Raw genomic sequence first — 55,907 nt, 5'->3', positions numbered from 1 at the left:
ACGCTCCGCCGCGTCGAACTGCTGAGCGAGTTGCGCGCCGGTGTGTACGACGTCCTCGTCGGCATCAACCTGCTGCGCGAGGGGCTCGACCTCCCGGAGGTGTCGCTCGTGGCGATCCTCGACGCCGACAAGGAGGGGTTCCTCCGCAGCGGCACGTCGCTCATCCAGACGATCGGTCGCGCGGCGCGCAATGTGTCGGGCGAGGTCCACATGTACGCCGACACCGTCACCGACTCGATGCGCAACGCGATCGAAGAGACCGACCGCCGTCGTGAGAAGCAGGTTGCGTACAACCTCGAGCACGGGATCGATCCGCAGCCCCTGCGCAAGAAGATCGCCGACATCACCGACGCTCTCGCACGCGAGGCGTCCGACACGAAGGCGATGCTCTCGCGCAAAGACAGTGCACGGCTGAAGTCCGGCAAGGGGAAGTCGCCCACGCCGCAGCTGCGTCGAGAGGGCATCGCGGCGGAAGGCGCCGAGCAGCTCGAGGCGACGATCGGCGACCTCAGCAACCAGATGCTCGCCGCTGCGGCCGAACTGAAATTCGAGCTCGCCGCCCGTCTTCGCGACGAGGTGCAGGATCTCAAGAAGGAGCTGCGAGCGATGGAGCGGGCGGGGCACGCGTAGCGGTCGACACGAGCCGGCGTCCCGCGGCTGCCGGCTCAGGGGCAGTGCATGAGCGGCTTCGGACCGGACCGGTCGAAGGTGTGGTCCGCGATCGGCGCTCCGCACAGGGGGCACGCGCGCTCGGCGCGCTGGGCGGCCGTCGGCGGGGGAGTCGTCTCGTAGGGGCCGACCGCCGCGGGCCCCGCGGCACGGATGAGGCTCGCGTTGAACCATGCGTACCAGCCGCCGGCTTCGCGCACCCGGACCCGGAGCGGCGGGCGTTCGGCGGAGGCATCCTCATTGCGCATATCATTAGTGTACTAACTATTAGCGTCGATAGGATCTCCTGGTGACCGAATCCGCTCAGAGCGCCGACGACCTGCTCACGCTCGACAACCAGGTGTGCTTCGCCCTTGTGACGGCGGCACGCAACGTCGTCGCGATCTACCGGCCGATCCTCGAGCCGCTCGGGCTGACGCATCCGCAGTATCTCGTGATGCTCGCGCTGTGGGAGCGCTCGCCCCGTTCGCTGCGGGAGCTCGCCGCAGAGCTCGCGCTCGATCCTGCGACGCTCTCGCCACTCGTGAAGCGCCTCGAGGCCCAGGGCCTGGTCACGAAGTCGCGTCGCGAGCTCGACGAACGCGTGCTCGACGTGCGCCTCACAGACGCCGGCCGGAGACTCCGTCGGCGCGCGCTGGAGGTGCCGGCGAAGGTGATGGAGAGTGTCGGGACGGATGCCGCATCCCTCGTCGCTCTGCGCGACGCGCTCGCGCCGTTCTCCGGTGCCCGTCACCCGCAAATCACAGATGGATGAACTCTTCGGCAAACCTCTGGCACCTGCGACCGGAGGTATCTAGGCTCGACACGGCGTCCCGATCGCGGTGAACCTGCGTGCCCCGGCGCCGGCATCCTGTCATCCGATCCAGCAAGAGGAAGTCACCCCATGCGAATCAGGTCCCACCCCGACCGCCCCGCTCCGCGTCGCCGCCGTCTCATCGCGGTCGCCACCGCGGGCGCTCTCGCTCTCGGCGGCGGCGTGATCGCCGTCGCTCCCGCCCAGGCCGCGGACGAGCCGCTCGAGATCAACCTCGTGACCGTCAACGACTTCCACGGTCGTATCGAGGCCGCGGCACCGGTCGGCGGCATCGCGGCTCTTGCGAAGGCGGTCGACGGGATCCGCAGCACGAACGACCGCACCGTGTTCGCCGCGGCCGGCGACATGATCGGCGCGTCGACGTTCACCTCCTTCATCCAGCAGGACCTCCCGACGATCGACACGCTGAACGACGCGGGTCTCGAGGTCAGCGCGGCCGGCAACCACGAGTTCGACAAGGGCTGGCTCGATCTCCGCGACCGCGTCCAGGACGCCGCCGACTGGGAGTACATCGCGGCCAACGTGTTCCTCAAGGGCACGCAGGAGACCGCACTCTCCGAGTCCTGGGTGAAGGACTTCGGCGACGTCTCGGTGGGCTTCATCGGTGCGGTGACCGAGGAGCTGCCGTCGCTCGTGAGCCCCGGCGGCATCACCGAGCTGGACGTGCGCCCCATCGTCGCCAGCGTCAACGGCGCTGCCGACCGCCTGACCGACGGCAACGCGGCGAACGGTGAAGCCGACGTGCTCGTCCTTCTGATCCACGAGGGTGCCGCCAACACGTCGTACGCGGCGGTCACCGACTCCTCCGCCTTCGCACAGATCGTCAGCGGAGCGAGCCCCAAGATCAACGCGATCGTCTCCGGCCACACCCACCTGGCGTACAACCACGAGGTCCCTTACGCGGGCGACACCGGCCAGCGGCCGGTCATCTCGTCGGGTCAGTACGGCGAGAAGTTCAGCAACATGGTGATCCAGGTCGACCCGGCGACGAAGACCGTCCTGTCCATGGACAACACCGTGTACGACATGTACGTCGGCACCACGCCGCAGTACCCCGTCCCCGCCGACGACCCGATCCTGGCCAAGGTCAATGTGGCCAAGGCCGAGGCGGCCGTCCAGGGCGGCGTCGAGCTCGGCAAGATCACCGCCGACTTCAACCGCGCGAAGCTCGCAGCGGGCACCGAGAACCGCGGTGGCGAGTCGACGCTCGGCAACTTCGTCGCCGACGCGCAGCTGTGGTCGGCGCGACGGACCGACCCCGCGACGCAGATCGCGTTCATGAACCCGGGCGGTCTGCGAGCAGACATGGCGTTCGCGCCCGATGGCGTGCTGACCTACAAGGAGGCCGCCGACGTCCAGTCGTTCGCGAACACGCTCGTCACGCTGACGCTCACCGGCGACCAGATCCGTCAGGCGCTCGAGCAGCAGTGGCAGCCCGCCGGCGCCCAGCGCCCGTTCCTCAAGCTCGGCATCTCGAAGGGCTTCGAGTACGCGTTCGACCCGGCCGCCGCTCCGGGCTCGCGCATCCTCCGGATGACGCTGGACGGCGTCGACATCGATCCCGCGGCGTCCTACCGGGTCGTCGCCAACTCGTTCCTCAGCACCGGCGGCGACAACTTCGGCGCCATCGGCCAGGGCACGAACAAGCGCGACACCGGTCAGGTCGACCTCGAGTCGATGGTGGCCTATATGGCAGAGGTGAAGACGGCCACGCCTGACTACGCCCAGCGCTCGATCGGCGCCACCCTTCCCGCGCCGGCTGGTGCCCAGGGCTACGAGGTCGGCAGCTCGTTCGACATCGCGCTCTCGTCACTGGACTTCTCGACGACCGAGCCCCGCGCAACCACCGTGGACGTGACGATCGGCGGAAAGCCCGCAGGCACGTCGGCGATCGACAACACCCTGCCCACGGCGATCAGCGACGTCAACGGCAAGGCGACCGTCACGGTCACCGTGCCCGAGGGCATCACCGGAACGGCGAAGTTCGGCACACCCGTCCAGGTGCCGCTGACGGTCACGACGCCGCGCGGGACGAGCATCGAGATCCCGGTCACGGTGTTCGAGCGTGCCGACAGCTCGACCCTCGGCATCCCGAGCAAGTTCCTCGCGAAGCGGAACTCCTCGGTGCAGTTCACCACCATCGTCGTGGCCGAGAAGGGCACCGTCGTCACCGGCGAGGTCACGATCTCGGACGGTGACGAGGTGATCGCGACGGCGACCCTCACCGCGAAGGACCGCGGCATCGTCAAGGTCAAGCTGCCCGCGCTCGACCGGGGCGTGCACAAGCTCTCGGTCTCGTACGGCGGCAGCGACACGGTCAAGCCGTCGGAGAGCCCGACGTTCCCCGTGCTCGTCTGGTAGGAACCAGTGAAGGCGGGGTCTCCGGCGCCGATGTCGGGGGCCCCGCCTAAACTTGTCTGGTGCCCATAGTCCCTGTCGCCGTGCCCGGAAACACCAGCGGAAAACTCAGCGTTCGCGGTGCCCGCGTGCACAATCTGAAGAACGTCGATCTCGACATCCCGCGCGACTCGCTCGTCGTCTTCACCGGACTCTCCGGCTCCGGCAAGTCCAGCCTCGCCTTCGACACCATCTTCGCCGAGGGCCAGCGCCGCTACGTCGAATCGCTCAGCGCGTACGCCCGCCAGTTCCTCGGCCAGGTCGACCGTCCTGACGTCGACTTCATCGAGGGCCTCAGCCCCGCCGTGTCGATCGACCAGAAGTCGACCAACCGCAACCCGCGATCGACGGTCGGAACGATCACCGAGATCCACGACTACATGCGCCTGCTCTGGGCGCGCATCGGTGTGCCCCATTGCCCGGAGTGCGGCGAGGTCATCCAGCGCCAGACGGTGCAGCAGATCGCCGACCAGCTGATGGAGCTGCCTGAGCGCACGCGCTATCAGATCGTCGCGCCGGTGGTGACCCAGAAGAAGGGCGAGTTCGTCGACCTCTTCAAAGAGCTGTCGGCCAAGGGCTATGCGCGTGCCGTCGTCGACGGCGAGCTGATCCAGCTCGCCGAGCCGCCCACGCTCAAGAAGAGCTACAAGCACGACATCGCCGTCGTCGTCGACCGCCTCGTGGCCAGTCCCGACATCCTGAGTCGCGTCACCGACTCCGTCGAGACGGCTCTCGGCCTCGCCGGCGGCGTCATGCAGGTCAACTTCGTCGACCTCGAGGGCGACGAGGCGTGGCAGTCCTTCTCCGAGAAGCTCGCGTGCCCGAACGGGCATCCGCTGCAGCTCACGGAGATCGAGCCGCGCACGTTCTCGTTCAACGCCCCCTTCGGAGCGTGCCCCGCGTGCTCCGGTCTGGGAACGCGCATGTCGGTCGACGTCGAGCTCATGGTCGGTGACGAGGACCTCTCGATCCGCGAGGGCGTCCTGATCCCGTGGACCACCCAGGGCAAGGGTCTCTTCCAGTACTACGAGCGCTTGCTCGAGGGGCTCTCCAACGACCTCGGATTCTCGCTGGACACCCCGTGGCGGATGCTGCGCACCGAGGTCCGCGAGGCGGTCCTGCGCGGCGAGGACTACAAGGTCACGGTCAAGTGGAAGAACCGCTACGGACGGGAGATGCGGTACTCGTCCGGCTTCGAGGGCGTCGTGCCGTACATCGAGCGCCAGTACCTGCAGGCCGAGACCGACACGCAGCGTCAGCGATGGTCGGAATTCCTCCGCGAGGTGCCGTGCCCGGTGTGCGACGGCGCGCGCCTCAAGCCCGAGGTGCTCGCCGTGCAGGTGCACGGGCACTCGATCGCGGAGGCCTCGCGCCTGAGTCTCGCCGACGCGCAGAAGTTCTTCGCCGGTCTCGATCTCACCGAGCGCGAGGCGAAGATCGGCGCGCAGGTGCTCCGCGAGATCCGGGTGCGGCTCGACTTCCTCATCCAGGTCGGGCTGACCTACCTCAACCTCAGCCGCTCGGCCGGCTCGCTGTCGGGGGGTGAGGCGCAGCGCATCCGCCTCGCGACGCAGATCGGCTCGGGGCTGACCGGGGTGCTCTACGTGCTCGACGAGCCGTCGATCGGCCTCCACCAGCGCGACAACCGACGCCTGATCGAGACGCTGATCACGCTGCGCGACCTCGGCAACACGCTCATCGTCGTCGAGCACGACGAGGAGACGATCCACGCCGCCGACTGGATCGTCGACATCGGCCCGCGGGCCGGCGTCGACGGGGGAGCGGTGGTGCACTCCGGACCCCTCGAGCAGCTCCTCAAGGAGAGCGACTCGATCACCGGCGACTACCTCGCCGGCCGACGCGAGATCCCGACGCCGAAGAAGCGCCGCAAGATCGACAAGAGCCGCAAGGTCACCGTCGTCGGCGCACGCGAGAACAACCTCCAGAACGTGACGGTCGACTTCCCCCTCGGCGTGCTCACGGCGGTGACCGGTGTCAGCGGCTCCGGCAAGTCCTCCCTCGTGAACGACATCCTGTACGAGGTGCTCGCCACGCGGCTCAACGGTGCTCGTCGCGTCGCGGGCAAGCACACACGGGTGACCGGCACCGAGGAGCTCGACAAGGTCGTCCACGTCGATCAGGGGCCCATCGGGCGCACCCCGCGGTCGAACCCGGCGACGTACACCGGCGTCTTCGACCGCATCCGCACGCTCTTCAGTGAAACGCCCGAGGCGAAGGCGCGCGGATACCAGCCCGGGCGCTTCAGCTTCAACGTGAAGGGCGGGCGCTGCGAGGCGTGCTCCGGCGACGGCACGATCAAGATCGAGATGAACTTCCTCCCCGACGTGTACGTCGACTGCGAGGTCTGCCACGGCAAGCGGTACAACCGCGACACGCTGGCCGTCCACTACAAGGGCAAGAACATCGCCGAGGTGCTGGAGATGCCGATCTCCGAGGCCGCGGAGTTCTTCGAGCCGATCCAGGCGATCCACCGCTACCTCCGGACGCTCGTCGACGTGGGCCTCGGCTACGTCCGCCTCGGTCAGTCGGCGACGACGCTCAGCGGCGGCGAGGCGCAGCGCGTGAAGCTCGCGACCGAGCTGCAGCGCCGGTCGAACGGGCGCTCCATCTATGTCCTCGACGAGCCGACGACCGGCCTTCACTTCGAGGACGTGCGCCGACTGCTCGAAGTGCTCGGCGGACTGGTCGACAAGGGGAACTCGGTCATCGTGATCGAGCACAACCTCGACGTCATCAAGAACGCGGACTGGATCATCGACCTCGGCCCCGAGGGCGGATCAGGCGGCGGCCAGATCATCGCGACGGGAACACCGGAGCAGGTCGCCCGCGTGGAGGCGAGCCACACGGGCGCGTTCCTCGCCGAGGTGCTGGGCGGGTCGCAGGCGGTCCGCAAGGCCGGCTGACGCGATGGCCCGCTCCGCACCCACGGTCGCCTACAAGCCGAAGCCGGGGGAGATCCCGACCAACCCCGGCGTGTACCGATTCCGCGACCGGGACGGCCGCGTGCTCTACGTCGGCAAGGCGAAGAACCTCCGCGCCCGACTGTCGAACTACTTCGCCCCGCTTCACACGCTCCACGAGCGCACGCGCCGCATGGTCACGACGGCGGCGTCGGTCGAGTGGACCGTCGTGGCGAGCGACGTGGACTCGCTGCAGCTGGAGTACATGTGGATCAAGGAGTTCGATCCGCCCTTCAACGTGCGCTACAAGGACGACAAGTCCTACCCGTTCATGGCGATCACTCTGGGTGACGAGGCGCCGCGCGTGATCGTCACGCGAAACCGTCGCATTCCGGGGGCGAAGTACTTCGGCCCCTATCCGAAGGTGTGGGCCGTCCACGACACGATCGACCTCATGATCAAGGTCTTCCCGATCCGCACGTGCAGCGACTCGTCCTACAAGAAGGCGATGGCGTCCGGCCGGCCATGCTTCCCCGGGCAGATCGGGCGCTGCGGCGGCCCCTGCTCGATGAAGGTGTCGATCGAGGAGCACCGGGCGATCGTCGAGGACTTCGTGTCCTTCATGTCGGGCGGCGATCAGCGGTTCACGAGAGAGCTCACCGCCCGGATGCGCGAGGCATCCGCCGCCATGGACTATGAGGCCGCCGCCGTCTACCGCGACCGCCTCAGCTCGATCGACGCGGTCCTCAGCAAGAGCGCTCTCGTGCTGGCGGCCGACACCGACGCCGACCTCTTCGGGATCGCCGAGGACGAACTGGCCGCCACGGTGCAGCACTTCGTCATCCGCGGCGGCCGGGTGCGCGGAGTCCGCGCGACGACGATCGAGAAGGAGCTCGACATCACCGGCGGCGATCTCGTCGACCAGGTGCTGCAGCGCACGTACGGCAACGCGGCGGGTGCCGACATCCCGCGACAGGTGCTCGTGCCGGTCATGCCGGAGGATGCGGGTGATCTCGAGGAGTGGCTCCGCGAGCGCCGGGGCAAGGCCGTGACGATCCAGATCGCCCAGCGGGGGCGGAAGTCCGAGCTCATGAAGACGGCGTCGCTCAACGCGCAGCAGGCGCTCATGCTGCACAAGACGCGTCGCACCAGCGATTACGTCGCGCGCACCCAGGCGCTCACAGATCTGCAGGAGGCGCTCGATCTCGCCGAGGCACCCCTGCGCATCGAGTGCTTCGATGTCTCGCACCTCGGCGGCACCAACGTCGTGGCGTCGATGGTCGTCTTCGAGGACGGTCTTCCGCGCAAGGACCAGTACCGCTCCTTCGGCGTGCCGGAGACCACGGACGACACCGACTCGCTGTACCAGGTGCTGCGCCGGCGTCTCGCCTATCTCGACCGGCCCGAGGAGAACGAGCCGGAGCGGGTGGAGCCGACGGCCGACGGCGAGGTGGTGACCGAGCGCAAGCGCGCGCGCTTCGCGTACCGTCCCCAGCTTCTCGTCGTCGACGGCGGAAAGCCCCAGGTCGAGGCCGCGGCGCGTGCACTGCGTGACGCGGGGCACCAGGAGATCGCCCTGTGCGGCATCGCCAAGCGGCTCGAGGAGGTCTGGCTGCCGGGGGAGGAGTTCCCCGTCATCCTCCCTCGCACATCCGAGTCGCTGTACCTTCTGCAGCGACTTCGCGACGAGGCGCACCGGTTCGCGATCACCCATCAGCGCAGGCGCCGCCGGCGCGACATCCAGAGCGTGCTCGCCGAGGTCCCCGGTCTCGGCGACGCTCGGATCAAGGCGCTCCTGCGTCATTTCGGCTCGGTCTCGGCCCTCAAGAAGGCGACACCCGACGAGATCGCCGAACTGCCGGGCGTCGGGCCGAAGCTCGCGGCCGCGATCCACGCGCACCTCTCCGGTGGGTAGGGTGGTCTCGACGACGGGGGTGGTCATGAGCGAGGCAGCGCGCCGAGAGACAGGCGAGGTCCTGGTCGTGACGGGCATGTCCGGCGCGGGCAGGTCCACCGCCGCCAACGCGCTGGAGGACCTCGGCTGGTACGTCGTCGACAACCTCCCGCCGCAGATGCTGAAGCCGCTGCTCGATCTCACCGAGCTCGCGGCGGGCGTGCTGCCGCGGGTGGCGGTCGTCGTCGACGTCCGCGGTCGCGACCTGTTCTCCGAGCTTCCCGAGGCCATGCGCGCACTGCGCGAACGGCGCCAGATCCGTCTGATGTTCCTGGATGCCTCCGACGAGGTGCTGGTGCGACGGTTCGAGGCGGTCCGCCGACCGCATCCGCTCCAGGACGACGGCACGATCCTCGACGGAATCCGCCTCGAGCGGGAGCGGCTGACCGGGATGCGCGAGAGCGCCGATGTCATCATCGACACGTCGACGTACAACATCCATCAGCTGGCGACCCAGGTCAACGACCTGTTCACCGAAGCGGATGCCGCGCGCCACACGCTCACGATCCTGAGCTTCGGGTTCAAGTACGGCCTGCCGCCCGACGCGGACCTCGTCGCCGACATGCGCTTCCTGCCCAATCCGTTCTGGAACGAGGAGCTCCGTCCGCTGACCGGCGAGGACCCGGCCGTGCGCGATTTCGTCCTCGGGCAGCCCGGCGCCGAGGAGTTCATCGCGGCCTACGCGACGGCACTCCGCCCCGTGCTCGAGGGGTACCAGCGGGAGAACAAGCGGCATTCGGTGGTCGCGGTGGGCTGCACCGGCGGCAAGCACCGCTCGGTCGCGACGGCCCGCGAGCTCGCCGAGCGGCTGGCTGCCGTGCCCGGAGTCGCGGTGCGCGTGAAGCACCGCGACCTCGGTCGCGAGTGAGACGCTCCACCAACCGTCCGGCCCCCGAGTAGGCTGGACCGTCGTTCCCCCCATCCGAGAAGGAGTCCCGTGTCGTTGACCGCTGACGTGAAGGCCGAGCTGATCACCGTGCGAGACCCGCGCCCCACGGCCCGGGTGGCCGAGCTCACCTCTCTGCTGCGGTTCTCCGGCGGCCTGCACTCGATCGCGAACCGCGTCGCCGTCGAGGCCGAGCTCGACTCCGACATCCTCGCCCGCCGCACCGCGCGAGACCTGGTCGAGCTGTACGGCGTGCGTCCGGAGCTCGTCCACGTGCAGGGCTCCGGCGCCCGCGGCGGCAGCCACTACGCCGTGCGCGTGATCGACGGCGGAGAGACGCTCGCCCGGCAGACCGGCCTCCTCGACCAGCGCCGCCGGCCCGTGCGGGGGCTGCCCAACAAGCTCACGACGGGGTCGCGCGGCGACCTCGCCGCCGTGTGGCGCGGGGCGTTCCTCGCCGCGGGCTCCCTGTCGGAGCCGGGCCGCTCCGCAGCGCTCGAGATCACCTGTCCGTCGCCCGAGGCCGCCATGGCGCTCGTCGGCGCGGCCCACCGGCTGGGCATTCCCGGCAAGGCCCGTGAAGTCCGCGGGGTTCCCCGTGTCGTCGTGCGCGAGGGCGAGGCCATTCGCGCGGCACTGGCCGCCATGGGCGCGGAGCGGGCCGCGGCCGAGTGGGACCAGCTGCGCCAGCGTCGTGAGGTCCGGGCGGGCGTGAACCGCCTCGTCAACTTCGACGACGCCAACCTGCGCCGGTCGGCTCAGGCTGCGGTGGCTGCGTGCGCCCGGGTGGAGCGGGCGCTCGAGATCCTCGGCGACGAGGTGCCCGACCACCTCCGAGAGGCCGGCGATCTGCGCCTCGCGCATCGCGACGCCAGCCTCGACGAGCTCGGCCATCACGCCGACCCGCCGCTCACCAAGGACGCCGTCGCAGGCCGCATCCGGCGCCTCCTCGCGATGGCGGACAAGAAGGCCGACGCCGAGGGCCTGCCGGGGACCGAGTCCGCCGTGCCGGCGGGCATCGAGGACTGACGGCCCTCAGTCGATCGGCACCGCGGTGCCCGAGACGGTGATGCCTCCGGCCACGGGGATGTCGACCGTGAGAAGGCCCGGTCTCCCGACGTGGCGCCCCTGCTCGATCACGATGCGAGCCGGAGTGTCGACGGCATCGGTCGCGCGCAGATAGCCGCCGGTCGCCGCCGCCGCCGCGCCCGTCGCCGGGTCTTCGACGATCCTCCCCACAGGGAAGATGTTGCGGGCCTCCCAGCGTCCGCCGTCGAGCTCGTGCAGCACGATGATCGTGGCGGGCCAGGACTCCGCGTCCATCAGGGCGCGGGCACGGTCCGGATCGAATACGAACGCATCGAAGGCGCTGCGGTCGGCGAGGACCAGCAGCGGGTGAGCGTTGCCGGCGAAGGAGAGACGGGGCGGATGCCGGGGGTCGAGGTCGTCGCGCGTGAGCCCGATCAGGTCGAGCACCGCGTCGAGCGAGGCGTCGGGAAGGAAGCGGACCCAGGGCTCCACGCTCGTGAACGCGGCCGACCGTCCTGCCGCGTCGGTCCGGGTGACGATGTCCACCGGACCGACCGGTGTGGAGAACGAGAACACCCCGTCGCCGAGCTCCGTCGCCAGCGCGACGGCCGACGCGATCGTCGCATGCCCGCAGAACGGCACCTCGGCGACAGGCGAGTAGTAGCGGATGCCGCGGCTCCGCCCGGTGCCGGTCACGAACGCCGTCTCGGCGTACCCGACGTCGGCGGCGATGCGCTGCATCTCGGCGGGGTCGAGTTCGTCGGCGCCGGTCACGACGCCCGCGGGATTCCCGCCCGCGGGGTCGTTCGTGAAGGCCGCCCATCGCTGCACCGCCGGTTGCGTCATCCCGCGATCGTAGCGGCGCGATCTCCCGTCGTAGTTCGCGTCACGGAGGGAAGCAACCCCCTCGCCCGGGTGTTGGGCCTCAGTAGGATGAACCAGTCCCCTCGCAGCGCCGGGGAGCCTCGGCGCCGCGCTGACAGGAAGAAGAGAACATGGCGAAGTACACCTTGCCCGACCTCCCCTACGACTTCGCGGCGCTCGAGCCGCACATCAGCGGCAAGATCATGCAGCTGCACCACGACAAGCACCATCAGGCATACGTCACGGGCGCGAACACCGCTCTGGACCAGCTGGCCGAGGCCCGTGAGAAGGGCGATCTCGCGAACGTCAACAAGCTCGAGAAGGACCTCGCTTTCAACCTCGGCGGTCACGTCAACCACTCCATCTTCTGGACGAATCTGTCCCCTGAGGGCGGTGGCGAGCCCGAGGGCGAGCTGCGTGCCGCGATCGACGAGTTCTTCGGCGGCTTCGACAAGTTCCAGGCGCACTTCACTGCCGCCGCGACCGGCATCCAGGGGTCCGGCTGGGCCGTCCTGAGCTGGGACGTGCTGGGCGAGCAGCTCATCATCCAGCAGCTCTTCGACCAGCAGAGCAACACGGCGCAGGGGACGATCCCCGTCTTCCAGCTCGACATGTGGGAGCACGCGTTCTACCTCGACTACCTCAACGTCAAGGCCGACTACGTCAAGGCCGTGTGGAACATCGCCAACTGGCAGAACGTGGCGCAGCGCCTCGACGCCGCCCGCGAGAAGACCTCGGGCCTGCTGGTACTGTCATAGCAGGCGCGGCGTCCCGGCGGGACTGCCGGCCGGGACGCCGTTGTCCACTGTCTGAATCGCACCAACCGCGCACTCGCGCACGACACTTCTCAGGAGAAATTCCGTGGCTGTCAAGATCGGCATCAACGGCTTCGGCCGCATCGGACGCAACTACCTTCGCGCGGCCCTCGCGCAGGGAGCAGACCTCGAAATCGTGGCGGTGAACGACCTCACCGACAACAAGTCGCTCGCGCACCTGCTCAAGTACGACTCCGTGGGCGGTGTGCTGTCGGAGGACGTCTCGTACGACGAGGAGTCCATCACCATCGGCGGCAAGACGATCAAGGTCTTCGAGGAGCGCGACCCCGCCAACCTCCCGTGGGGCGAGCTGGGCGTCGACATCGTGATCGAGTCGACCGGTCGCTTCACCAAGGCCGAGGACGCCAAGAAGCACATCGCCGGCGGCGCCAAGAAGGTCCTCATCTCGGCTCCCGCGACGGGCGACGACGTCACCATCGTCATGGGCGTCAATGAGGGCGACTACAACCCCGAGACCGACGTCATCATCTCCAACGCCTCGTGCACCACGAACTGCCTCGCGCCGCTCGCGAAGGTGTTCAACGACGCGTTCGGCATCGAGCGCGGCTTCATGATGACCGCGCACGCCTACACGGCCGACCAGAACCTCCAGGACGGCCCGCACAGTGACCTGCGCCGTGCGCGCGGTGCCGCGATCAACATCGTCCCCGCCTCGACCGGTGCCGCGAAGGCCATCGGTCACGTCCTGCCCGAGCTCAACGGCAAGCTGAGCGGCTCGTCGTACCGGGTCCCCGTGCCCACCGGATCGATCGTCGACCTCACCATCGTGACGCCGACCGAGGGCCTCACGGCCGACCAGGTCAACGCCGTGTACAAGGCCGCCGCAGCCGAGGGGCGCCTCGCCGGCTACCTGGAGTACACCGAGGACCCGATCGTCTCGAGCGACATCCAGGGCAACCCGCACTCGTCGATCTTCGACTCGGAGCTGACCAACGTCAGCGGCAACCTCGTCAAGGTCTCGGCCTGGTACGACAACGAGTGGGGCTACTCCAACCGCCTCGTCGACCTCACCGAGTACGTGGCCGAGCGCCTCTAAGCGATCACCACCATGGCTCTGCGCACCCTCGATTCGCTGGGTTCGCTCGCAGGCAAGCGCGTCATCGTCCGCTGTGACCTCAACGTTCCTCTCAAGGACGCGGTCATTGCGGACGATGGCCGTGTGCGGGCATCCCTTCCCACGCTCAACGCCCTGATCAACCAGGGCGCACGGCTCGTCGTCTGCTCGCATCTGGGTCGCCCCGAGGGCGCGCCCGACGCGAAGTACAGCCTCGCGCCGGTCGCCCAGCGGCTGTCCGAGCTCCTCGGCAAGCCCGTCGCGTTCGCGCGCGACACCGTCGGCGAGTCCGCTCACGAGGCCGTCGCGGCTCTCGAGGACGGCGACGTCGCGGTGATCGAGAACCTCCGGTTCAACCCGGGCGAGACCGCGAAGGACGAGGGGGAGCGCCGGGCGTTCGCCGAGCAGCTCGCCGGACTCGGCGACGCGCTCGTCTCCGACGGGTTCGGCGTCGTCCACCGCAAGCAGGCGTCGGTGTACGAGCTCGCCGAGCTCCTGCCGTCCGCTGCCGGGCACCTGATCGCCACCGAGCTCGACGTGCTCGACCGGCTCACCGAGAACCCCGAGCGGCCGTACACGGTCGTGCTCGGCGGCTCGAAGGTGAGCGACAAGCTCGGTGTGATCTCGCACCTGCTTCCGCGCGTCGACAGGCTGCTCGTCGGCGGCGGCATGCTCTTCACCTTCCTCGCGGCCCAGGGCCACAAGGTCGGGTCGAGCCTGCTCGAGGCCGACCAGCTCGACACCGTCCGCGAGTACATGCGCCGTGCCGAGGAGTCGGGCGTCGAGCTCGTGCTCCCGACCGACGTCGTGGTGGCGTCGAAGTTCGGCGCCGATGCGGAGCACGTGGTGACCCGCGCCGACCAGATCGAGGAGACGCCGTTCGGGGCATCCGGTCTCGGTCTCGACATCGGTCCCGAGACGGCCGCGCGATTCGCCGACCTCGTCCGCGATTCGAAGACGGTGTTCTGGAACGGCCCGATGGGCGTGTTCGAGCTCGCGCCGTTCGCCGCGGGCACGAAGGCGGTCGCGAAGGCGCTCACCGAAGTCGACGGACTCTCCGTCGTGGGCGGCGGCGACTCCGCCGCCGCCGTTCGTCAGCTGGGCTTCGCCGACGACGAATTCGGCCACATCTCGACGGGCGGGGGCGCCAGCCTCGAGTTCCTCGAGGGCAAGAAGCTCCCCGGACTGGAGGTCCTCGGATGGCAGTAGTGGACAACGTGGGATCCGCGACGACTTCTCAGAAGCCGAGGACCCCGCTCATCGCCGGCAACTGGAAGATGAACCTCGACCACCTGCAGGCGGTCGCGTTCGTCCAGAAGCTGCACTGGACGCTCAAGGACGCCAAGCACGAGGACGGCTCGGTCGAGGTGGCGGTCTTCCCGCCCTTCACCGACCTCCGCACCGTGCAGACGCTCCTCGACGCCGACAAGATCCCGTTCGCGCTCGGCGCTCAGGACATCTCGTCGCACGACTCGGGCGCCTACACGGGTGAGGTGTCGGGCGCGTTCCTCGCGAAGCTCGACAACCGCTACGTGATCATCGGCCACTCCGAGCGTCGCGAGTACCACCACGAAGGCGACGACATCGTCGCCGCGAAGGTGCAGGCGGCGCTGAGGCACGGGCTCGTTCCGGTGATCTGCGTGGGCGAGACCGCGGAGGACCTCGAGAAGTACGGCGCCAGCGCCGTGCCGGTGGGGCAGCTCCAGGTCGCTCTCGAGGGCGTGAAGGCCGACGCCGACATCGTCGTGGCCTACGAGCCCGTCTGGGCGATCGGCTCCGGCCAGGCGGCGACGCCCGACCAGGCGCAGGACGTGTGCGCCAAGCTCCGGGGCGTCATCGCCGAGAAGCTGGGGGAGGATGCCGCGGCCCGCACGCGCGTTCTGTACGGCGGATCGGTGAAGTCGGCGAACATCGCGAGCTTCATGCGCGAGCCGGATGTGGACGGCGCGCTGGTCGGCGGGGCGAGCCTCGTCGCCGACGAGTTCGCCGCGATCATCCGATACCAGAAGCACGTCGGCGTCTGACCGGTATACTCGACCCTTGTGCGATCGGCGAATGATCGCGGCGAAAGGCTTCAACGACTGTGCAGATCCTCGAGTTCGTCCTGCAGGTGCTCCTCGGTATCACGAGCCTCCTGCTGACCCTCCTCATCCTGCTCCACAAGGGGCGCGGCGGCGGCTTGTCCGACATGTTCGGCGGCGGCATGACGTCCGCGCTGGGCTCGTCCGGTCTTGCTGAGCGCAACCTCAACCGCTTCACGGTGATCCTCGCCCTGACGTGGTTCGTCGCGATCGTGGCGCTCGGACTGATCACGAAGTTCCAGAGCCTCTGATGGCGACCGGAGGCAACGCGATCCGCGGCACCCGCGTCGGTGCCGGGCCGATGGGCGAGCAGGACCACGGCTACCACGCCGAGCGTGTGGCGGTGTCCTACTGGGACGCCCTCGGCAACGAGACGGTCCGCTACTTCGCCGCAGGGATCCCCGAGGAGGAGATCCCCGACACGATCGACTCGCCGCACTCCGGTCTTCCGGCCGGTCGCGACAAGGCCAATCCGCCTGCCGTGGCCAAGACCGAGCCGTACAAGACGCATCTCGCCTACGTGAAGGAGCGCCGCACCGAAGAAGAGGCCGACGCCCTCCTCGACGACGCCCTCAAGCAGCTGCGCGAGCGTCGCGGCCAGGACTGACGACACAGACGAACGAGAGGAGCGGATGCCTCGGCATCCGCTCTTCTCGTTCGTCTGTCAGTACTCGCGATCGATGAGTTCCGGCGGCACCTGTGCCGCCGCAGCCTGATCGACGAAGAAGACCGTGCGCTTGCGGCCCTTTGCGCCGGCAGCCGGAACGCTCGCGTAGCTGGCGCCCGCGAGGGCGAGGCCGAGAGCGGAGGCCTTGTCGGCGCCGGACAGGACCATCCACACGCGTTTCGAGCCGTTGATCACCGGACGGGTCATCGTCACGCGCTCGGGCGGGGGCTTGGGCGAATCGCGCACCGCGACCACGGAGCGATCCGTGATGAGGATCTCGGGGCGGTCGGGGAACAGCGACGCGATGTGCGCGTCGGGCCCGACGCCGAGGAAGCAGACGTCGAAGGACGGCCACGGTCCGTCGGCCCCGGCGAAGCGCGCGAGGTCGTCGGCGTAGGCCGCGGCCGCGGCATCCAGGTCGATGCCCTCATCGCTCGCGGCAGCGGCGTGGATGTTCGCGGCGGGTGTGTCGAGCGCGTCGAGCAGGGCGGCACGAGCCTGCTTCTCGTTGCGGTCGTCGTCGGCGCGGGGGACGAAGCGCTCGTCGCTCCACCAGAAATGGACGCGCGACCAGTCGATCCGCGCGATCCGCGGACTGCGGGCAGCGGCGGCGAGCACCGCCGAGCCCATCGAGCCGCCGGTGAGCGACACATGGGCGAGCTTGCCCTCGTCGACGCGCTTGGCCACCCGGTTGAGGAAGCGTGCGGCGACGGATTCCGCGAGCGTCGACGGGTCGGGAGCGATGACCACGCGCTTCTCGGCCCAGGCCTCAACCATGGGGCTCACTCACCGCGCGACTCACTCATGCGTCCTGCGTCTCCTTCGTCGCCGGAGGGTCGAGCAGCTCCCAGCCCTCCGTGATCACTCGACCATACAGGACGTCGGGATCCAGACGACGGAGCTCCTCGGCCAGGCACTCGCGGAGCGTGCGGCGCGGGAAGGCGAGCTCGTGACTGGGCTGACCCGGCTGCGTGAGGATCGCCGACGCCGAGCTCGGGCGCTCGAGGAGCACTTCGCCGCTCGCGCGGAGCAGCGAAACGGACTTGATGCCGTGCGGCCACTCCTCGGGGTCGAGGTACGCCCAGTCGACCGGCACGTCGAGTGCCAGACGCAGCCAGGCGGCCAGGAGCGCCGTCGACGGCGAGTCCGACGCGCCGCGCACGCGCACCGATAGGACCGGGTCGTACGGCGGCTGGTCGAGGATCGCGGCGAGCTGCTCGCGCCAGCGCGTGAGTCGCGTCCACGCCAGGTCGGTGTCACCGGGGGCGTACTGTGCGCCGAGCGCCGCGACCCATGCCGACGGGTCGGACTTGGTCGCCGCGTCGGTGATGCGTCGCTGCGCGATGCGGCCGATCGACGTCTTCGAGATGTTCTCCGGGGTGCGGTTGGGCCACCACACGACCACGGGAGCGTCCGGAAGGAGCAGTCCCGTGACGAGCGACTCGAGGTTCGAGCTGCCGGCCTCACCGGCCACGCGCAGCGTGACGACCTCGCTCGCTCCGGCGTCGCCTCCGACGCGGATCTGTGCGTCCAGTCGCGACTCCTCGTCGACGCCGTTTCCGATGATGAGCACGATGACCCGCATCGGATGCTCGCGGGACGCGTCGTTGGCGGCTTCGATGACCTCCTCCATCGCGCCCTCGCGCGTGAGGATGATGAGCGTCAGCACGCGGCCGAGCGCGACCGCCCCGCCTTCCTCCCGCACGCTCACGAGGGCGCGGGAGATCTTGCTGACGGTGGTGTCGGGAAGATCGACGATCACGGGCGCCTCCAGGTACGGCCGTCGCGGGCGAGCATCTCGTCCGCGGATGCCGGGCCCCACGACCCGGGCGAATACTGTTCGAGGGGTCCGCCCTGCTCTGTCCAGAACTTCTCGATCGGGTCGAGGATCTTCCAGGAGAGCTCGACCTCCTCGTGCCGGGGGAACAGCGGCGGGTCGCCGAGGAGCACGTCGAGGATGAGCCGCTCGTACGCCTCGGGGCTGGCCTCGGTGAACGCGTGGCCGTAGCCGAAGTCCATGGTCACATCGCGCACCTGGGCACCGGCACCGGGCACCTTCGAGCCGAACCTGATCGTGACGCCCTCATCGGGCTGGACGCGGATCACGAGAGCGTTCTGCCCCTGTCCGGATGTCTGGCTGCGCGAGAAGAGCAGTTCGGGCGCTCGCTTGAACACGACCGCGATCTCGGTGACACGGCGGCCGAGGCGCTTGCCGGTGCGGAGGTAGAACGGGACCCCTGCCCAGCGGCGGGTGTTCACCTCGAGGGTGATGGCAGCGTAGGTCTCCGTCGTCGACTCGGGGTTCATCCCGTCCTCTTCGAGGAAGCCGAGCACCTTCTCGCCGCCCTGCCAGCCGCCGGCGTACTGTCCTCGCGCGGTCGAGCGGGAGAGATCGGGGGGCAGCGTGACGGCGGCGAGCACCTTCTCCTTCTCGGCGCGCAGCTCCTTCGCATCGAACGAGATGGGCTCCTCCATCGCCGTGAGCGCCATCAGCTGGAGGAGGTGGTTCTGGATGACGTCTCGCGCCGCGCCGATGCCGTCGTAGTACCCCGCGCGACCTCCCACGCCGATGTCCTCGGCCATGGTGATCTGGACGTGATCGACGTAGTTGCGGTTCCAGATCGGCTCGTACAGCTCGTTCGCGAAGCGCAGCGCCAGGATGTTCTGGACCGTCTCCTTGCCGAGGTAGTGGTCGATGCGGAAGATCGAGTCCGTCGGGAAGGCGGACCGGAGGGCGTCGTTCAGCGCACGGGCCGAGTCGAGGTCGTGCCCGAACGGCTTCTCGATGACGACGCGGCGCCAGCGGTCGGGCTGGTCGGCCGTGTCGTCGACGAGTCCCGACTTCTTGAGCTGCTCGGCGACGATCGGGAAGTCCTTCGGCGGGATCGACAGGTAATAGGCGTGATTGCCCATCGTGCCTCGCTCGACGTCCAGCTTCTCGACGGTCTCGCGAAGCCGCTTGAACGCGTCGAGATCCCCGAACTCACCGGAGACGAAGCGGATGCCCTGCAGGAGCTGCTGCCACGTCTCGTCACGGAACTCCGTGCGGGAGTGCTGGCGGACGGCGTCGTGCACGACCTGCGCGAAGTCCTGGTCCTCCCAGTCGCGTCGGGCGAACCCGACCAGGGCGAACCCCGGGGGCAGCAGGCCGCGGTTGGCCAGGTCGTAGACGGCGGGCATCAGCTTCTTGCGGGAGAGGTCTCCCGTCACCCCGAAGATCACGAGAGCGCTCGGACCGGCGATGCGGTTGAGGCGGCGATCCTCGGGGTCGCGCAGCGGGTTGCTCCCGTGCGAGATCTCGACAGTCATCGGGGAGTGGGTCTCCTACTGGGCCGCCTCGAAGAGCGAGAGCACTTCGATCCGGGGGTCGGTGAGCGTGAGGGTGACGACCGGTCGGCCGTGTCCGTCCGCGAGCACGCTCGCGTCGCCGGCCGCCTGCGCCTGGATGAGCTGGCCGAAGGTGAACGGCCGCTCGGGGATCTCGAGGTCGACGTCGGTCTGCTCGAGGATCTGCAGGAACACGCCGTTCGCCGGGCCGCCCTTGTGGAACTGTCCGGTCGAGTGGAGGAAGCGCGGGCCCCAGCCGAACGTGGTCGGGCGTCCGGAGTCGGCGGCGACGAGCTCGCGCAGCCCCTGGAGCTGGTCGAGCTCCAGGCGGTTCACGTATGCCTGAATGGCGACGTAGCCGTCTTCGGGCAGGCGCGCCCAGAGCGCGTCGAGCACTCCGGCCACGGTTCCCGACACGGCGAGCGACGGGTCGGACACGCGCACCTCGACGCCGTCGACCGCGAAGGCCGGCTCGGCCTGCTCGGGTCGGGCGTCGAGCAGGCCGCGGGTCGCGATCTTGGCGGACTCGACGTCGGGCTGATCGAACGGGTTGATGCCGAGCATCTTGCCGGCGATCACGGTCGCGTACTCCCACACCACGAACTGGGCTCCGAGCGAGCCGCTCACGAGGATCTCGCCGTTGTGGTGCTCGAAGAGGTGGAACTTCTTCGCCTCATCGACCAGACGCACGATCTGCAGGTCGGCGGGCCGGCTCTCGACCTCGGGCGAGACCGGCAGCAGGACGACGGGCAGGATGCCGGTGCCCTCCTTGCCCGTCGACTCGGCGACGAGCTGCTCGATCCAGTCGGGCAGGCCGACGATGTGCGTGCCGTCGGTGACGAGTCCGAGCTTGTCGCGGCGGGGCTCGCCGCCCGCGATGGCCGCGGCGAGCACGAGCGCCGGGTTGTCGGGGCTGTCGATGGCGACCTCGAGGAGCGTCGCCTCCGCCTCGTCGAGGATCTCGGCGATGTCGACGCCGGCGAGACCGGTCGGCACGAGGCCGAACGCGGTCAGCGCCGAGTAGCGGCCGCCGACGGTCGGGTCGGCGTTGAAGACGGTGTAGCCGTCGGCCCGCGCGGCCTGGTCGAGCGGCGAACCGGGGTCGGTGACCACGACGATGCGCTCGAGCGGGTCGATGCCCAGATCGCGGAAAGCCGCCTCGAACGCCCTCTTGGCGGAGTCGGTCTCGACTGTGGAGCCCGACTTCGACGACACCACGAGGACCGTGTTGGTCAGGTCGCCCTGCTGCGCGTCGCCGTCGATCGCGGCGAGCACCTGGCCCGGCGAGGTCGAGTCGAGGATCACCAGGGGAACGCCTGCGGTCTGCGCGATGACCTCGGGGGCGAGCGACGAGCCGCCCATGCCGGCGAGGACGACACGCGTCACGCCCTTGGCCGCGAGCTGCTGACGGAGGGCCTCGATCTCGTTGACCAGGGGGCGCGAGACGGTGACCGCCTGCACCCAGCCGAGACGCTGGGATGCCTCGGCCTCGGCCTCGGGACCCCACAGCGAGCTGTCGCCCGCGGTGATGCCCGACGCGATGAGGCTGGCGACGAGGCTCGGGAGCGTCTCGTCGACCACCGACTTGACGTGGCCGCTCAGATGGATGTCGAAGCTCATCGCGCGACCTCGGGTGCGCTCTCCAGTGCGGTCTTGACCGTGCCCTGCAGGTCGTGCCACGACGCGATGAACTTCTCGACGCCCTCGTCCTCGAGCACCTGGGTGACGTCGGCGAAGTCGACGCCCACGGCAGCGAGGTCTGCGAAGACCTTGTGCGCGGCCTCGTAGGTGCCCGTCACGGTGTCGCCTGCCACCTGGCCGTGGTCGAAGGTCGCCTCGAGGGTCTTCTCGGGCATCGTGTTCACGGTGCCGGGGGCGACCAGTTCTGTCACGTACAGCGTGTCGGGGAGCGACGGGTCCTTGACCCCGGTCGATGCCCAGAGCGGACGCTGCGCATTGGCCCCGGCATCCGTCAGCGCCTTCGCGCGGTCGGTCGCGAACTCCTTCTCGAAGAGCTCGTAGGCCAGACGCGCGTTGGCGACGCCGGCGAGCGAGGTCAGCCCCGCGGCCTCGTCGGTGCCGACGGTCTTGAGACGCTTGTCGACCTCGGTGTCGACGCGCGACACGAAGAACGACGCGACCGAGTGGATCTGCGAGATGTCGTGCCCGGCATCCTTCGCCTTCTCGATGCCGGAGAGGTACGCGTCGATGACCTCGGCGTAGCGCTCCAGGCTGAAGATGAGGGTGACGTTGACCGAGATGCCCTCGGCGAGCACCGCGGTGATCGCCGGGAGGCCCGCTTTGGTCGCGGGGATCTTGATGTGGACGTTCGGGCGGCCGACCTTCGCCCACAGCTCCTTGGCCTGGACGATCGTCGCATCGGTGTCGTGCGCGAGGTCGGGGGAGACCTCGATCGACACGCGGCCGTCGACGCCGTGCGTGGCGTCGTAGACGGGACGGAAGATGTCGGCGGCGTCGCGGACGTCGTCGGTCGTCGCGGCGAAGATCGCCTCGTCGACGCTCGCGCCCCGGCCCGCCAGCTCGGCGATCTGGGCGGCGTACGCGTGGCCGCCGCCGCCGATGGCGCCCTGGAAGATCGTCGGGTTCGTCGTGACACCGCTGACGTTGCGGGTGCTGATGAGCTCGGTGAGGTTGCCCGACGTGATGCGCTCGCGCGACAGGTCGTCGAGCCAGATGCTCACGCCGGCGGCGGCGAGCTGTTCGGTGGGGGTGCTCATGCTGCGTTCTCCTTGATGGACTCGCGTGCCGCCTCGACGACGGCGTCGGCGGTGATGCCGAACTTCTGGAACAGGGTCTTGTAGTCGGCGGAGGCGCCGAAGTGCTCGATCGACACCGAACGGCCCTTGTCGCCGACGATGTCGCGCCACGTCAGGCCGATGCCGGCCTCGACGGACACACGGGCGGTCACGTCCTTGGGCAGGACCGACTCGCGGTAGGCCTCGTCCTGCTCGGCGAACCACTCGAGCGACGGCGCCGACACCACGCGGGCGTTGATGCCCTCGGCGGCGAGCGTCTCTCGCGCCGAGACGGCGAGCTGGACCTCGGAGCCGGTGCCGATGAGGATCACGTCCGGCGTGCCGCCGGGGGCCTCGGCCAGCACGTAGGCGCCCTTCGCGGCCAGATCGGCCGATGCGAACACGTCACCGGATGCCTCGCCCTCGCCGCGGGCGAACACAGGGATGTTCTGGCGGGTCAGGGCGATGCCGGCCGGTCCGGCGTTGCGACGGAGAAGCTCGAGCCACGCGACCGAGGTCTCGTTCGCGTCGGCCGGACGCACCACCGTGAAGTTCGGGATGGCGCGCAGCGTCGCGAGCTGCTCGATCGGCTGGTGGGTCGGCCCGTCCTCGCCGAGCGCGACGGAGTCGTGCGTCCACACGAAGATCGACGGGATGCCCATCAGCGCCGCCAGACGCACCGAGGGGCGCATGTAATCGCTGAAGATGAGGAACGTGCCGCCGAAGGCGCGGGTCGGCCCGTGCAGCACGATGCCGTTGACGATCGCGCCCATGGCGTGCTCGCGGATGCCGAAGTGCAGGACCCGGCCGTAGGGGTCGCCCGACCACTCATGCGTCGACCACTCGGCGGGGATGAAGCTCTTGCCGTCCTTGATGGTGGTGAGGTTCGACTCGGCCAGGTCGGCCGATCCGCCCCACAGCTCGGGGAGCTCAGCGGCGAGGGCGTTGATCACGACGCCGGATGCGGCACGGGTCGAGACGTCCTTGCCGGCCTCGAACGACGGCAGCGCGTCGGCGATGCCCTCGGGCAGCTCGCGGGCCTGCACGCGGTCGAACAGCGCCTTGCGCTCCGGGTTGGCGGCGGCCCAGGCGTCGAACGACTCCTGCCACACGGAGCGCTCCTCGGCGGCGCGCTCCTTGAGGGAGCGCGTGTGGGCGATGATGTCGTCGGCGACGACGAAGCTCTGCTCGGGGTCGAAGCCGAGGACCTTCTTGGTCGCAGCGAGCTCGTCGGCGCCGAGGGCGGAGCCGTGGATCTTGCCCGTGTTCTGCTTGCCGGGGGAGGGCCAGCCGATGATGGTGCGCAGCACGATGAGCGACGGCTTGGCGGTCTCGCCCTTGGCGGCCTCGATCGCGGCGAAGAGCTCGGCGACGTCCTCGACGTATTCGCCGGTCTTCTTCCAGTCGACGATCTGCACGTGCCAGCCGTACGACTCGTAGCGCTTGGCGACGTCCTCGGTGAAGGCGACGTTGGTGTCGTCCTCGATCGAGATCTGGTTCGAGTCGTAGATGGCGATGAGGTTGCCGAGCTGCTGGTGGCCCGCGAGGCTGGATGCCTCGGACGTGACGCCCTCCTGCAGATCGCCGTCGCCCGCGATGACGTACACGTGGTGGTCGAAGGGGGACTCGCCGGCCGCGGCATCCGGGTCGAACAGGCCGCGCTCGTAGCGGGCGGCGTAGGCGAACCCGACCGACGAGGCCAGTCCCTGGCCGAGCGGGCCGGTGGTGATCTCGACGCCGTCGGTGTGGCCGAACTCGGGGTGACCCGGCGTGAGGGAGCCCCACGTGCGCAGTGCCTTCAGGTCGTCGAGCTCGAGGCCGAAGCCGCCCAGGTACAGCTGGACGTACTGCGTCAGCGACGAGTGCCCGGCCGACAGGATGAACCGGTCTCGACCCACCCAGTGCGTGTTCGCGGGGTCGTGGCGCAGAACGCGCTGGTACAGCAGGTAGGCCGCAGGGGCCAGGCTCATCGCCGTGCCGGGGTGGCCGTTGCCGACCTTCTCCACGGCATCCGCTGCCAGCACGCGAGCGGTGTCCACCGCGCGCCGATCGATTTCATCCCAACGCAGTTCCGACACCCGGACCGCCTCTCTAATGAAGGTGCGCCCAGACGAGGACCGCTCCGCGTCCTTGTCCGGTGGTGGAGAAGGGGGAATCGGCGTGGGGCGCGCGTGTGGTTTCAGCATAGCGAAGGGGCATACCACCCCGGCCATGTGAGCCGCTGTGTGACAGAGTCTTGCGAACCCCGGCTCGTGTTCCGTGTCGGCGTCGTGTCGCCGGAGTGACGTTCTCCTCACGCGGAGGCCGACCGGATTGTGAGCGCTCGCGCCGGCGCCGGGCGGGCCGGGCCGATGCCATAGACTTAAGCGATTCTGCACGCGGCGATTGCGGGGGCGATGGACATCACGACGACAGCGGGAGCCGAGGCATCTGCTCAGGCAGCCCGCCCGTCCCGCCAGCCGTTCGGTCGCACCGTCCGCGCCTATATCGCGCTGATGAAGCCTCGCGTCCTCGAGCTGCTCCTGGTGACGACGGTGCCGGTCATGATCCTCGCCCAGGGCGGGCTGCCGGACCTGTGGCTCGTCGTGGCGACCGTGATCGGCGGCACCGCGAGCGCCGGCTCGGCCGCGGCGTTCAACATGTACCTCGACCGCGACATCGATGCGCACATGCAGCGCACCGTGAACCGCCCGCTCGTCACGGGCGAGGTATCGCCGCGCGGGGCACTGGTGTTCGCCTGGACCCTGGCGGTGTTCTCGACCGCGTGGCTGTGGCTCACGACCAACTGGCTCGCAGCGACGCTGTCCGCCGCCGCGATCTTCTTCTACGTCGTGATCTACACGATGATCCTGAAGCGCCGCACCGAGCAGAACATCGTGTGGGGCGGCATCGCCGGCTGCTTCCCCGTGCTCATCGGATGGACCGCCGTGACCGGATCGCTCGCGTGGCCGCCCGTCATCCTCTTCGCGCTCGTCTTCCTGTGGACGCCGCCGCACTACTGGCCGCTCTCGATGAAGTACAAGGAGCAGTACGAAGAGGTGCACGTGCCGATGCTGGGCGCCACCCGCAACGGCTCGCAGGTCGGCCTGCAGGTCATCCTCTATGCGTGGGCGACCGTCGCGTGCTCCCTGCTCCTCATCCCCGTCGCCGACATGGGACTCGTCTACATCGTGTCGTCGCTGGTCTTCGGCGGCTGGTTCATCTACGAGTCGCACCGCCTCTACAACCGCGCCGTGCGGGGCACGGAGCCGCGCCCGATGCGCGTGTTCCACGCCTCGATCACCTACCTGACGCTCATCTTCGTCGCGATCGCGGTCGATCCGCTGCTGCCGTTCTAGGCGCGTACCACAGCGCGAAGAAGGCCCGCCGCCCCGATCATCCGGGACGGCGGGCCTTCTTCGCGCGCAGGTCAGCGGGTGGCTGCGGATGCCTCGCGCTCGGCGTCCTCGTCGGACCGGCCGACGGTCTCGACCGCGGCGGTGTAGCCCAGGCCGCGCTCGTAGCCGTGCACGGAGCCGTCTTCGATGTCATCGGTCGCGGAGTCCCAGTCGAGGGGCTCGACGACCTCCACCGGTGCCGACGGGCGCAGCGTCGCGAGGGACGCGACGGTCAGGGCGAGCAGGATGCCGACGACGCCCGCGCCGACGAGCACGGCGCCGAACACGGCCTGCGACTGGCCGACGTAGACCTCGACGCCGGTCGCGGTGCCGTCAGTCAGTGTCGTGGTCATGGTGCCGAGCTTCTCGGTGAGGACCAGGGCGCCGTACCCGGCGGTGCCGAGGGACGCGGCGACGAGACCCCAGAACGGGATGCTGCGGACAAGGGCGGGACGGCTGCTCACGGGCGACTCCTCAAGGTGATCCGCGGACCCGGGTGGGCCGCGGCATCCGCCACGCTTCCACCCGTCTTCGTGCAGGAGCCTTGCATCGCCTATGAGTCCGCTGTGCGGGGCAGTGCGCCTGTCGGCGCCGTGAGGTTCATCACGACGGCTGTCATGGCTGCGACGAGCATGACGGCGAGCACCATGTGGATGTTGACCAGGAAGATCGGCAGTCCTGCGCGCGCCTGCCACAGTCCGACCGCGATCTGCACGAGTTCGACTGCGAGCAGCAGTCCGCTCCACAGGGTCAGGCGCAGCGCCGGGGGAGTGCGGCGCGCGCCGACGACGAGCACGAGCGTCAGCGCGAAGGTGATGTAGGCGGGCCACGAGTGCACGTGCTGCATGAACTCGGGGTTCAGGCCGTTGCGCGCCGCGCCGTGGTCGCCGGCATGAGGTCCGGAGCCGGTGACCAGGATTCCGACCACGACCGTCACGAGCACGAAGAAGCTCGTGAGGTGCGTCGTCATCGCATACCAGCGGGGCACGGCGAGCGCGCGGGGCCCCGGCGTCGCGTACACGCGCACGACCAGCGCGGCTGAGAGTGCGACCAGGAGAACGGACGCGAAGTAGTGGAGTCCGACGACGTAGGGGTTGAGGTTCGTGAGGACGGTGATGCCGCCGATGATCGCCTGGAGCGGCACGTACAGGCCGATGCCCAGCGACAGCCAGAAGAGATCGCCGCGCTCGCGGCGCATCCGCACGACGAAGAGGAACATGAGGATCGCGACGACCACGAGCACGAAGGTGAGGAGGCGGTTGCCGAACTCGATCACGCCGTGGATGCCCATCTCGGGCGTCGCGATGAGGGAGTCGTCGGTGCACTGCGGCCAGGTCGGGCATCCGAGTCCCGATCCCGTGAGCCGCACCAGGCCCCCGGTGCCGACGATCCCGATCTGCACGACGAGCGTCGCCCACGCCAGGACGATCACGCGGCGGTCGATCGTCGAGGGCAGCCAGGCCCAGAACCGACGCCCGATCTCGACGATCCGGTTCCAGAGTCGCCGCAGCATTCCGGGACGTGTCGTGGTCGTCGGTTCCGCGGACATGCGTGTGGTCGCCTCCTAGGGCCGGTTCCGCACACGGGGCGTGCAAGACACGCGGGGCCCGGCGCCGGGGTGGAACCTGTAGAATCAAGGGGTCGGTCGCGCACGCACAGAACCACAGGGTTCGGGCGCGCGAACCACTGACAGTCTAGGCGCGATGGTCAGCGCCGAATGAGAGGGCCCACGAGCGGCATCCCCCTCCGGTAACTCCACCGGAGGAGCCGGAATGCCGGGGCGGATGAACCGCCAGAGCCCGGAGGAGAAACCTGACGATGTCTGATGTGCTGATCGATCGCCCGGAGCTGGATGGCCTGGGCGTCTACGAGTTCGGGTGGCACGACACCGATGCCGCAGGCGCCGTCGCGCAGCGAGGCATCAACGAGAACGTCGTTCGCGGCATCTCGGCTCTCAAGAGCGAGCCCGAATGGATGCTGAAGACCCGGCTCAAGGGCTATCAGCTGTTCGGCCGCAAGCCGATGCCGACGTGGGGAGCCGATCTCAGCGAGATCGACTTCGACAACATCAAGTACTTCGTGCGCTCGACCGAGAAGCAGGCGGGCTCCTGGGAGGAGCTCCCCGAAGAGATCCGCAACACGTACGAGCGCCTGGGCATCCCCGAGGCCGAGCGTCAGCGCCTGGTCGCCGGCGTCGCCGCGCAGTACGAGTCCGAGGTGGTCTACCACCAGATCAACGAGCAGCTCGAGGCCCAGGGCGTCATCTTCATGGACACCGACACGGCCCTGCGCGAGCACCCGGAGTTCTTCGAGGAGTACTTCGGCACCGTGATTCCCGCCGGCGACAACAAGTTCGCCGCGCTGAACACCGCCGTCTGGTCGGGAGGCTCGTTCGTCTACGTGCCCCCGGGCGTACACGTCGAGATCCCGCTGCAGGCGTACTTCCGCATCAACACCGAGAACATGGGCCAGTTCGAGCGGACGCTGATCATCGCCGACGAGGGCTCGTACGTCCACTACATCGAGGGCTGCACCGCCCCGATCTACAAGAGCGACTCGCTGCACTCGGCCGTCGTCGAGATCATCGTGAAGAAGAACGCTCGCGTGCGGTACACGACGATCCAGAACTGGTCGAACAACGTCTACAACCTCGTCACCAAGCGCGCGATCGCGCACGAGGGCGCCACCATGGAGTGGATCGACGGCAACATCGGCTCGAAGGTGACGATGAAGTACCCGTCGATCTTCCTCGTGGGCGAGCACGCCAAGGGCGAGACGCTCTCCGTCGCCTTCGCCGGTCCCGGCCAGCACCAGGACGCCGGCGCGAAGATGATCCACATGGCGCCGTACACGCAGTCGTCGATCGTCTCGAAGTCGATCGCCCGCGGCGGCGGCCGCGCCGGCTACCGCGGTGAGGTGCGGGTGGACGCCAATGCGCACCACTCCGCGAACACCGTGCGCTGCGACGCCCTGCTCGTCGACACCATCTCGCGCTCCGACACCTATCCGGCGATCGACATCCGCGTCGACGACGTGCAGCTCGGCCACGAGGCGACCGTGTCGAAGGTCAGCGAGGAGCAGCTCTTCTACCTGATGAGCCGCGGCATGCCCGAGGACGAGGCCATGGCGATGATCGTCCGCGGCTTCATCGAGCCGATCGCCCGCGAGCTTCCGATGGAATACGCACTCGAACTGAACAAGCTCATCGAGATGGGCATGGAAGGATCCGTCGGCTAGTGAGTTCCGTGACCCAGGCCCCCGTCACCGTCCCCGGTGCGAAGGGCCACACCGATGGCGCCGGTGCGTTCGTGCCCGTGCAGACCCGCGACGAGCGTCCCCGTTCGTACGATCCGTCCGACTTCGAGGCCCCGACCGGGCGCGAGGTGAACTGGAAGCACACTCCGGTCGACCGCCTGACGCGCCTGTTCGCCGATGAGGCGGGCGACGCCGGCGCCGTGTCGGTCGCCGTGTCCGGACCCGTGGCCGCGGCCGGCCTCGCGGTCGGCGCCGCACCGCGCGGCGAGGTCTTCCTCCCCGACGACCTCCCCGCCGCGATCGCATGGAGCCGCTCCGCGGAGGCGCTGTACATCACCGTCCCGGTGGAGGCCGAGCTCGACGAACCCGTCGTCATCGAGTCGGTGGGCGGTTCCGCCGGCCTCGTGGCGCACGCGCACATCGTGATCGAGGCATCGCGCCACAGCCGCGCCACGGTCGTGCTGCGTCATGTCGGCGCCGCCCAGTTCGCCCAGAACGTCGAGGTCATCGTCCGCGAAGGCGCTCACCTCGAGGTCGTCACGGTGCAGCAGTGGGACGACGAGGCCGTGCACGCGGCATCCCACCAGGCCCGCGTCGAGCGCGATGCCACACTCCGCCACATCGTCGTCAGCTTCGGCGGCGGCGTCGTCCGGGTGAACCCGAGCGTCGAACTCGCCGGCACCGGCTCGCGGGCCGAGCTCTACGGCCTCAGCTACTCCGATGCCGGCCAGCACCTCGAGAGCCAGGTCTACCTGCACCACAAGGGCGCCGAGACGACCGGCGACGTGCTCTACAAGGGCGCGCTCCAGGGAGCGGCGGCACGGAGCGTCTGGATCGGCGACGTCCTCATCGGGCCGGATGCCGTGGGCACCGACTCGTACGAGGCGAACCGCAACCTCGTCCTCACCGACGGCGCACGCGCCGAGTCGATCCCGAACCTGGAGATCGAGACCGGAGACATCCGCGGCGCCGGGCACGCCAGCGCGACGGGACGCTTCGACGACGAGCAGCTGTTCTACCTGCAGGCGCGAGGCATCCAGGAGGATGAGGCGCGCCGCATGGTCGTGCTCGGCTTCCTCGCCGAGATCGTGCAGAAGCTCGGCGTCCCAGAACTCGAGGCCGAGCTGTTCGCCGCCATCGAGGAAGAGCTCGCACGGGAGGTCGCCCGATGACCGCACAGCGCGTCTGCGCCCTCAGCGAGCTCGAGCAGGACTCCGCGATCCGCGTCGAGGTCGACGGTGTCGCCATGGCCGTCGTGCTCGACTCCGCCGGTGAGGTCCACGCGATCGGCGACACCTGCACGCACGGCGACATCTCGCTCGCCGAAGGCTTCGTCGACGGCGACTCGCTGGAGTGCTGGGCTCACGGCTCGGCGTTCTCGCTGCTCACCGGAAAGCCCCTCAACCTCCCCGCGTACGAGCCCGTCCCCGTCTTCGCCGTCGTGATCGACGGTGACGACGTGCTCATCGACCCCACTGTCAAAAAGGAAGTCTGAATGTCTGTCCTCGAGATCCGCGACCTGCATGTGACGGTCGAGACGGATGCCGGAATCACCCCCATCCTCAACGGCGTGACGCTCACGATCCGCACCGGCGAGACCCACGCCATCATGGGCCCCAACGGCTCCGGCAAGTCGACGCTGGCGTACACGATCGCCGGTCACCCGAAGTACACGGTCACGAGCGGCTCGATCTCGCTCGACGGCGAGAACGTGCTGGAGATGTCTGTCGACGAGCGCGCACGCGCGGGGCTCTTCCTCGCGATGCAGTATCCGGTCGAGATCCCCGGCGTCACGGTCACCAACTTCCTCCGCACCGCGAAGACCGCGATCGAGGGCGAGGCGCCGTCGATCCGCACGTGGACCAAGGACGTAAAGCAGTCCATGAAGGCTCTGCGGATGGACCCCAAGTTCGCTCAGCGCAACGTCAACGAGGGGTTCTCCGGCGGCGAGAAGAAGCGCCACGAGATCCTGCAGCTCGAGCTGCTCAAGCCGCAGCTCGCGATCCTCGACGAGACCGATTCGGGACTCGACGTCGACGCGCTGAAGATCGTGTCGGAGGGTGTCAACCGCGCCAAGGAGCAGACCGGCCTCGGCGTCCTCCTCATCACCCACTACACGCGGATCCTGCGCTACATCCACCCCGACTTCGTCCATGTCATGGTGGGCGGCCGGATCGTCGAGGAGGGCGGCCCCGAGCTGGCCGACCGTCTCGAGGACGAGGGCTACGACCGCTACCTCCCCTCGGGCGAGGAAGAGCCGGCCGACGCCGCCGTCGTCAGCGAAGCATAGAATCGTTACATGACCGCAACGCTCACACCCGAGAAGTACGACGAGGTCACCGAAGCTCTCAAGGACGTCATGGACCCCGAGCTGGGGATCAATGTCGTCGACCTCGGCCTGATCTACGACCTCGGGTGGGATGACGAGAACGACGCGCTGGTCATCCACATGACACTGACGTCGGCGGGCTGCCCGCTGACCGACGTGCTCGAGGAGCAGACGGCCCAGGCGCTCGACGAGGTCGTGGACCGCTTCCGCATCAACTGGGTGTGGATGCCGCCGTGGGGTCCCGAGCGGATCACCGACGACGGCCGCGACATGATGCGGGCGCTCGGCTTCGCGATCTGACCCGCGCCCCGTCGCGTTTCGAACGGTGACGCCCGAATCGGGCCCGGGCGGGCCGGTGGCTAGTCTCGTCGGGTGAGCGTGATCCCCCTTGAGGCCCTGCCGATCGAGCAGCTGCGACAGCGGTCCAGCACGAAGTGGCGCAAGTACGGCGACGACGTCCTGCCGTTCTTCGTGGCAGAGACCGATTACCCCGCGGCGCCGGCCATCACGGCCGCGCTGACCCGCGCGATCGCCCTCGGTGACACCGGGTACACCCCGCCCGACCCCGGCGTCGCAGCCGCCTACGCAGGCTTCGCCGCGCGCCGGTTCGGCTGGGCGGTCGATCCGTCGCGGATCCGCACGACCTGCGACGTCATGATGGCGATCGTGGAGATCCTCCGGAAGGTCGTCGAGCCGGGGGACCGGGTCGTGGTGACGACCCCCGTGTACCCGCCATTCTTCGAGTGCATCCCGGAGGCCGGCGGCGTCGTCGAACGCGTCCCTCTCGTCGACACGGGCACGGGGTGGGAGCTCGATCTCCTGGGCATCGAGGCCGCCTTCGCAGGAGGAGCACGCGCCATCCTGCTGTGCAATCCGCACAATCCGACGGGCACCGTCCACTCCCGCGAGACGCTCGCGGCCCTCGCCGACCTGGCGGCCGCCTTCGGCGCCGTCGTCGTCAGCGACGAGATCCACGCGCCGCTCACGCACGCGGGCGCGACGTTCACCCCGTTCCTGGACGCCTCGCCCGTCGCCGCGCGCGTGGGCTACGCAGTCGTCAGCGCGAGCAAGGCATTCAACCTCGCGGGCCTCAAGTGCGCGCTGATGGTCACCGCGGACGACGCGACCTCGAGGGTGGTCCGCTCGCTCCCGGACGAGGTGGAGTGGCGCACGGGCCTGTTCGGCGCGATCGCGGCGCTGGCGGCGTTCTCGGAGGAGAGCGATCCGTGGCTCGACGCCCAGCTCGCCGCACTCGACCAGAACCGCGTGCTGCTTGCCGACCTCCTCGCCGAGCACGTTCCCTCCGCCCGCTATCGCATCCCGGATGCCGGATTCCTCGCGTGGGTGGATCTGTCCGATCTGGGGTGGGGCGACAACCCCGCGGTGAAGATCCGTCGTGAGGCCGACGTCGCCTTCCACCTGGGTCCGTACTTCGGGGAAGAGGGCAACGGCCATGTCCGGATCAACTTCGGATGCTCGCCCGAGCTGCTGACCGAGGCCGTCCGCCGGGTGGGTAGCCTGGCCTGATGAGCACCGCACCCGTCGACACCTCGACGGGTATCTGGCAGGGCCGGTACGTCTGGGTCACGGTCGGCGCGGTCGCCCTCATCTTCCTCGCGGCGATGCAGTCGCTCGCGGTCACGACCGTGATGCCGGTCGTCAGCGCTGATCTCGACGGCGACGCGCTGTACGCGGTCGCCTTCGCGGGGACGCTCGCCACAAGCGTGATCGGGATGGTCGCCGTGGGCGCCTGGTGCGATCGCGGGGGAGTGCTCGCACCGCTGACCACCGCCGTGATCCTCTTCGTCGTCGGTCTCGTCGTCGCCGGGCTCGCCGCCTCGATGCCGTGGCTCGTCGCGGGGCGACTGGTCCAGGGACTCGGCACCGGCGGGCAGACCGTCGCTCTGTACGTCGTGGTGGCGCGCGTGTACCCGGCGGTGCTTCACGGACGGGTGTTCGCGGCGTTCTCGGCCGCGTGGGTGGTCCCGTCGCTGATCGGACCGTTCCTCGCCGGCGCCGTGACCGAGGCCCTTCACTGGCGCTGGGTCTTCCTGGGGGTCGCGGCGCTCACCGTCGTCGCGTTCACGATGGTCGTTCTCCGCCTCTACGGACTCCCGCTGGGCGCGGACCGTCCGGCCACGGGCCGGATCGGACCGCGCATGGCCTGCGCGGTGGCGGTGGCCCTCGGAGCGCTGGCGCTGAGCCTGGCGGGCAGACTCGGGGCGTACTCCTGGGCGGTGGTGGCGGCATCCGCTCTCGTGATCGCCCTGGCCTCGAGGCCCCTGCTGCCGCGGGGAACGCTGCTCGCCCGCCGCGGGCTGCCGAGCGTGGTGCTCATGCGCGGCCTGATCGCGGGGGCGCTGTTCGGCGCCGAGATCTACGTCCCCTATCTGCTGATCGACCACTACGACTTCTCTCCGACGTGGGCGGGCCTCGGCCTCACCGCCGCCGCGATCGCCTGGGCTGCGGCCGCCGACGTGCAGGGGCGCTTCGGCGATCGACTCGGCAATGCCCGCATCACGGTGATCGGAACGTCGCTGCTCGTCACGTCGACGGTGGTCGCGGCCGTCGTGGCCGTGCTCATGCTGCACCCCGCGGTGCTGATCGCCGGATGGGCGTTCGCGGGCGGCGGCATGGGGCTGATGTATCCACGACTGACAGTGCTGACGCTGGCCTACTCGACCCCGCAGAACCAGGGATTCAACTCCTCGGCGCTGTCGATCTCCGACTCTGTCGGCGCAGCCACCTCGATCGCCGTCATGGGGCTCGTCTTCACGGCGCTGGCGGGAACGGATGCCGCGTTCCCCGCCGTGTTCGCGATCGCGACCGGACTCGCGCTGCTCGCACTCCTCCCGGGTCTGCGCCTCGGTCATGCGCACGAGGCGGCTACGACGCAGCGGAGATGACGGCCGATTTGAGCTGTGAGGGCAGGTAAGGCTAGCCTTACCACGTGACCTCCTCGACAGCCGTTCGCACGCGCCCCGCGTACCGCCCCTACGCCGCCACCGTGGCCGACGTGCACCGTCTGTCTCCTCACTTCGTGCGGGTGGCCTTCACCGGCCCCGACTTCGACGTGTTCGGATCCGCTGGACTCGACCAGCGGATCAAGCTGATCCTGCCGCTCGCCGACGGCACGCTGAGCGACATCGGCCAGCACGACGACGGCGTGATCGATGCCGGGGACTGGTACACCGCGTGGCGCGAGATCCCGACGGCGAATCGCAGCCCGCTGCGCACCTACACCGTCCGGCGCATCGACCCCGCCGCGCGCCGGCTGCTGGTCGACTTCGTCGTGCACCACGACGCCGGGCCGGCGGGCAGTTGGGCGGAGCAGGCCGCCGTGGGTCAGGAGATCGTCATCGTCGGCCCCGATCAGCGCAGCGAGGGCCACCGACTCGGACTCGACTGGCATCCCGGCACCGCCCGCCGCGTGGTGCTCGCGGGCGACGAGACGGCCGCCCCGGCGATCGGCTCGATCCTCGAGTCGCTCGACGAGTCGCACGAGGTGGACGCCTTCATCGAGGTGCCGACCGCCGCCGACGCCCTGACCCTCGACATCCCCGCGGGATTCCGAGTGACATGGCTGGCGCGCGAGGGCCGCGAGCACGGCGCCGCGCTCACCGAGGCCGTGAAGGGCTGGACCGCCGGTGCCGGCGACGTGCTCGCGCACGCCGCGGCGCCACGCCGCCAGGAGCTCGCAGATGTCGACGTCGACACCGATCTGCTGTGGGACAGCCCCGAAGACTCCGAGGGGGAGTTCTACGCGTGGATCGCGGGGGAGGCGGCCATGGTCAAGGGACTGCGGCGCCACCTCGTGCAGGGATGCGGCGTCGACCGCAAGCGGATCGCGTTCATGGGGTACTGGCGGCTCGGGCAGTCCGAGCGACAGGAATGACCTCCGCTCGCGACCGGCGCGGGCGTCTGCTGCTGCTGCTCGCGATCGGGCTGCTCATGATCATGATCGTCGTCAGCCTCATGATCGGTGCGCGGCCCGTCGCGCCAGCAGTGGTGATCGACGCGCTCCTCCGCCCCGACATGTCCATCAACGATCACAGCGTGATCCTCACGCAGCGCCTGCCCCGTACAGTGATCGGCGTGCTCGCGGGGGCATCGCTCGCACTCGCGGGCACTCTGATGCAGGGGCTGACGCGCAATCCGCTCGCAGACCCGGGTCTGCTGGGCGTGAACGCCGGGGCATCCGTCGCGGTGCTGGCCGCGATCACGATCTGGGGGATCACGGCGCCGTCGGGATTCGTCTGGTTCGCCTTCATCGGCGCCGCGATCGCATCGATCGTCGTCGCCGTCATCGGCACGCGCGGCCCGGACGGCACGAGTCCCGCGAAACTCGCGCTGACCGGCGCCGCGGTCACCGCCGGACTGACCGCGGTGACCACGCTCATCCTCACGACATCCATCACCGCCTTCGATGTGTTCCGCTACTGGCAGGTCGGCGGCCTCACCGCGCGCGGGCTGGACACCGTCGCGGTCGTACTCGTGCCGATCGTCGTCGGAGCCGTCATCGCCTTCACCTCGGCGCGCGGACTCGACCTCATGGCCCTGGGCGACGACACCGCGACGGGGCTCGGGCACAGCGTCTCGCGCACCCGAGCGCTCGGGATCATCGCCACGATCCTGCTCTGCGGCAGCGCGACCGCGATCGCCGGGCCGATCGTGTTCCTGGGCCTCCTCGTGCCTCACGCACTCCGCGCGATCATCGGCGGCGACTATCGCTGGCTGCTCGCCATCGGCGCGCCCGCGGGCGCGATCGTGCTGCTGGCGGCCGACGTGCTCGGGCGCGTGATCGCACCCCCCGGCGAGGTGCAGGCCGGGCTCGTCGTGGCATTCGTCGGGGCGCCGGTGCTGATCTCCATCGTCCTCCGACCGGGGCGGGTGACACTGTGAGCTCGTCCGTCCGGGAGATCCGCTCCCGTGTGCGCCGCCGCCGGACGACGGTGGTCGCGTCGGTGCTCCTCGCCGTGGCCGCGCTCGCCATCGTGTCGCTCTCGATCGGCGACTACCCCATCGCGCCCGCCGATCTCTGGGCCACGCTGTGGGGCGGGGGAGACCGTGCGCAGCAGTACGTCGTCTTCCAGGTGCGTGCACCCAGGCTCGCGATGGCCCTCCTCGTCGGCGCGGCGCTCGGCGCGGCCGGTGGCCTGCTGCAATCGCTGCTCGGGAACCCGCTCGCGAGTCCCGATCTGCTCGGGATCAGCGGGGGCGCCGGGGCGGCCGCCGTTTTCGGCATCCTGGTCCTGGGACTCGGTGGACCGCTGCTGGCCGTCGTGGCCTTCGCCGGCGGTCTCCTGGTGGCCTCGTTCCTCCTGCTCGCCGGGCGCCATCGTGCCGACGGCGGCTATCGCCTCATCCTCGCGGGAATCGGCGTGGCGTTCCTGACGGTCGCCATCACGAACTATCTGATGGTGCGCGCCCAAGTCGAGCTCGCTCAATCCGCGCTGATCTGGCTCACGGGAAGCCTGGCGTCGACGCCGTGGTGGAACGTCGTGATCGTGCTCGTCGCAGTCGTGCTCGCCACGCCGGCGGTCATCGCGTGCGCGCGATGGCTTCCGATCACCCAGATGGGCGCGTCGACCGCCGCCTCCCTCGGCGTTCGGGCCTCGACGGTGCGCATCGTGACGGTGCTCACCGCAGTGCTGCTCACCGCGGTCACCTGTGCCTTCGTGGGGCCGATCGCATTCATCGCGCTGTGCGCTCCGGCCATCGCGCGGCCACTGCTCGGTCACGGCGCCGTGGGCATCGGGACGAGCGCCGCCATCGGCGCGGGCCTGCTCACCGCGGCAGATCTGGTGGCGCAGTTCGCGCTGCCCGGCATGTCCGTTCCGGTCGGCGTCGTCACCGGCGCGATCGGCGCGGTCTTCCTGCTCTGGCTCCTCGCGACGTCGAAAGGACGACACCTGTGACCACGTCACCCGCACCGCTCCTCAGCGTCCGGGGGCTCGCCGCCGGGTATCCAGGGCGCCGCGTCATCGACGATCTCGACCTCGACTTCGCCCCCGGTCGCATCACGATGATCATCGGCGCCAACGCGTGCGGGAAGTCGACGCTGCTCAGCGTCCTCGCCCGTGTGAACCAGCCGCTGGCAGGCGTGGTCGAGCTCGACGGGTCCGATATCGCCACGATTCCCCGCCGCCGCTTCGCCCAGACCGTGGGCTTGCTGCCGCAGCATCCCACCGCGCCCGACGGCCTCACTGTCGCCGAGCTCGTCTCTCGCGGCCGGCACCCGCATCGCGGCGTCTTCCAGCGGTGGAGCGCCGCCGACACGGCCCGCGTCGACGACGCCATGGCGAAGACCGGCGTCTCCGCCCTCGCCGACCGCCCGGTCGGCGATCTCTCGGGCGGCCAGCGCCAGCGGGTGTGGATCGCGATGACCCTCGCGCAGGAGCCGCGCGTCCTGCTGCTCGACGAGCCCACGACATTCCTCGACCTGAGCCACCAGATCGAGGTCCTCGACCTGCTGCGCACCCTCAACCGCACCGACGGGACGACGATCGTCGTCGTGCTCCACGAGCTCAACCTCGCCGCGCGCTACGCCGACGACCTCGTCGTGATGAGCGAGGGCCGCGTCGTCGCGCACGGCGCTCCGTCCGACGTGCTCACCCGTGAGGTCGTGTCGAGTGCCTTCGACCTCGACGCGCTCGTCATCCCCGACCCGCTCACCTCCACCCCCCTCGTCATCCCCGTTCCGGGCGGCGCCCACGCCGCTGCGGACGAGGCCTGACGCGACCGAAAGGAAAGTCCCCGTATGTCCGTACTGAACCCCCGCCTCGGTGCGCTCGTGGCACTCGCAGTGGCCGGTGGCCTGGCGCTCTCCGGCTGTGCCGGGTCCGCCGCGCCCGAGACGTCCGGCACCGCCGACGCGGGCTCCGGCTCGTCCGAGAGCTTCCCCGTCACGTTCGAGCACATCTACGGCGAGACGACGATCGAAGAGACCCCCGAGCGCATCGCGACGTGGGGCTGGGGCGCGACCGACGCCGTCCTCGCCCTCGGGATCGTGCCGGTGGCGATGGCCTCGTCCGAGTACGGCGGCGGCGACAACCTCATCACGCCGTGGGTCGAGGAGGCGATCGCCGACCTCGGCGGCGAGGAGCCCGTGCTGCTCGACAACTCCAGCTTCGAGCTCTCGGTGGAGGAGCTGCTCGCGACCGATCCCGACGTGCTGATCGCGTCGTACTCGGGCCTCACCCAGGAGGAGTACGACGCCGTGACCGGCGCCGGCATCCCCGTCGTGGCGCCGGAGGAGGCTCTGTGGTCGACGCCGTGGCGCGACGTCATCACCGACACCGGCAAGGCGCTCGGTCTCTCGTCCGAGGCGGAGGAGCTCGTCGCCGGCCTCGAAGCCCAGGTGGCCGACGCCGCCGCGGCCCACCCCGAATTCGAGGGCACGTCGATCGCCTACGCCGCCGACGACGTCGACACGTTCTACCTGTACCTTCCGGCCGACCCGCGCGTGGAGATCCTCGAGGACCTCGGCTTCGTCACCGCCGAGTCGGTGACCGCCCTCGACACCGGCGAGTCGACGTTCTACACCACCGTGTCGAGCGAGAACCTCGACCAGATCGACGCCGAGGTGATCTTCACCCAGGTCGACACCGAAGCGGCGCTGGACACGTTCCTGACCTCCGACCGCACCCAGCTGATCCCGGGCGTCGCCGCAGGCGCGGTGGGCGCGATCGTGGGCGAGGAGAACGTCGCGGCGATCTCGCCGACCGCGCTCACGCTCCCGTGGATCCTGTCCGACATCGTCGACCAGCTCGCCACGGCCACGGCGGTCGCCCAGGGCTGATCCCCGGAACGCACGCGAAAGCCCCGGTCGCTCGGCCGGGGCTTTCGTCGTCTCGGATGCCTCGTGCCGAGGCATCCGCTCACTCCTTCGTGGCGTCCGCGCGACGCACGAGGGCCCACGCTCCGGGGATGATCAGGGCGGCCAGGGCCGCCTTGATGAGACCGCCGACGATGAAGGGCAGAAGACCGACCTCGAGGAGGCCGAGGAACGAGTAGTCGAGGCCCATCACGACGTTCAGGATGAACGCCATGTACGGGATGCCGAACAGGAACGGCACGACGCTGGCGGCGGCGAAACCGACGAAGGCGAGAGCCGGGCGACGGTCCCATGCGCGCTCGGCGAACCATCCCGCGACGAACGCGGAGAAGACGAACCCGATCACGAAGCCGAAGCTGGGCTTGGCGACGGCGGCGATCGAGCCGGTGAAGTCTGCGAACACCGGGAGCCCGGCGAGTCCGACCAGCAGGTAGGTGATGAGCGCCGCCGCTCCGCGGCGCGAGCCGAGAGCGGCCCCGACGACGATCACACCGAGTGTCTGGCCGGTGATCGGCACGGGCCACAGCGGGATCGACGCCTGCGCGAGCAGGGCGACGAAGGCGGCGCCGGTGACCACGAGGGCGGCGTCGAGCGCGAAGGCGCGGGCGCGGGATGAGGGGCGCGCGATGACATCGGCGAGGACGCGGCGGGACGAGGGGGCTGCTGCGATGGCTGACATGCTCCTCAGCCTAGGAAGGGACGATGACACGGTTATTAGACGGAGTCCACCAATGATGGCCGCATCATCTGTCCGCGATCTCCAGATCGCGCGCACGCCGCTCCGGGGACGCGGGCTCGGCAGGGCGACCTATACTGGGAGGCTGGCCGTTCGGCCATTTTCCCCATCCACCGACGGAACGGACGTTTCGCTGTGCTCGCCGTGCACGACCTCGAGATCCGCGTGGGCGCCCGCGTGCTCATGTCCGACGTGTCGTTCCGCGTCTCCGCCGGCGACAAGGTCGGACTGGTGGGCCGCAACGGCGCCGGGAAGACGACCCTGACGAAGGTCCTCGCGGGCGACCTGCTCCCGGCCGACGGCAAGGTCGATCGCATCGGCGAGCTGGGCTACCTGCCGCAGGATCCTCGCTCCGGCGATCCCGAGATGCTCGCCCGCACGCGCATCCTCGACGCGCGCGGGCTGGGGACGATCGCGCTCGGCATGCATGAGGCATCCCTCGCCATGGGCGATGAGAACCCGGATGTCGCGGCCCGCGCCATGCGCAAGTACGCGAACCTCACCGAGCGCTTCGAAGCCCTGGGCGGATACGCGGCCGAGGCCGAGGCCGCGTCGATCGCGCACAACCTGTCGCTGCCCGACCGCATCCTCGACCAGCCGCTGCGCACCCTGTCCGGCGGCCAGCGTCGCCGCATCGAACTCGCCCGCATCCTGTTCTCCGACGCCGAGTCGATGATCCTCGATGAGCCGACGAACCACCTCGACGCCGACAGCGTCGTGTGGCTCCGCGAATTCCTGAAGGGCTACAAGGGCGGGCTCATCGTCATCAGCCACGATGTCGAGCTCGTCGGCGAGACCGTCAACCGCGTGTTCTACCTCGACGCGAACCGCCAGGTCATCGACGTCTACAACATGAACTGGAAGAACTACCTGCGCCAGCGGGTCGCCGACGAGGAACGCCGCAAGAAGGAGCGCGTCAACGTCGAGAAGAAGGCCACCGCCCTGCAGCTTCAGGCCGCGCGCTTCGGTGCCAAGGCGTCGAAGGCCGCTGCCGCGCACCAGATGGTCGCTCGCGCCGAGAAGATGCTCTCGGGCCTCGACGACGTGCGCCAGGAGGACCGCGTCGCCAAGCTCCGGTTCCCGAAGCCCGCGCCGTGCGGGAAGACGCCGCTGATGGCATCGGGGCTCTCCAAGTCGTACGGATCGCTCGAGATCTTCACCGACGTCGACCTCGCGATCGACCGCGGCTCCAAGGTCGTCGTGCTCGGCCTCAACGGCGCCGGCAAGACCACCCTGCTGCGCATCCTCGCCGGCGTGGACAAGCCCGACACCGGTCAGCTCGAGCCCGGTCACGGGCTCAAGATCGGGTACTACGCGCAGGAGCACGAGAACCTCGACGTGTCGCGCTCGGTGCTCGAGAACATGATGTCGGCGGCGCCGGACATCACGGCGACGGATGCCCGCAAGGTTCTCGGCTCGTTCCTCTTCACGGGCGACGACGTGCTCAAGCCCGCGGGAGTGCTGTCGGGCGGTGAGAAGACGCGCCTCTCGCTCGCGACGCTCGTGGTGTCCAGCGCCAACATGCTGCTGCTCGACGAGCCGACGAACAACCTCGATCCCGCATCGCGCGAGGAGATCCTCGGCGCGCTCTCGCACTACGAGGGCGCCGTCGTGCTGGTCTCGCACGACGAGGGCGCCGTCGAGGCGCTCAATCCCGAGCGGGTCCTCATCCTGCCGGACGGCGTCGAGGACATCTGGGGCCGCGACTACGCCGACCTGATCTCGCTCGCCTGACGCAGCGAGCCCGCGTCAGCGGCCGGCTGCGTCGAGGAGCGCGTCCTCGTCGTCTGCGTCGCGATCGCGGCGACGGGATGCCGGCGCCGGCACCGCATCCGCGGCGTCGTCGTCCTCGGCATCCTCGCGACGGTGCCGACGCTCGGTGCGGATGACGTAGCCGATGAACACGAAGCCCATGACCGCGAAGAGGATCCACTGGATCGCGTACGACAGGTGCGGGCCGGGGTCTTCGGACGGCGACTCGAGCGCCTGCGGTGCGGATGCCGGAGCCGGGTCCTCCGACACCATGATCCCGTACGCGCTGAGCTCGAGCGCGTCACCGGTGTCGGCGGACACGGTGTCGGCGATCAGCGGAAGGTGGATGGTCGGCACCTGGCCCTCCGGAGCGGAGCGGCCGGACGACGGCAGCTGCTCGCCGGGCTTGAGGCGTGCGATGACGGTGACTTCCCCCTCCGGAGGGGTCGGCACGCTGTCGGGGTCGGGCTGATCCTTCCCCGGAGCGACCCAGCCTCGATCGATGAGCAGCACGCGGCCGTCGTCGAGGCGGAATGGGGCGAGCACCTCGAAGGCGGAGGTGCCGCCGTGCGGGCGGTTGCGCACGAGCAGCTCCTCGTCGGCGACGTACTCGCCGACCAGGAGAACCGGATGCCACTGATCCTCGGGATCGAGTTCACCGCCGGGCGGGATCAGCTCGGCGAGCGGCACCGGCAGCGCGTCGTAGTTCGCCTCGACGAGAGCGAGCTGCGCGGAGCGCTCCTCGTTGCGTGAGAACTGCCAGTTCGACAGAAAGGCGCACGCGATGGCGAAGACGACGGCCAGCGAGACGTAGATCGCCCACCGACCAGCCCTCGGCAGGCTCTGCATGCTGACCTCGCGGCGGGGACTCATCGGGGGATCTCCGAACTCGCGCCGGCCAGGAGCCTCACCGACACCGGGAACTCGCGCGCGGCGAGGAACTCCCGGAGGTAGTCGCGGTGCTCGTCGCACGCGACCCAGGTCTTGGTCCGGTCGGCCGAGTGGATGCGCGGATTTCGCCAGTCGATCCGCCAGCGCGCGGGGGCGCGGCAACCGGCCCGGGAGCACGTCGCCTCCGCGACGGCCTCGTCTGCGGGGAGACTCATGCCGTCCCGTCCGTGGTCCGGTCGTCGGCCGGACGCCCGTCGTCGATCGCCGGCGTCTCGTCGACACGGATCACGTCGGACGGATGTCCGAGCGGAGTGTGGGGGACGGCGGGAAGGGATCGCTCCGGGTCTTCGCGGCGGTTGCGGCGCGCCTCCTGGCCGACGTTCGCCAGCACGACCGCGATGTACGGGAGGAGGATGGCGGCGGCTCCGAACACCCAGGTGTACCACCCGTACGGGGTGATGACGACCATGAGGATGAAGCACGCCACGCGGACGCCCATGGTGATGAGGTAGCGCGTCGAGCGCGCGTCGACGTCGTCACGTGGCGCCCGCGGCAGCGACGTGGCGGACTGGGGCCGATTCGAACTCTTCACCGTCCTTCAAGACTACGCCGCGCGGCCCCTCCGGTCTCCCTCGTGAGGGAGTGGAGGGGCCGCACGGAAGGGCGGTTCGAGGTATCAGTAGTCGTAGCCGTAGCGCGAGCCCTGGCTCGCCGCCCACGCGATGAACGCGAAGAAGACGATCCCGCCGATGATCCACAGCGCGAGGCCGACGTATCCGAGGATCGTGCCGGCGAGCGCCATGCCCCGGCCCTTCTCGCCGTTCGTCTTGAGCTGGTGGAGGGAGATGTGCCCCGTGATGACGCCCGCGATGGATCCGATGATCGGCACGATGCCGATGAAGCCGACGATCGACGCGATCAGCGAGACGATCGCGAGGACATTCGTCTTCACGGGTGCGCCGTACCCGTACTGCGGGGGTGCGCCGTACTGGGGCGCGGCGCCGTACTGCGGGGGTGCGCCGTACTGCGGGGGTGCGGCGTACTGGGGCGCGGCGCCGTACGGGGCCGGCGTGCCGTACGGCGACGGGGCAGGAGCCTGCGGAGCGGCGCCGTATGCGGGAGGAGCACCGTACGCAGGGGGTTCGGCGGGTCCGGGCGGGGCAGGCGGAGGGTATGCGGCCTCTGCCGGCGCCTGGTACGCGCCGGGCGCCGGAGCGGTCGGTTCGGGAGCGGGCTGCGCCGCCGGGTCGGGGGAGGGCGCGTCGGGTGTGTTGTCGCTCACGGGTGGGACCTTTCGTCGAGACGTGACCCCAGCGTTCCAGCGAGCGACGCAGGGTGTCAAACGCCGCGCCGGTAGGCTGGTGCGGATCTGTCACATAGCCCCGGGAGCTCCACCATGTCCAGCGATCGCGTCGTCCTCGTCACCGGCGGAAACCGCGGCATCGGCCGTGCCATCGCCGAGCGCTTCGTCGCGGAGGGATATCGGGTCGCCGTCACCGCCCGCTCGGGCGAAGGCCCCGAGGGCACCCTGACCGTGCGGGCGGACGTGACGGATGCCGCGGCCGTCGACGCGGCGTTCACCGAGGTCGAGAAGACCCTCGGGCCCGTCGAGATCGTTGTCGCGAACGCCGGAGTGACCAAGGACACACTGCTGCTGCGCATGACCGAGGACGACTTCGACAGCGTCGTCGCAACGAACCTCGGCGGCGCGTTCCGGGTCGTCAAGCGCGCGTCGAAGGGGATGCTCCGGGCGAGGTGGGGTCGTGTCATCCTCATCTCGAGCGTCGTCGGCCTCTATGGCTCGGCCGGTCAGATCAACTACGCGGCGTCCAAGAGCGCCCTCGTCGGCTTCGCCCGCTCACTCACCCGTGAGCTCGGCGCGCGGGGCATCACCGCGAACGTCGTCGCTCCGGGCTTCATCGAGACGGACATGACCGCGGCCCTCGCGGACGAGACCCAGGCGGAGTACAAGAAGAACATCCCGGCCGGGCGGTTCGCGACGGCAGATGAGGTCGCGGGCGTCGTGACGTGGATGGCGTCGGACGACGCCGCGTACATCTCCGGCGCCGTGATCCCCGTCGACGGCGGTCTCGGGATGGGCCACTAGTCGGACTGCGTGCGCCTCAGCGGATCGCCGCGACGAGCGCCTGCGCGAGGGCGTCGGGTGTCGAGAACTGCGGCCAGTGTCCTGAACCGAGACGCACGACCTCGGAGTCGGCGATCGCCTCAAATTCCGCGCCGTACGGCCCCCATTGGGAGACCGCTGCGCGGAAGGCGGCATCGTCCATGAGCCCCATGAGGAGCGTCACCGGAACCGCGTGACGGGCGGTGCCGTCGAGCCGAATCGGGTCCGTCGGCACCTTCGCCGGCACGGAGTGCGTGCGCGCGGCCCAGGCCTCGCGCACGGCTGCGTCGAGGTCGGAGACGTCGGGCTCGTCGAAGGAGTCCCACCCCGGGAACGGGATGACGCCGTCGACCACCTCGAACTCGGAGATCTGCCCGCCGTCGGGGGGCGGAACGGTGTCGACGAAGACGACGCGCGCGATGCGGTCTGGCCGAGCCTCGGCCGCACCCCATACGACGTTGCCGCCGCCGCTGTGTCCGACGAGGACGACCTGACCGGCGGAGGCGTCGATCTCGGCGACGACCGCATCGACCCAATCCTGCATGCCGATGTCGGCGGATACGGATGCCGGTGCGCCTACGCCCGGCATGGTGAGCGGGCGCACGCGGTGCCCCGCCGCTTCGAGGGCGGGCGTGACGGTGTCCCACGACGACGCGTCGAGCCACAGTCCGGGAACGAGGATGATGTCCATGCTCCGACGCTACCGAGGGCCGGCGACATCCGCGGTCAGGGCAGGAGCGCCACGACTTCGCTCAGGTCGACGGGGCCGACGACGACATCGGCCCGCGCCCGGACGGTGGGCTTCGCGTTGAACGCCACTCCGAGGCCCGCCGCGGCCATCATCCGCAGGTCGTTCGCGCCGTCGCCGATCGCGATGGTCCGGCTCAGGGGCACACCGGCGTCGACCGCCCATTCCCGCAGCGCTTCGGCCTTGGCCTCGGCATCCACGATCCGGCCGTCCACAAGGCCGCTGAGGGCACCGTCGGTGGTCGACAGCCGATTGGCGCGCCACACGTCGACTCCGAGCGAGGGGGCGACGGCGTCGAGGATCTCGTGGAAGCCGCCGGAGACGACGCCGACGGCTCCGCCGCGCGCGTGGACCGCGTCGATGAGCTCGCGGACGCCCGGCGTGGGCTCGACGCGTGCGAGCACCCGCTCGAACGACGAGACCGGAACGCCGGTGAGCTGGGCCACCCGCGACCGCAGGCTCGTCGCGAAATCCACCTCGCCCCGCATGGCCGCTTCGGTCGCCGCGGCGACCTCGGGCCCCCGGCCGGCCTCGTCGGCGATGAGCTCGATGACCTCGTTGCGGATGAGGGTCGAATCGGCGTCGAGGACGACGAGGAAGCGGGCGGCGGGGGCAGGCATCCCTCCACGCTAGCGGCGTAGGATGCCTCGGCCCCAACCCGGGGTCATCGTTCGACGTGGATGCCCTTCCCGACGACCGTGATGCCGCTGTCGGTGACCGTGAAGCCGCGCGCGAGGTCCTTGTCGCGGTCGACGCCGACGGTGGCTCCGTCCGCGAGCACGACGTTCTTGTCGAGGATCGCGCGGTGGATGCGCGCGCCGGCGCCGACGTGGACGTGGTCGAACAGCACCGAGTCGGTGATGGTCGATCCGCCGCCCGCGAGGGTCCATGGCCCGACGACGCTCCGCTCGAGGTGCGTGCCCGACAGCACCGAGCCGAGCGACACGATCGAGTCGATCGCGTTGCCGATGCGACCGACGGAGTCGCGCACGAACTTCGCGGGCGGCGAGTTGACCGCCTGCGAGTGGATCGGCCAGTCCATGTTGTAGAGGTTGAAGATGGGCAGGGTCGAGATGAGGTCGCGGTGCGCGTCGAAGAACGAGTCGATCGTCCCCACATCGCGCCAGTAGTAGCGATCGCGATCGGTCGAGCCCGGCACGTCGTTGCGCTTCATGTCGTAGACGCCGGACTCGCCGCGACCGACGAAGTACGGCACGATGTCGCCGCCCATGTCGTGGTTGCTGGTCGGCAGCTCCCCGTCGGACTCCACGGCCTCGATGAGCGCGTCGGCGTCGAAGATGTAGTTGCCCATCGAAGCGAGGACCTCGCCGGGGGAGTCGGCGAGCCCGGTCGGGTTCTGCGGCTTCTCGAGGAAGTCGTTGATGCGGGTGGGGTCGTCCTTGACGACGTCGATGACGCCGAACTGGTTCGCGAGCGCGATCGGCTGGCGGATGCCCGCGACGGTCGCCCGCGCGCCGGATTCGATGTGCGCCGCGAGCATCTGGCGGAAGTCCATGCGGTAGACGTGGTCGGCGCCGATGACGACGACGATGTCGGGCTGCTCGTCGTTGATGAGGTTGAGGCTCTGCAGGATCGCGTCCGCCGATCCCGAGAACCACCTCTTGCCGAGGCGCTGCTGGGCGGGCACCGAGGTGACGTACGAGTCGAGGAGCGCCGACATCCGCCACGTCTGCGAGATGTGACGGTCGAGGCTGTGCGACTTGTACTGGGTCAGCACCACGATCTGCCGCAGGCCCGAGTTGATGAGGTTCGATATCGCGAAATCGATGAGCCGATACTGCCCTCCGAAGGGCACGGCAGGTTTCGCCCGATCGGCCGTGAGAGGCATCAGGCGCTTGCCCTCGCCGCCGGCGAGGATGATTCCGAAGACCTTCGGCGCTGCAGGCATGGGACCACCCTAGGCCCCCGTCTGCGGCGGTCGGTAGCGGCTATCCGCGGGGCGTCACGTGTACTAGGTTTCGTGCCATGCGCGTCGACATCATCACCAAGGAGTACCCGCCGGAGATCTACGGTGGCGCCGGTGTCCACGTGACCGAGCTGGTCAAGGCGCTCCGTTCGGCGATGGATGTGCGCGTCCGCGCCTTCGGTGCGGAGCGCGACGAAGCGGGCACTGCGTCGTACGTCGTGCCCGCCGAGCTCGCCGCCGCGAACGCGGCCGTGCAGACCCTGGGCACCGACTTGGAGATGGTGGCGGATGTCGCGGGCGCAGACGTCGTGCACAGTCACACCTGGTACGCCAACTTCGCCGGTCACCTCGCCTCGCTGCTGCACGGGATCCCGCACGTCGTGACCGCGCACAGCCTCGAGCCGCTCCGCCCCTGGAAGGCCGAGCAGCTGGGCGGCGGCTACGCCGTGTCGAGCTGGATCGAGAAGACCGCCTACGAGGGCGCCGCGGCGATCGTCGCGGTGAGCGAGGGGATGCGGCAGGACATCCTGCGCAGCTACCCCGCGCTCGATCCGGCCGATGTGCGCGTGATCTACAACGGCATCGACGTCGAGTCGTGGCATCCCGTCGACGACCCCGCCGTCCTCGCGCAGCTGGGGGTGGACGCCTCGAAGCCGTCCGTGGTCTTCGTGGGGCGCATCACGCGCCAGAAGGGCCTGCCTTACTTCCTCCGGGCAGCCGAGCGCCTTCCCGCCGACGTCCAGGTGATCCTGTGCGCCGGCGCGCCCGACACGCCGCAGATCATGGCCGAGGTCGAGGGTCTTGTCCGCGGACTGCAGGAGACCCGCGAGGGTGTGGTCTGGATCGATCGGATGCTGTCGCGCCACGAGCTGTGCACGGTCCTGAGCGCCGCCACGACCTTCGTCTGCCCGTCCGTGTACGAGCCTCTGGGCATCGTGAATCTCGAGGCCATGGCGTGCGGCGCGGCGGTGGTGGGCACGGCGACCGGCGGTATCCCCGAGGTCGTCGTCGACGGGGTCACCGGTCGCCTCGTCCCGATCGAGCAGGTGCAGGACGGCACCGGGACACCGGTCGACCCGGAGCGCTTCGTGGAGGATCTCGCCCGTGTGCTGACGGAGGTCGTGGGCGACCCGGACAGGGCGCGGAAGTACGGAGCCGCCGGCCGGCAGAGGGCGACGGACGACTTCAGCTGGCAGAGCATCGCGGAGCAGACGGCCGCGCTGTACGCGGAGGTGACCGCCGGCGGCCGATAGGCTGGACGACATGCCGCAGGTGCTCGAATTCTCCGACGTCGTCGTCCGCAGGAACGCCAGGGACATCGTCGATCACCTCTACTGGACCGTCAGCGATGATGAGCGCTGGGTCATCCTGGGTCCGAACGGCGCCGGCAAGACGACCGTCCTCCAGCTGGCCGACACGCTGATGCACCCGACGTCCGGGATCGTGTCGATCCTGGGGGAGCGCCTCGGGCGAACGGATGTGTTCGAGCTGCGCCCGCGCATCGGGTTCGCGTCCTCGGCGATGGCACGGCGCGTCCCGCCGGAGGAGTCGGTGCTCAACGTCGTCCTGACGGCGGCGTACTCCGTGCTCGGCCGCTGGCGCGAGGACTACGAGGACATCGACGAGCGCCGGGCGCTGCGCGTCCTCGCCGAGTGGAAGCTCGACCACCTGGCCGACCGCACGTTCGGCACGTTGAGCGACGGCGAGCAGAAGCGCGTCCAGATCGCGCGGGCCGTCATGACCGACCCGGAGCTGCTGCTCCTCGACGAGCCGACGGCGAGCCTCGACCTCGGCGCCCGCGAGGAGCTGCTGACGCTTCTCGGCGGCTACGCGCAGGCGCCCACTACGCCGGCGATGATCATGGTCACCCACCATGTGGAGGAGATCCCCATCGGGTTCACCCATGTCCTGCTGATCGCCGACGGCCGCGCCGTGGCATCCGGTCCGCTGCGCGAGACCCTCACCGCGGAGGCGCTCACAGAGACGTTCGGGGTGCCGATCCAGCTCACCGAAGAAGGCGGGCGCTACGCCGCACGCGCAGCGCACTGACCACTGCGGGCGCCCGATTCCGCGGAGGGGCCCCGAGGCTGGTAGAATCTTCCTTTGGTGCGCTCGCACCGCAGACTTTGACCGCCCTGGCAAAATCCAGGGCACCACATCTCAAAGGACTTCCCATGAAGACTGACATCCACCCCGACTACCAGGCGGTCGTGTTCCGCGACCTCGGCTCGGGCGAGACCTTCCTCACCCGTTCGACGGTGAGCAGCGACAAGACGATCGAGCTCGACGGCGTCGAGTACCCCGTCATCGACGTCGAGATCTCGTCGGCGTCGCACCCGTTCTACACGGGCAAGCAGCGCATCATGGACTCGGCCGGTCGCGTCGAGAAGTTCAACCAGCGCTTCAAGAACTTCGGCGCCAAGTAAGACGCCCTTTGCACGAGAGCCCCGCTTCGGCGGGGCTCTCGTCGTCTCCGGGACCCCGTCGATCAGCGGATCGGCCAGCTGCCGTCGAGGCGCTCTTCGGGCTCGATGCGACCGATCTGGATGAAGTAGTCGGTCAGGCTCGCCGCCTGGGCACGCGCCCATGCGATCTGGCGGGTGTGGAGCTCTTCCACGGTCTGGGGCAGCCACGGCGCGAACCGTTCGGCGAGGGCCTGGGCGACGCGCCCCGCCGCCACGGCGTCGGCCGATGCCTCGTGGGCGCCGTCGAGCCGGACGGCATAGTGCTCGGCCACGACCGACAGCGTGCGCTTGCCGCGCCGCCAGCGGTCGTACGCCTTGTCGACCACCAGCGGGTCGATGACGGGTGACGGAGCGACGATGGGGTCGACGCCGTGACGGAGCGCTTCGTGCTTGAGCAGCGAGAAATCGTAGGGAGCGTTGTACGCCACCACCGGGATGCCGGCATCGAGAAGGGCGCGCACCGATTCGACGACCTCGGCGACGACTGTCGCAGCGGGCCGACCGTGCGATCGCGCGTGCTCCGTGGTGATGCCGTGGACCGCCGTCGCGCCCTCGGGGATGGGCACGCCGGGATCGGCGAGCCAGTCCCGAGCGCTGATGACCGCACCCGAGGCATCGAGCACTCCGACGTGCGCGGTCACCACACGATCGGCCGTGACGTCGACTCCGGTCGTCTCCAGATCGAAGACCCCGACGACCCGCAGCCACTCCGGCGTGTCGAACAGCGAGAGGGTCTCGGGCTGCCGGTGATCCATGCCGCTCACGGTATGCGCCCCGTCCGACAGCGGCGGCGAGGCGCACCGCACGTCCGGCACTCGTAGACTCGAGACGTGACCCCCCCGAACCCCTACGCACCACTCCTCGCCGAGATTCCGGTGGAGCGGCGCGAGGTGGTCGTGCTCGGGGGCACGACGGCGTACTGGGTCTACGGACCGGAGACGGCCGAGACGACGGTCATCGCCGTCCACGGCTTCCGAGGCGAGCATCACGGACTCGAGCCGGTCGTCGCCCACCTTCCCGATGTGAGGGTGATCTCTCCCGACCTGCCGGGATTCGGCGAGACGGCACCGCTGCCCGGCGTCCGCCACGACCTCGACGCATATGCGCGGTGGCTGCGTGAGTTCGCTCCCGCGGTCGCGCCGGGCGCGGTGATCCTCGGACACTCTTTCGGGTCGATCGTGGTCTCGGCCGCCGTCGCGGGAGGACTCGATACCCCGCGCATGATCCTGGTGAACCCGATCGGCGCTCCCGCGCTCGAAGGGCCGCGCGGCCTTCTCACGCGGCTCGCCGTGTTCTACTACTGGGCCGGCGCGCGCCTGCCGCAGGGGCTCGGCGAGGCGCTCCTGCGCAACGGACTGATCGTGCGCGTGATGAGCGAGTCGATGGCCAAGACGAAGGATGCCGACCTCCGTCGGTTCATCCACGACCAGCACGACACGTACTTCTCGAACTTCGCCGACCGCGACGTGCTCCACGACGCGTTCGTCGCGTCGGTGTCGAACGACGTCCGGCAGTTCGCCCCGCGCATCGCCCAGCCGACGCTGCTCGTGGCGGCGGTGCGCGACGACATCACTCCCATCGAGGCGGAGCGCCGCCTGGCGACGCTCTTCCCCTCGGCCGAGCTGGTCGAGATCGACGACGTCGGCCATCTCATCCACTACGAGACGCCGGCGCCCGCCGCCGACGCGATCAGGCGCTTTCTCGTGCCTTCCGCGCCCGGTACGCGATGACGTTCATGCGGTTGCCGCAGTTGCCGGTGTCGCAGTACCGCTTCGAGCCATTCTTCGAGTAGTCGATGTAGACGGAGTCGCAGTCGTCCGCGGCGCAGATGCGGATGCGGTCGTACTCGTCCGAGCGGATGACGTCGACGAACGCCATCGCGGCCTCCACCAGCATGCGCGTCGCGAGCGGCGAGTCGTCCGACGTCGCGTGGATGTGCCAGTCGTACTCGTCGTGGATGACGAGCCGGGGGAGGGCCTCGCCGTCGGCGAGCATGCGGTTGACGAGCGGCACCGCTCCGACGCGGTCCACCTCCCACAGTTCGCGCAGGCGCGCGCGCACCTCCCGGACCGCGGCGACCTCGGCATCGTCGAGGCGGATCTTGCCGGTGTAGGGGTTGGTGACGAGGAAGCGCCCGAGGTCGTCGGGCGTCTGCAGAGTGTCGTCGCCGTCGTACCCGGGCATCGTGTTGACGAGATCGACGACCATCATGAGCGTGCGTTTCGTGTCATGGATGAACACCATGTTGACTCCTGACATCCGCTTCGATACTGTCACCAGTGTAAGCACATTTCGCTCCTGACAGTCGGATGCCGCCCATGACCGTTTCCACCGCGTCCCTTCCGGTGATCGCGCCGATCGCGGCGTCCGCCCGTCTGCGCTCGACGGGGTTGATCATGGCCGTCGCGTCGGCGCTCGCGTTCTCGTCGAGCGGACCGTTCATCAAGCCACTGCTCGAGAGCGGCTGGTCGCTCGGCGCGGCGCTGCTGGTGCGCATGGGTGTCGCGGGGCTGATCCTCTCGCCGGCCGTCGTGCTCGCGATCCGGCGTCAGCCGGGCTTCCTCCGTCGCCACTGGCGACTGATCCTCGGCTTCGGCCTGATGCCCGTGCTCGGCTGCCAGCTCTTCTTCTTCTCGGCCATGCAGAGGATGCCTGTGGCCGTCGCGCTGCTGATCCAGTACCTCGCTCCGATCATGCTCGTCGCCTTCGTCTGGCTGCGCACCCGCAAGGCGCCGTCGGCGCTCGTGCTGGGCGGCTCTGCGGTCGCGGTCCTCGGACTCGTCCTCGTCGTCGACATCTCGGGTGCATCCTTCGACCTCGTCGGCACGCTCCTCGCGCTGGCTGCGGCGGTGTGCGTGTGCGCGTACTTCGTCATCTCCGAGCGCGCCGGCGACGACCTGCCGCCCCTCGCCCTCGCCGCGAGCGGACTGCTGGTCGGGGCGGCGATCATGGCACTGCTCTGCCTGAGCGGCATCATGCCGTTCCAGGCCCCCGCCGTCACGGTCCAGCTCGCCGGCGTCGAGGTGCCGTGGTTCGTCCCGCTCCTGTGGGTCGCCGGCATCGCGACGACCCTCGGCTACGCGCTGGGCGTCATGGCCGTGCCGCGCATCGGGTCGAGGGTCGCATCGTTCGTCGGGCTGTCCGAGGTGCTGTTCGCCCTCGGATTCGCGTGGGTGTTCCTGGCCGAGGTGCCTGCGCCGATCCAGTTCGTCGGCGGAGCGCTCATCCTCGCGGGCGTCGTGCTGGTCAAGATCGACGACCTCAGGTCGGCGCCGGCATCGGCGCGCGCGACAGCCGCGGCATCCGTTCCGCTCCCGTAGCCCCGCCGGGTCAGGAGTCGCGGCGCGCCAGCTCCATCAGCGGCATGACGCGGTGGGGGATGACCTCGCCCATGACCAGCGATGTCTCGGTGCGCTCGACGCCCTCGATCGCGAGGATGCGGGCGTCGGTGTCGAACAGGTGCTGGGTGTCGCGGCACGCGACGCGGACGAGCAGGTCGACCTGCCCGGAGAGCCCGTGCGCCTGCACGATCTCGGGGACGCGGGAGAGGTCGGCGGTGATGCGCGGCAGATCGGCCTGGCGGACGATCACGCTGATGAACGCCTCGATCGGGTACCCGAGCGACGAGGAGGAGATCGCCCGCTCGTACGACAGGAACACCCCGGACCGTTCGAGTCTGGCCATGCGCGCCTGCACCGTGTTGCGGGACAGCCCGAGCCGCTCCGCGAGGGCGACGACCGTCGCGCGGGGGTCTGTCGAAAGGGCGGCCAGAAGCTCCAGGTCGACGTGATCGAGGGCACTCATAGTGCGAAACGTTAGCACGGTTTGAGGAGGGGTTAGTTGTCAACATGCTCAAGCGGATCGCAGAAGCTTGAGCGAGGTGCGATGCCGACGTAGTCTCAGGCATGTCGGCGAAGCTGCCGGCGAGCCACGACGCCTCTCCTCACGAGGGAGGGTTGCACCGAGGAGTGATGACGATGACGCACACCCTGACCCCTACCGCCGAACCCGCGACCGACACCGAAGACGTCGCGCGGCTCCTGACCCCCGACGGACAGCGGATCTCCGATCCCGACCTCGAGCGGTGGGTGACCGACGTCGACTCGTCGGTCCTGCAGAGCCTGTACCGCGACATGGTGCTGGTGCGCCGGGTCGACACCGAAGGCGTCGCCCTGCAGCGCCAGGGACAGCTCGGTCTGTGGGCCCCCTGCCAGGGCCAGGAGGGCGTGCAGGTCGGCACGGCCCGCGCCTTCCGCGCCGACGACTTCGTCTTCCCGAGCTACCGCGAGATCGGGGTCAACCTGGTCCGCGGCGCCAAGCCGGCGGACTTCGTGCTCGCCTGGCGCGGCGAGGAGCACTCGACCTACAACCCGTACGACATCAACACCGCGACGCCCCAGATCATCATCGGTGCGCAGGCGCTGCACGCCGTAGGCTACGCGATGGGCATCCAGCGGGACGGCACCGATCAGGCATCCGCCGCATACTTCGGCGACGGCGCCACCAGCCAGGGCGACGTCAACGAGGCCATGATCTTCGCCTCGTCGTTCCGTTCGCCCGTGGTGTTCGTGTGCACGAACAACCAGTGGGCGATCTCCGAGCCCGTGACCGTCCAGGCCAAGTTCCCGATCGCCGGACGCGCGCCGGGGTTCGGCATCCCGAGCATGCGCGTCGACGGGAACGACGTCCTCGCGTGCCTCGCGGCGATGCGCTGGGCGCTCGACAACGCACGCAACGGCATCGGTCCCGCTTTCATCGAGGCCGTCACCTACCGCATGGGACCCCACACGACCTCCGACGATCCGACCCGCTACCGCGACAAGGAGGAGGTCGAGCTCTGGAAGGGCCGCGACCCGATCGCTCGCGTCGAGGCGCTGCTGCGTGCCGAAGGCGCGTTCAGCGACGAGTTCGCCGCCCAGGTCGCCGCCGACGCCGATGCGCTCGGAGCTGAGGTGCGCGCCGCCGCCCTGGGGGCGACGAGCCGTGAGCCGATCGGCGTGCTCGATCACGTCTACGCCGAGCCCCACTCGGGCCTCGAGGAGCAGCGTGCCTGGTTCGGCGCCTACCTCGACGGCTTCGGCACCGACTCCGAGGAGGCGGCACGATGACGCAGCTCACGATGGCGAAGGCCATCAACGAAGGTCTCCGCCGCGCCATGGCCGACGACCCGAAGGTGCTCGTCATGGGCGAGGACATCGGCAAGCTCGGCGGAGTGTTCCGCATCACCGACGGTCTGCTCGACCAGTTCGGCGCCCAGCGCGTGGTCGACACCCCGCTCGCCGAGGCCGGCATCATGGGCACCGCGGTCGGACTCGCCTTCCGCGGGTACCGTCCCGTCGTCGAGATCCAGTTCGATGGCTTCGTGTACCCCGCATTCGACCAGATCGTGTGCCAGGTCGCGAAGCTCCACTACCGCACGCGCGGCAACGTCACCATGCCGATCACGATCCGCATCCCGTGGGCCGGCGGTGTCGGTGCCGCGGAGCACCACTCGGAGTCGCCCGAGGCATACTTCGTGCACACTTCCGGGCTGCGCGTGATCGCCGTGTCGAACCCGCAGGACGCCTATGTCATGCTCCGCCAGGCGATCGCATCGAACGACCCCGTCGTGTTCTTCGAGCCGAAGCGGCTGTACCACACCAAGGGCGAGGTCGACCTCGACGTCGACCTGGCCGACGCCCCGCCGATGGGCTTGGCGCGCGTCGCGCGCGAGGGCAGCGACGTCACGCTGCTCACGTACGGCTCGCAGGTGATGACGGCGCTGGATGCCGCGACCGCCGCCGAGGACGACGGCGTGTCGATCGAGGTCATCGACCTGCGCTCGATCTCGCCGGTCGACTACCGCACCGTCACCGCGTCGGTCCGAAAGACCGGTCGTGTCGTCGTCACGCACGAGGCCGCGCGCGAGGCCGGCGTCGGCGCCGAGCTGATCGCGAGCGTCACCGAGCGCTGCTTCAACTACCTCGAGGCAGCCCCGCAGCGGGTCACCGGGCACGACATCCCCTACCCGCCGGCCAAGCTCGAGAAGCACCACCTGCCCGACCTCGACCGGATCCTCGATGCGGTCGACCGGGTGATGGACCGGCCGAACTCGCTGACGGGGGTCGAGCTGTGAGTGTGAAGGACTTCATGCTGCCCGACCTGGGCGAGGGTCTTCCCGAAGCCGAGCTCGTGCAGTGGATGGTCGCCGAGGGCGACACCGTGACGCTG

General features: G+C 69.6%; 57 protein-coding genes (2 of these 57 only partly in view). 36 read left to right on the top strand and 21 right to left on the bottom strand.

Annotated elements, in window-relative coordinates; genetic code table 11:
• Positions 1-630: the end of an excinuclease ABC subunit UvrB gene (gene uvrB, locus EER34_RS12755; protein WP_127475359.1), read on the top strand. 1,452 nt of this gene lie to the left of the window's left edge; only the last 630 of its 2,082 coding nucleotides appear in the window; its start codon lies off the left edge, out of view; the stop codon is at positions 628-630.
• 35 nt (positions 631-665) lie between these two features.
• Here the strand turns inward: uvrB and EER34_RS12750 are convergent, their stop codons facing one another.
• Positions 666-917 carry a hypothetical protein gene (locus EER34_RS12750; protein ID WP_127475357.1) on the bottom strand — a complete coding sequence of 84 codons (252 nt, stop codon included), beginning with the start codon at positions 915-917 and terminating at the stop codon, positions 666-668.
• 41 nt (positions 918-958) lie between these two features.
• Here EER34_RS12750 and EER34_RS12745 point away from each other — a divergent pair, with 41 nt between their 5' ends.
• The 6 genes from EER34_RS12745 to whiA all read left to right on the top strand — a co-directional run bounded on the left by EER34_RS12745 (position 959) and on the right by whiA (position 10,670).
• The gene (locus EER34_RS12745; RefSeq protein WP_127475355.1) at positions 959-1,423 is read left to right on the top strand and encodes a MarR family winged helix-turn-helix transcriptional regulator; all 465 of its coding nucleotides are present in this window, start codon (positions 959-961) and stop codon (positions 1,421-1,423) included.
• A gap of 129 nt (positions 1,424-1,552) precedes the next feature.
• The gene (locus tag EER34_RS12740; protein ID WP_127475353.1) at positions 1,553-3,844 is read left to right on the top strand and encodes a 5'-nucleotidase C-terminal domain-containing protein; all 2,292 of its coding nucleotides are present in this window, start codon (positions 1,553-1,555) and stop codon (positions 3,842-3,844) included.
• Positions 3,845-3,903: 59 nt separating this feature from the next.
• The gene (gene uvrA, locus EER34_RS12735; RefSeq protein ID WP_127475351.1) at positions 3,904-6,804 is read left to right on the top strand and encodes an excinuclease ABC subunit UvrA; all 2,901 of its coding nucleotides are present in this window, start codon (positions 3,904-3,906) and stop codon (positions 6,802-6,804) included.
• A 4-nt stretch (positions 6,805-6,808) separates the two neighbouring features.
• Complete coding sequence (uvrC, locus tag EER34_RS12730) at positions 6,809-8,716, top strand: excinuclease ABC subunit UvrC (RefSeq protein ID WP_127475349.1); 1,908 nt, start codon at positions 6,809-6,811, stop codon at positions 8,714-8,716.
• A gap of 25 nt (positions 8,717-8,741) precedes the next feature.
• A complete protein-coding gene (rapZ, locus tag EER34_RS12725) occupies positions 8,742-9,623 on the top strand; it encodes an RNase adapter RapZ (RefSeq protein WP_127475347.1) in 882 nt (293 codons plus the stop codon).
• Positions 9,624-9,692: 69 nt separating this feature from the next.
• On the top strand, positions 9,693-10,670 hold the full coding sequence (gene whiA, locus EER34_RS12720) for a DNA-binding protein WhiA (protein ID WP_127475346.1): 978 nt from the start codon (positions 9,693-9,695) through the stop codon (positions 10,668-10,670).
• A 6-nt stretch (positions 10,671-10,676) separates the two neighbouring features.
• Here whiA and EER34_RS12715 read toward each other — a convergent pair whose 3' ends face one another.
• Complete coding sequence (locus EER34_RS12715; RefSeq protein WP_127475344.1) at positions 10,677-11,516, bottom strand: PhzF family phenazine biosynthesis protein; 840 nt, start codon at positions 11,514-11,516, stop codon at positions 10,677-10,679.
• Positions 11,517-11,665: 149 nt separating this feature from the next.
• Here EER34_RS12715 and EER34_RS12710 point away from each other — a divergent pair, with 149 nt between their 5' ends.
• The 6 genes from EER34_RS12710 to EER34_RS12685 all read left to right on the top strand — a co-directional run bounded on the left by EER34_RS12710 (position 11,666) and on the right by EER34_RS12685 (position 16,112).
• Positions 11,666-12,292: a superoxide dismutase gene (locus EER34_RS12710; RefSeq protein ID WP_127475342.1), complete on the top strand. Its 627-nt coding sequence runs from the start codon at positions 11,666-11,668 to the stop codon at positions 12,290-12,292.
• A gap of 103 nt (positions 12,293-12,395) precedes the next feature.
• Positions 12,396-13,406 (top strand): type I glyceraldehyde-3-phosphate dehydrogenase, encoded by a 1,011-nt coding sequence (gap, locus tag EER34_RS12705; protein ID WP_127475341.1) that lies wholly within the window; start codon positions 12,396-12,398, stop codon positions 13,404-13,406.
• A gap of 12 nt (positions 13,407-13,418) precedes the next feature.
• Positions 13,419-14,633 (top strand): phosphoglycerate kinase, encoded by a 1,215-nt coding sequence (locus EER34_RS12700; RefSeq protein ID WP_127475339.1) that lies wholly within the window; start codon positions 13,419-13,421, stop codon positions 14,631-14,633.
• A gap of 8 nt (positions 14,634-14,641) precedes the next feature.
• Positions 14,642-15,448 (top strand): triose-phosphate isomerase, encoded by an 807-nt coding sequence (gene tpiA, locus EER34_RS12695; RefSeq protein ID WP_276317252.1) that lies wholly within the window; start codon positions 14,642-14,644, stop codon positions 15,446-15,448.
• A 59-nt stretch (positions 15,449-15,507) separates the two neighbouring features.
• Positions 15,508-15,756, top strand: a complete 249-nt coding sequence (gene secG, locus EER34_RS12690; protein WP_127475335.1) for a preprotein translocase subunit SecG — start codon at positions 15,508-15,510, stop codon at positions 15,754-15,756.
• Positions 15,756-16,112 carry an RNA polymerase-binding protein RbpA gene (locus EER34_RS12685; RefSeq protein WP_127475334.1) on the top strand — a complete coding sequence of 119 codons (357 nt, stop codon included), beginning with the start codon at positions 15,756-15,758 and terminating at the stop codon, positions 16,110-16,112. The genes secG and EER34_RS12685 overlap by 1 nt, the downstream gene beginning before the upstream one ends.
• A 57-nt stretch (positions 16,113-16,169) precedes the next feature.
• Here EER34_RS12685 and pgl read toward each other — a convergent pair whose 3' ends face one another.
• The 6 genes from pgl to tkt are packed head-to-tail and all read right to left on the bottom strand — an operon-like array spanning position 16,170 to position 24,333.
• Positions 16,170-16,949 carry a 6-phosphogluconolactonase gene (gene pgl, locus EER34_RS12680; RefSeq protein WP_127475332.1) on the bottom strand — a complete coding sequence of 260 codons (780 nt, stop codon included), beginning with the start codon at positions 16,947-16,949 and terminating at the stop codon, positions 16,170-16,172.
• Positions 16,950-16,974: 25 nt separating this feature from the next.
• Positions 16,975-17,934 carry a glucose-6-phosphate dehydrogenase assembly protein OpcA gene (locus tag EER34_RS12675; RefSeq protein ID WP_127475330.1) on the bottom strand — a complete coding sequence of 320 codons (960 nt, stop codon included), beginning with the start codon at positions 17,932-17,934 and terminating at the stop codon, positions 16,975-16,977.
• Positions 17,931-19,481 carry a glucose-6-phosphate dehydrogenase gene (zwf, locus tag EER34_RS12670; protein ID WP_127475329.1) on the bottom strand — a complete coding sequence of 517 codons (1,551 nt, stop codon included), beginning with the start codon at positions 19,479-19,481 and terminating at the stop codon, positions 17,931-17,933. Before zwf ends, EER34_RS12675 begins: the two co-directional genes overlap by 4 nt.
• A 15-nt stretch (positions 19,482-19,496) precedes the next feature.
• Positions 19,497-21,119: a glucose-6-phosphate isomerase gene (locus tag EER34_RS12665; protein ID WP_127475327.1), complete on the bottom strand. Its 1,623-nt coding sequence runs from the start codon at positions 21,117-21,119 to the stop codon at positions 19,497-19,499.
• Complete coding sequence (tal, locus tag EER34_RS12660; RefSeq protein ID WP_127475326.1) at positions 21,116-22,237, bottom strand: transaldolase; 1,122 nt, start codon at positions 22,235-22,237, stop codon at positions 21,116-21,118. The genes EER34_RS12665 and tal overlap by 4 nt, the downstream gene beginning before the upstream one ends.
• A complete protein-coding gene (tkt, locus tag EER34_RS12655; protein ID WP_127475324.1) occupies positions 22,234-24,333 on the bottom strand; it encodes a transketolase in 2,100 nt (699 codons plus the stop codon). The genes tal and tkt overlap by 4 nt, the downstream gene beginning before the upstream one ends.
• Positions 24,334-24,651: 318 nt before the next feature.
• On the opposite strand from tkt, the gene EER34_RS12650 reads away from it, so the two are divergent.
• Entirely contained in the window at positions 24,652-25,593 is a 942-nt protein-coding gene (locus EER34_RS12650) for a heme o synthase (protein ID WP_127475322.1), read from the top strand.
• 71 nt (positions 25,594-25,664) lie between these two features.
• Here EER34_RS12650 and EER34_RS12645 read toward each other — a convergent pair whose 3' ends face one another.
• Together EER34_RS12645 and EER34_RS12640 are read right to left on the bottom strand one after the other, a co-directional pair.
• The gene (locus tag EER34_RS12645; RefSeq protein WP_127475321.1) at positions 25,665-26,096 is read right to left on the bottom strand and encodes a dinucleotide-utilizing enzyme; all 432 of its coding nucleotides are present in this window, start codon (positions 26,094-26,096) and stop codon (positions 25,665-25,667) included.
• A gap of 89 nt (positions 26,097-26,185) precedes the next feature.
• Entirely contained in the window at positions 26,186-27,145 is a 960-nt protein-coding gene (locus EER34_RS12640) for a COX15/CtaA family protein (RefSeq protein WP_127475665.1), read from the bottom strand.
• 305 nt (positions 27,146-27,450) lie between these two features.
• On the opposite strand from EER34_RS12640, the gene sufB reads away from it, so the two are divergent.
• The 12 genes from sufB (at position 27,451) to EER34_RS12580 (ending at position 39,017) form a co-directional block, all read left to right on the top strand.
• Entirely contained in the window at positions 27,451-28,869 is a 1,419-nt protein-coding gene (gene sufB / locus EER34_RS12635) for a Fe-S cluster assembly protein SufB (RefSeq protein WP_127475319.1), read from the top strand.
• Entirely contained in the window at positions 28,869-30,059 is a 1,191-nt protein-coding gene (gene sufD / locus EER34_RS12630; RefSeq protein ID WP_127475318.1) for a Fe-S cluster assembly protein SufD, read from the top strand. Before sufB ends, sufD begins: the two co-directional genes overlap by 1 nt.
• Positions 30,056-30,382: a non-heme iron oxygenase ferredoxin subunit gene (locus tag EER34_RS12625; RefSeq protein ID WP_127475316.1), complete on the top strand. Its 327-nt coding sequence runs from the start codon at positions 30,056-30,058 to the stop codon at positions 30,380-30,382. Before sufD ends, EER34_RS12625 begins: the two co-directional genes overlap by 4 nt.
• Positions 30,383-31,177 (top strand): Fe-S cluster assembly ATPase SufC, encoded by a 795-nt coding sequence (sufC, locus tag EER34_RS12620; RefSeq protein ID WP_127475315.1) that lies wholly within the window; start codon positions 30,383-30,385, stop codon positions 31,175-31,177.
• 9 nt (positions 31,178-31,186) lie between these two features.
• A complete protein-coding gene (locus EER34_RS12615) occupies positions 31,187-31,516 on the top strand; it encodes a metal-sulfur cluster assembly factor (protein ID WP_127475313.1) in 330 nt (109 codons plus the stop codon).
• Between the two features lie 72 nt (positions 31,517-31,588).
• Positions 31,589-32,743 carry a MalY/PatB family protein gene (locus EER34_RS12610; RefSeq protein WP_127475312.1) on the top strand — a complete coding sequence of 385 codons (1,155 nt, stop codon included), beginning with the start codon at positions 31,589-31,591 and terminating at the stop codon, positions 32,741-32,743.
• Positions 32,743-34,122: an MFS transporter gene (locus tag EER34_RS12605; protein WP_127475310.1), complete on the top strand. Its 1,380-nt coding sequence runs from the start codon at positions 32,743-32,745 to the stop codon at positions 34,120-34,122. Before EER34_RS12610 ends, EER34_RS12605 begins: the two co-directional genes overlap by 1 nt.
• Positions 34,123-34,166: 44 nt before the next feature.
• The gene (locus EER34_RS12600; RefSeq protein WP_127475308.1) at positions 34,167-35,111 is read left to right on the top strand and encodes a siderophore-interacting protein; all 945 of its coding nucleotides are present in this window, start codon (positions 34,167-34,169) and stop codon (positions 35,109-35,111) included.
• Positions 35,108-36,118 (top strand): FecCD family ABC transporter permease, encoded by a 1,011-nt coding sequence (locus EER34_RS12595; protein WP_127475306.1) that lies wholly within the window; start codon positions 35,108-35,110, stop codon positions 36,116-36,118. Before EER34_RS12600 ends, EER34_RS12595 begins: the two co-directional genes overlap by 4 nt.
• Positions 36,115-37,134 carry a FecCD family ABC transporter permease gene (locus EER34_RS12590; RefSeq protein ID WP_240642310.1) on the top strand — a complete coding sequence of 340 codons (1,020 nt, stop codon included), beginning with the start codon at positions 36,115-36,117 and terminating at the stop codon, positions 37,132-37,134. Before EER34_RS12595 ends, EER34_RS12590 begins: the two co-directional genes overlap by 4 nt.
• Positions 37,131-37,952 (top strand): ABC transporter ATP-binding protein, encoded by an 822-nt coding sequence (locus EER34_RS12585; RefSeq protein WP_127475304.1) that lies wholly within the window; start codon positions 37,131-37,133, stop codon positions 37,950-37,952. The genes EER34_RS12590 and EER34_RS12585 overlap by 4 nt, the downstream gene beginning before the upstream one ends.
• A gap of 24 nt (positions 37,953-37,976) precedes the next feature.
• Positions 37,977-39,017 (top strand): ABC transporter substrate-binding protein, encoded by a 1,041-nt coding sequence (locus EER34_RS12580; protein ID WP_127475302.1) that lies wholly within the window; start codon positions 37,977-37,979, stop codon positions 39,015-39,017.
• Between the two features lie 79 nt (positions 39,018-39,096).
• On the opposite strand, the gene EER34_RS12575 is transcribed toward EER34_RS12580, so the two are convergent.
• Positions 39,097-39,732: a biotin transporter BioY gene (locus EER34_RS12575; protein WP_127475300.1), complete on the bottom strand. Its 636-nt coding sequence runs from the start codon at positions 39,730-39,732 to the stop codon at positions 39,097-39,099.
• 192 nt (positions 39,733-39,924) lie between these two features.
• Here EER34_RS12575 and EER34_RS12570 point away from each other — a divergent pair, with 192 nt between their 5' ends.
• Positions 39,925-41,523, top strand: a complete 1,599-nt coding sequence (locus EER34_RS12570; RefSeq protein WP_127475299.1) for an ABC-F family ATP-binding cassette domain-containing protein — start codon at positions 39,925-39,927, stop codon at positions 41,521-41,523.
• 15 nt (positions 41,524-41,538) lie between these two features.
• Here the strand turns inward: EER34_RS12570 and EER34_RS12565 are convergent, their stop codons facing one another.
• The 4 genes from EER34_RS12565 to EER34_RS12550 all read right to left on the bottom strand — a co-directional run bounded on the left by EER34_RS12565 (position 41,539) and on the right by EER34_RS12550 (position 43,714).
• Positions 41,539-42,414 carry an SURF1 family cytochrome oxidase biogenesis protein gene (locus EER34_RS12565; RefSeq protein WP_127475297.1) on the bottom strand — a complete coding sequence of 292 codons (876 nt, stop codon included), beginning with the start codon at positions 42,412-42,414 and terminating at the stop codon, positions 41,539-41,541.
• The gene (locus EER34_RS12560; RefSeq protein ID WP_127475295.1) at positions 42,411-42,647 is read right to left on the bottom strand and encodes a hypothetical protein; all 237 of its coding nucleotides are present in this window, start codon (positions 42,645-42,647) and stop codon (positions 42,411-42,413) included. The genes EER34_RS12565 and EER34_RS12560 overlap by 4 nt, the downstream gene beginning before the upstream one ends.
• A complete protein-coding gene (locus EER34_RS12555) occupies positions 42,644-43,024 on the bottom strand; it encodes a DUF3099 domain-containing protein (protein ID WP_127475294.1) in 381 nt (126 codons plus the stop codon). The genes EER34_RS12560 and EER34_RS12555 overlap by 4 nt, the downstream gene beginning before the upstream one ends.
• Positions 43,025-43,108: 84 nt before the next feature.
• Positions 43,109-43,714 carry a DUF4190 domain-containing protein gene (locus EER34_RS12550; RefSeq protein ID WP_127475292.1) on the bottom strand — a complete coding sequence of 202 codons (606 nt, stop codon included), beginning with the start codon at positions 43,712-43,714 and terminating at the stop codon, positions 43,109-43,111.
• Positions 43,715-43,828: 114 nt separating this feature from the next.
• Between EER34_RS12550 and fabG the strand changes: the two genes are divergently transcribed.
• Positions 43,829-44,539, top strand: a complete 711-nt coding sequence (fabG, locus tag EER34_RS12545) for a 3-oxoacyl-ACP reductase FabG (protein WP_127475291.1) — start codon at positions 43,829-43,831, stop codon at positions 44,537-44,539.
• Between the two features lie 16 nt (positions 44,540-44,555).
• On the opposite strand, the gene EER34_RS12540 is transcribed toward fabG, so the two are convergent.
• From EER34_RS12540 to EER34_RS12530, 3 genes are read right to left on the bottom strand one after another with little or no spacing between them, the layout of a single operon-like run.
• Positions 44,556-45,248, bottom strand: a complete 693-nt coding sequence (locus EER34_RS12540) for an alpha/beta fold hydrolase (protein ID WP_127475289.1) — start codon at positions 45,246-45,248, stop codon at positions 44,556-44,558.
• 35 nt (positions 45,249-45,283) lie between these two features.
• Complete coding sequence (gene serB / locus EER34_RS12535) at positions 45,284-45,925, bottom strand: phosphoserine phosphatase SerB (RefSeq protein WP_127475287.1); 642 nt, start codon at positions 45,923-45,925, stop codon at positions 45,284-45,286.
• Positions 45,926-45,969: 44 nt separating this feature from the next.
• Positions 45,970-47,214 (bottom strand): glucose-1-phosphate adenylyltransferase, encoded by a 1,245-nt coding sequence (locus tag EER34_RS12530; RefSeq protein WP_127475286.1) that lies wholly within the window; start codon positions 47,212-47,214, stop codon positions 45,970-45,972.
• A 77-nt stretch (positions 47,215-47,291) separates the two neighbouring features.
• Here EER34_RS12530 and glgA point away from each other — a divergent pair, with 77 nt between their 5' ends.
• The 3 genes from glgA (at position 47,292) to EER34_RS12515 (ending at position 49,658) form a co-directional block, all read left to right on the top strand.
• Positions 47,292-48,485 carry a glycogen synthase gene (glgA, locus tag EER34_RS12525; protein ID WP_127475284.1) on the top strand — a complete coding sequence of 398 codons (1,194 nt, stop codon included), beginning with the start codon at positions 47,292-47,294 and terminating at the stop codon, positions 48,483-48,485.
• 10 nt (positions 48,486-48,495) lie between these two features.
• Positions 48,496-49,281: an ABC transporter ATP-binding protein gene (locus EER34_RS12520; protein ID WP_127475283.1), complete on the top strand. Its 786-nt coding sequence runs from the start codon at positions 48,496-48,498 to the stop codon at positions 49,279-49,281.
• A gap of 125 nt (positions 49,282-49,406) precedes the next feature.
• Positions 49,407-49,658, top strand: a complete 252-nt coding sequence (locus tag EER34_RS12515; RefSeq protein ID WP_127475281.1) for a type B 50S ribosomal protein L31 — start codon at positions 49,407-49,409, stop codon at positions 49,656-49,658.
• Positions 49,659-49,720: 62 nt separating this feature from the next.
• On the opposite strand, the gene EER34_RS12510 is transcribed toward EER34_RS12515, so the two are convergent.
• Complete coding sequence (locus tag EER34_RS12510; RefSeq protein WP_127475279.1) at positions 49,721-50,452, bottom strand: 3'-5' exonuclease; 732 nt, start codon at positions 50,450-50,452, stop codon at positions 49,721-49,723.
• Positions 50,453-50,527: 75 nt separating this feature from the next.
• On the opposite strand from EER34_RS12510, the gene EER34_RS12505 reads away from it, so the two are divergent.
• Entirely contained in the window at positions 50,528-51,427 is a 900-nt protein-coding gene (locus EER34_RS12505; RefSeq protein WP_127475278.1) for an alpha/beta fold hydrolase, read from the top strand.
• On the opposite strand, the gene EER34_RS12500 is transcribed toward EER34_RS12505, so the two are convergent.
• The gene (locus EER34_RS12500; protein ID WP_127475276.1) at positions 51,387-51,941 is read right to left on the bottom strand and encodes a CGNR zinc finger domain-containing protein; all 555 of its coding nucleotides are present in this window, start codon (positions 51,939-51,941) and stop codon (positions 51,387-51,389) included. The genes EER34_RS12505 and EER34_RS12500 overlap by 41 nt on opposite strands.
• A 74-nt stretch (positions 51,942-52,015) precedes the next feature.
• Between EER34_RS12500 and EER34_RS12495 the strand changes: the two genes are divergently transcribed.
• Complete coding sequence (locus EER34_RS12495; protein WP_127475275.1) at positions 52,016-53,017, top strand: EamA family transporter; 1,002 nt, start codon at positions 52,016-52,018, stop codon at positions 53,015-53,017.
• 10 nt (positions 53,018-53,027) lie between these two features.
• Here the strand turns inward: EER34_RS12495 and EER34_RS12490 are convergent, their stop codons facing one another.
• Positions 53,028-53,501: an Lrp/AsnC family transcriptional regulator gene (locus tag EER34_RS12490; RefSeq protein ID WP_127475273.1), complete on the bottom strand. Its 474-nt coding sequence runs from the start codon at positions 53,499-53,501 to the stop codon at positions 53,028-53,030.
• A 167-nt stretch (positions 53,502-53,668) separates the two neighbouring features.
• Here EER34_RS12490 and pdhA point away from each other — a divergent pair, with 167 nt between their 5' ends.
• The 3 genes in view from pdhA to EER34_RS12475 are tightly spaced (at most 14 nt apart) and all read left to right on the top strand, a layout consistent with a single transcriptional unit that may run on beyond the window.
• On the top strand, positions 53,669-54,805 hold the full coding sequence (gene pdhA, locus EER34_RS12485) for a pyruvate dehydrogenase (acetyl-transferring) E1 component subunit alpha (RefSeq protein WP_127475271.1): 1,137 nt from the start codon (positions 53,669-53,671) through the stop codon (positions 54,803-54,805).
• Positions 54,802-55,812: an alpha-ketoacid dehydrogenase subunit beta gene (locus tag EER34_RS12480; RefSeq protein WP_127475269.1), complete on the top strand. Its 1,011-nt coding sequence runs from the start codon at positions 54,802-54,804 to the stop codon at positions 55,810-55,812. Before pdhA ends, EER34_RS12480 begins: the two co-directional genes overlap by 4 nt.
• Before the next feature lie 14 nt (positions 55,813-55,826).
• Positions 55,827-55,907: the beginning of a dihydrolipoamide acetyltransferase family protein gene (locus EER34_RS12475; RefSeq protein ID WP_127475662.1), read on the top strand. The gene runs 1,278 nt beyond the window's last position; only the first 81 of its 1,359 coding nucleotides appear in the window; the start codon lies at positions 55,827-55,829; the stop codon falls past the right edge of the window.

Origin of the sequence: Microbacterium sulfonylureivorans (assembly GCF_003999995.1) — a bacterium.
Classification (GTDB): domain Bacteria; phylum Actinomycetota; class Actinomycetes; order Actinomycetales; family Microbacteriaceae; genus Microbacterium; species Microbacterium sulfonylureivorans.
The sequence above is the reverse complement of the archived record's forward strand: the minus strand, read 5'-3'. Positions and strand labels throughout refer to the sequence as shown.

What these genes read in the sequence shown, in the direction of transcription:
- pgl (WP_127475332.1), bottom strand. Translation starts at nt 16,949, where the DNA reads ATGGTTGAGGCCTGGGCCGAGAAGCGCGTGGTCATCGCTCCCGACCCG.
- EER34_RS12700 (WP_127475339.1), top strand. Translation starts at nt 13,419, where the DNA reads ATGGCTCTGCGCACCCTCGATTCGCTGGGTTCGCTCGCAGGCAAGCGC.
- EER34_RS12575 (WP_127475300.1), bottom strand. Translation starts at nt 39,732, where the DNA reads ATGTCAGCCATCGCAGCAGCCCCCTCGTCCCGCCGCGTCCTCGCCGAT.
- EER34_RS12520 (WP_127475283.1), top strand. Translation starts at nt 48,496, where the DNA reads ATGCCGCAGGTGCTCGAATTCTCCGACGTCGTCGTCCGCAGGAACGCC.
- EER34_RS12500 (WP_127475276.1), bottom strand. Translation starts at nt 51,941, where the DNA reads ATGGTGTTCATCCATGACACGAAACGCACGCTCATGATGGTCGTCGAT.
- EER34_RS12580 (WP_127475302.1), top strand. Translation starts at nt 37,977, where the DNA reads ATGTCCGTACTGAACCCCCGCCTCGGTGCGCTCGTGGCACTCGCAGTG.
- pdhA (WP_127475271.1), top strand. Translation starts at nt 53,669, where the DNA reads ATGACGATGACGCACACCCTGACCCCTACCGCCGAACCCGCGACCGAC.
- tal (WP_127475326.1), bottom strand. Translation starts at nt 22,237, where the DNA reads ATGAGCACCCCCACCGAACAGCTCGCCGCCGCCGGCGTGAGCATCTGG.
- sufB (WP_127475319.1), top strand. Translation starts at nt 27,451, where the DNA reads ATGTCTGATGTGCTGATCGATCGCCCGGAGCTGGATGGCCTGGGCGTC.
- zwf (WP_127475329.1), bottom strand. Translation starts at nt 19,481, where the DNA reads ATGACTGTCGAGATCTCGCACGGGAGCAACCCGCTGCGCGACCCCGAG.
- EER34_RS12640 (WP_127475665.1), bottom strand. Translation starts at nt 27,145, where the DNA reads ATGCTGCGGCGACTCTGGAACCGGATCGTCGAGATCGGGCGTCGGTTC.
- EER34_RS12515 (WP_127475281.1), top strand. Translation starts at nt 49,407, where the DNA reads ATGAAGACTGACATCCACCCCGACTACCAGGCGGTCGTGTTCCGCGAC.
- EER34_RS12480 (WP_127475269.1), top strand. Translation starts at nt 54,802, where the DNA reads ATGACGCAGCTCACGATGGCGAAGGCCATCAACGAAGGTCTCCGCCGC.
- EER34_RS12615 (WP_127475313.1), top strand. Translation starts at nt 31,187, where the DNA reads ATGACCGCAACGCTCACACCCGAGAAGTACGACGAGGTCACCGAAGCT.
- fabG (WP_127475291.1), top strand. Translation starts at nt 43,829, where the DNA reads ATGTCCAGCGATCGCGTCGTCCTCGTCACCGGCGGAAACCGCGGCATC.
- rapZ (WP_127475347.1), top strand. Translation starts at nt 8,742, where the DNA reads ATGAGCGAGGCAGCGCGCCGAGAGACAGGCGAGGTCCTGGTCGTGACG.
- serB (WP_127475287.1), bottom strand. Translation starts at nt 45,925, where the DNA reads ATGCCTGCCCCCGCCGCCCGCTTCCTCGTCGTCCTCGACGCCGATTCG.
- EER34_RS12650 (WP_127475322.1), top strand. Translation starts at nt 24,652, where the DNA reads ATGGACATCACGACGACAGCGGGAGCCGAGGCATCTGCTCAGGCAGCC.
- uvrC (WP_127475349.1), top strand. Translation starts at nt 6,809, where the DNA reads ATGGCCCGCTCCGCACCCACGGTCGCCTACAAGCCGAAGCCGGGGGAG.
- EER34_RS12710 (WP_127475342.1), top strand. Translation starts at nt 11,666, where the DNA reads ATGGCGAAGTACACCTTGCCCGACCTCCCCTACGACTTCGCGGCGCTC.
- EER34_RS12510 (WP_127475279.1), bottom strand. Translation starts at nt 50,452, where the DNA reads ATGGATCACCGGCAGCCCGAGACCCTCTCGCTGTTCGACACGCCGGAG.
- EER34_RS12625 (WP_127475316.1), top strand. Translation starts at nt 30,056, where the DNA reads ATGACCGCACAGCGCGTCTGCGCCCTCAGCGAGCTCGAGCAGGACTCC.
- EER34_RS12750 (WP_127475357.1), bottom strand. Translation starts at nt 917, where the DNA reads ATGCGCAATGAGGATGCCTCCGCCGAACGCCCGCCGCTCCGGGTCCGG.
- glgA (WP_127475284.1), top strand. Translation starts at nt 47,292, where the DNA reads ATGCGCGTCGACATCATCACCAAGGAGTACCCGCCGGAGATCTACGGT.
- EER34_RS12595 (WP_127475306.1), top strand. Translation starts at nt 35,108, where the DNA reads ATGACCTCCGCTCGCGACCGGCGCGGGCGTCTGCTGCTGCTGCTCGCG.
- EER34_RS12685 (WP_127475334.1), top strand. Translation starts at nt 15,756, where the DNA reads ATGGCGACCGGAGGCAACGCGATCCGCGGCACCCGCGTCGGTGCCGGG.
- EER34_RS12495 (WP_127475275.1), top strand. Translation starts at nt 52,016, where the DNA reads ATGACCGTTTCCACCGCGTCCCTTCCGGTGATCGCGCCGATCGCGGCG.
- EER34_RS12530 (WP_127475286.1), bottom strand. Translation starts at nt 47,214, where the DNA reads ATGCCTGCAGCGCCGAAGGTCTTCGGAATCATCCTCGCCGGCGGCGAG.
- EER34_RS12565 (WP_127475297.1), bottom strand. Translation starts at nt 42,414, where the DNA reads ATGAGTCCCCGCCGCGAGGTCAGCATGCAGAGCCTGCCGAGGGCTGGT.
- sufC (WP_127475315.1), top strand. Translation starts at nt 30,383, where the DNA reads ATGTCTGTCCTCGAGATCCGCGACCTGCATGTGACGGTCGAGACGGAT.
- EER34_RS12540 (WP_127475289.1), bottom strand. Translation starts at nt 45,248, where the DNA reads ATGGACATCATCCTCGTTCCCGGACTGTGGCTCGACGCGTCGTCGTGG.
- EER34_RS12715 (WP_127475344.1), bottom strand. Translation starts at nt 11,516, where the DNA reads ATGACGCAACCGGCGGTGCAGCGATGGGCGGCCTTCACGAACGACCCC.
- EER34_RS12665 (WP_127475327.1), bottom strand. Translation starts at nt 21,119, where the DNA reads ATGAGCTTCGACATCCATCTGAGCGGCCACGTCAAGTCGGTGGTCGAC.
- EER34_RS12560 (WP_127475295.1), bottom strand. Translation starts at nt 42,647, where the DNA reads ATGAGTCTCCCCGCAGACGAGGCCGTCGCGGAGGCGACGTGCTCCCGG.
- EER34_RS12490 (WP_127475273.1), bottom strand. Translation starts at nt 53,501, where the DNA reads ATGAGTGCCCTCGATCACGTCGACCTGGAGCTTCTGGCCGCCCTTTCG.
- EER34_RS12740 (WP_127475353.1), top strand. Translation starts at nt 1,553, where the DNA reads ATGCGAATCAGGTCCCACCCCGACCGCCCCGCTCCGCGTCGCCGCCGT.
- EER34_RS12605 (WP_127475310.1), top strand. Translation starts at nt 32,743, where the DNA reads ATGAGCACCGCACCCGTCGACACCTCGACGGGTATCTGGCAGGGCCGG.